Source organism: Thermus sp. 2.9 (assembly GCF_000794385.1).
GTDB lineage: Bacteria > Deinococcota > Deinococci > Deinococcales > Thermaceae > Thermus > Thermus thalpophilus.
The window spans coordinates 54,804-100,008 of the sequence record NZ_JTJB01000031.1 but is presented as its reverse complement, the minus strand read 5'-3'; the positions used below and the strand labels follow the sequence as shown (position 1 = coordinate 100,008).

The following is a 45,205-nucleotide window of genomic DNA, read 5'->3' as shown; positions in this document are numbered from 1 at the left end:
CTGGCGCCAGAACAGGGTCAGCTACTTGAGCCCCGAGCGGGCGATGCCCTGGATGAACTGCCTTTGGGCCACGAAGTAGCCCAGGACGATGGGGAGGATCACGAAGGTGCTGGCGGCCATCAGGGCCCCGTAGTCCGAGCCCGCCTCGGAAACGAAGGCCTGGAGGCCCAGCTGCACCGTGCGCATCTCGGGGCTTTGGGTGACGATGAGGGGCCAAAGGAGGGCGTTGTAGGCCCCCAGGAAGGTGAAGATGCCGTAGGACACCAGGCCCGGCAGGGAAAGGGGCAAGGCGATGCGGAAAAGCTGGGTCAGGTACCCGGCCCCGTCAATCCGGGCGGCGTCAAAGAGGTCTTGGGGCAGGGAGAGGTAGAACTGCCGCAGGAGGAAGATGCCGAAGACGGAGGCCAGCCAGGGCACGATGAGGGCGTAGTAGGTGTCCAGCCAGCCCAGCCGGGCCAGAAGGACGTAGTTGGGGATGAGGAGGACCTCCCCGGGCACCATCAGGGTGGCCAGGATGAGGACGAACACCCCCTCCTTGCCGGGAAAGGGCACCCGGGCCAGGGCGAAGGCGGCCAGGGCCGCCAGGAAGAGACCCACCGCCACCTGGGTGAAGGCGGTGAAGAAGCTATTGAAGAAGTAGCGGCCCCAAGGGGCGGCCCGCCAGGCCTCGAGGTAGTTGTGGAACACGTACCCCAAGGCCCCGGGCACCGCGTTCACCCACTCCAGGCGCCACATCTCCCCTTGGGAGCGGAGGGCGTCCGGGGGCAATGGCGGGGCCAGGGACGCCTCCTTGGGCCAGAGGACCACCAAGGGGAGAACCCGGAAGGCTTTATCCGTGGCGTTGGTGAGCCGGACCCGCCAGGCCCCTTCCCGGTAGGCCACCTCCACCCGGGTGCCGTCCGCCACCGGGTCAAAAAAGGCCCCGGGGGTTCGGGGCACGAAGGCCCTGGGGGGCTTCCCCTCTTCCCCGGGAAAGGCGAGCTCCACGCTCCGCCCCGGGCCCAATCCCCCCCAGAAGGGGCTATCCCCGAGCTTCGCCGCCTTCACCCAGTTCCTTGGCTTCATCCGCTCCGGCACCCAGATGGGCTTGGCCTGCAGGGCCTCCTGGGGGCTTTTGAGGCTCGTGGCCAGCATCCAGTAAAAGGGGAAGGCCATCACCACCCCCAGGCCGAGGAGAAGGAGGTGGACCAGGAGGGAAAAGGCCCTAAATCTCATAGTTCACCCGCCGCTCCAGAACCCGCCGCTGCACCAGGGTGAGGACCAGGATGAGGAGGAAGGTCACCATGGCGATGGCGCTGGCGTAGGAGAAATCCGAGTCGCGGAAGCCCTTGTTGTAGAGGTAGAAGGCCAGGGTCAGGGTGTCCTGCAGCACCCCCCCCGTGGGGGTCAGGACGTAAACCTGGGTGAAGACCTGGAAGGCCCCGATCACCCCCAGGGTGAACAGGAAAAAGGTGGTGGGGGAAAGGAGGGGCCAGGTGATGAGGCGGTGCTTTTGGAAAAAGTTGGCCCCGTCCAGCTCCGCCGCCTCGTAGTACTCCTTGGGGATGGCCTGGAGCCCCGCCAGGAGGATCACCACCTGGTACCCCAGGAAGTGCCAGACGCTCATGGCCATCACTGCCACGAAGGCCAGGCTCGGCCCGGCCCAAAAGCCCTGGGGCTCGAGGCCCAAGGGTCTCAGGAGAAGGGCGAAGACCCCGGTGGGAGTGTTGAGCCAGTCCAGGCCCGGGGTGCCCAGGAGCCAGTTCAGGAAGCCGAACTCCGGGTGGTAGATCCAGCGCCACACCGCCGCCGCCGCGGTGAGGGCGGTGATGTAGGGCAGGAAGAAGAGGGTGCGGTAAAACCCCTGGAAGGCCACCCCCGTGTTCAGGAGGATGGCGATGGCCGTGGCCAGAAGAAGCCCCGTGGGCACGGTGAAGACCACGTACCAGAAGGTGTTGCCCAAGGCCCGCCAGAAAAGGGGGTCCTTGAGGAGGATGTGGTAGTTCTCAAGCCCGGAGAAGGCCGCCGGGCGCAGGAAGTTCACCTTCTCAAAGAGGCTCAGGTAAAAGGCATAAAAGGTGGGAAAGACCTGCCAGACCAGAAGAAGCGCCAAGGCGGGCCAGACCAGGGCCCAGCCGTAAAAGGCCGCCTGCTCCTTCTCCCCCATGCGCCGGCCGAAGAGGAGGGCGAAGGCGAGGGGAGCGAGGACGGGCGCCCAGGGAAACCAAGGGGCGAGAAGCCCCAAAAGCAAAAGGGCGTGGCGCAGGCCATAGCGGAGGCCATGGAGGGCCAAGGCGCCGTAGGCGAGAAGGCCCAGGGGAACCAAAAAGCCGGGGGCGAAGCGGAGCCTTTCCGCCAGCACCGCCAAGGCCAAAAGGACCCCCAAGGAAAGGAGGAGGTGCAACGGGTACCCCCGCATCCCGTGCCGGAGTATACCAACCCCCTTAGGATGGAAGGCGTGTGGACCCTGACCCTGGACACCGCCACCCCCTATTTGGCCCTGGGCCTCTTCCGGGGCGAAGAGGGAGTGGGCCGGGTGGTGCGCCTGGGAAGGCGGCACGAGGAGGTGCTCTTTACCCTCCTGGACGAGGTCCTGGCCGAGGTGGGGGCCAGGCGGGAGGAGATCGGGGCCTTGGTCCTGGGCACGGGCCCGGGCTCCTACACGGGCCTTCGCATCGCCTTGGCGGCGGGGCTCGGGGTGGCCCTGGCCCAGGGGGCCAGGGTCCATGGGGTGAGCTCCCTCCTCGCCGCCTGCTGGCCCTTCTTGGCGGAGGGCGGGCCGCCCCTCACCCCCCTCTTCACCGCCCGGAACCGCCTCTACTACGGGGCCACCTACGCCAAGCGGGAAGGAAAGCCCCTGGTGCTGAGCCCCCCCCGGAAGCTCAAGGCGGAGGAGCTTCCCCAAACGGGCCTCCTCCTGGACCCGCCCCCGGACCCCTGGGCCCTTTACGCCCTAAAACCCTTCGCCCAAGAAGGGGTGGAGCCCCTCTACCTCTAGTCCGCCGCCACCCCCGGAAGGCGGGGAACCCGGTAGACGTAGCTGGGAAGGGGTTCTTGGAAGGGGGCTCCCCGGAGCCTTTCGGTCATGAGGACCAGGTTCTCCCCGGCGATGCGGGCGTCCTCCACCAGCTCGGGGTTTTCCTTGAAGGAGGTAATCCCCCGCCGGTGGGCGTAGACCAGCCCCAAGGGGGCGAGGACGAAGCCCATGTAGGCAAGGGGCAGGAGCATCTGGCTCAAGGCCTGGCTCGCCCCCTCCTCCTCGGCCACGGCCAAAAGGGCCATGGGCTTGCCCAGGTTCAAAAGCCCCTGGTTCTCCATGGAGGTCATCCGCTCCAGGAGGGCCTTCATCCGGGCGGAAACGCTAAACCAGTACACGGGGGTGGCGAAGACCACGGCGTCGGCGTTCAGGATCCGCTCCGCCACCTTGCCAAACCCGTCCCAAGGCCCCTGCACGCAGGTTTCGGGGCCGCAGGAGGAAGGGTCTTGGGAGTAGTTCCCCACGCACAAGGGGAAAGGGTGCTTCACCAAATCCAGGCGCTCCGTGGTGGCTCCCTTGCGCCTGGCCGCCTCCAAAACCTCGTCCAGAAGCTCCGCCGTAAACCCGTCCGTCCGTGCCGATGCGTTGACGCCGAGCACGCGTAAACCCATAAATATCACCCAGGCACTAAACCTCCTTTAGTATAGCAGGCGCATTTAAGGGCGGAAGGTCCCCGCCACAAACTCCCCCATCCCCCGGGCCCGCACGGGGTAGCCCTTCAGCCTCCCCTCCCCCGCCACGGGCCCTTCCCAGTAGGCCACCCGGGTGGTGCGGGAGAGGATCTCCCCATCCCGGAAGAGGGGGCGCAGGGTGAGGTCCAAATCCGCGCCCTCGAGGCGCCAAGAAAGGGTGTAGACCCGGCCCGAGGGGCTTTTCCAGGCCTCCAGGGGCACGAAGGCCAGGTCCAGCGCGTCCACCCGCCCCAAGGGATCCACCCGGCTTCCCAGAACCTGGACCACCCGGCCCTGGGCGTCCTTCACCTGGTAGGCCATGAGCTCGGAGCCGTCGGAAAGGTGGAGGCCGAACCAGTCCCAGGTGGCCTCGAGGCCGGCAAACTGCTCCCCCCACTGGTGGTCCAGCCAGGCTTCCCCAATCACCTCCTCCCCCAAGACCCTCCCCCAGGCCCGGGCCCGGGTGTAGGACTGGTAGTACATCCGCCCCGTCGCCTCCGTGCCCGAGTAGCCCGGGGGGTGGACCACGGGGGGTTTTTCCGGGAGGAGGAAAAGGGCCAAGGGACCCGCCTGGAGGGCAAAGCCTTCCCCCTCCCGCCCAAAGCGCCAGTCCCCCACCCAAAGCCGCGGCCCCGGCTCCGCCCGGCCCCGGGGGGCCAGGAGGTCCTGGTCCGCCACCTCCAGAAACCGCCTTTCCCCCGTGCGCAGGTCCGTGAGGGCCAGGTGGGCGGCGTGGAAGGGGCCGAAGAGGCTTCCCGGAAGGCCCAGGATGCGGTAGGCAGGCGGGGGGTAAGCCTTGAAGAAGGCGAAGTGGAAGGCGTAGGGCCCGGCGAAGCCCGAGGCGTACCACCACTCCAAGGGAGCGGGCTTGGGGTCCCAGTCCCCGGGGTCGGGAAGCCGCCCGGGGTCCACCCCCAAAAGAAGGGGGGCGCAGGCGGAAAGGAGAAGGGCTAAGGGAAGTAGCCGCTTCATGGAAGCCTCCCCTTCAGGATACGGGGAAGGCATAGGCCCTTCGTAGCCCGGCCGACAAGGGCCCCTTGGGCTAAGCTGAGCCCATGACCGACACCCACGCCCACCTGGACTTCCTGGAGCCCGAGGAGCTGGAGGAGGTGAAGGCCCACCTGCCCGAGCTCAAAGCGGTCCTCACCCTAGGGGTGGACCCAAGCCGCTGGGAGAAGACCCTGTCCCTCGCCCAGGAAAACGTCTACGCCGCCATCGGCCTCCACCCCACGAGCGCCCACCTCCTCTCCCCCGAGGTGGAGGAGGCGCTCCGCCACTATGCGGGCCACGGCCGGGTGAAGGCCATCGGGGAGACGGGCTTGGACTACTACTGGACCCCCGAGACCAAGGCCGCCCAGCTTAGGGCCCTGGACTTCCAGGCGGCCTTGGCGGAAGAAAGGGGGCTTCCCTTGGTCCTCCACGTGCGGAGCAAGGACGCTAGCGCCGAGGAGGACCTCGCCGCCTGGCTTCTCCTCCACCGCCCCAAGCGGGCCGTCCTCCACGCCTTCGGGGGGCACCCGGCTTTGGAGCGGGCGGGCCTCGAGGTGGGGGCTTACTTCAGCTTCGCCGGCCCCCTCACCTACAAGAAGAACGAGGCCCTCCGGGAGGCGGCGAAGCGCCTGCCCAAGGACCGCCTCCTAGTGGAAACCGACACCCCCTTCCTCCCCCCCGAGCCCCACCGGGGCAGGCGCAACCGCCCCCACTACGTGCGCCACACCCTGGCCAAGCTGGCGGAGGTCCTGGGGATGGGCCTAAAGGAGGCGGAGGCCCTCACGGACCAAAACGCCCAGGTATGCTTTGGGTGGTGATGCGAAGGCTTCTCTTTACCCTGGTTTTTCTCCTCCTCACCGTCCTGGCGGCCCCCCGGCTGGTGGTGGAGCCCGAGGACGGGGTGGCGCCCCTTTTGGACCTCATCCGCGCCGCCAAGGCGGAGATCCTGGTCAAGGCCTACCTCTGGACCCCAAGCCGCATGGACGTGGTGGAGGCCCTGGGGGAGGCGGTGGCCCGGGGGGTCAAGGTGAGGGTCCTCCTGGAGCGGGAGCCCTCAGGGGGGCGGGTGGACCTCACCGTCTACCAGGCCCTGAAGGAACGGGGGGTGGAGGTGCGCCTCACCACCCCCTTCCGCTTCGTCTTCGTCCACGAGAAGAGCCTGGTGGTGGACCGGAAGTGGGCCTGGGTGGGGACCATGAACTTCACCGGGAGCTCCTTCAGCGCCAACCGGGAGTACGCCCTCATCCTGGACGACCCCAAAGAGGTGGCGGAGGTGGCCCGGGTCTTTGAGGCGGACTGGAAGGGGGAGCGCCTGGACCTCTCCCGGTCCCTCCTCGTCTGGGCCCCAAGCCGCGTCCTGGGCGGGGTCAAGGAGGGAAACGCCCGCGAGGTTCTCCTTGCCCTCATCCAAGGGGCCAAGCGCGAGCTTTTCCTGGAGCACCAGGCCATGGCGGACCCGGAGGTGCTGGCGGCCCTGCGGGCGGCCTTGGCCCGGGGGGTTAGGGTGCGCCTGGTGGGAAGCCCCGCCGAGCCCGGGGACACCTACTTCCTGGCGGGGGCGGAGGCGCTAAGGGAGGCGGGGGCCGAGGTGCGCTTCCTCCCCGACCCCTACGTCCACGCCAAGGTGCTGGTGCAAGACGGGGAGGTGGCCCTTTTGGGAAGCATCAACCTGAGCGCCAACTCCTTAAACGCCAACCGCGAGCTCGCCGTGCGCCTTTCCCGCAAGGAGGCCCCCGAGGCCTTCGCCCGCCTCCTGGCGGTGATGGAAAAGGACTTCCAAGCGGGGCTAAGGGAAAACCCCTTCGCCCTGCCCGAGGTGGAAGGGACCATCCCCTGGCAGGAGGCCCCCCGGTATTTCGGCCGGGTGGCCCGGGTGGAAGGGGTGATCCAGCGGGTGGAGGACCGGGGCACCGTGGCCTTCCTCCACTTCGGCACGGGGGAAAGCGACCTGCGCCTGGTGGTCTTCCCGCGAAGCTACAGCCTTTTCCAACAGCCCTTCCCCCAAAGCTACCTGGGCAAGAAGGTGCGGGCCAAGGGGCGCATCGTCCTTTACGCCGGCTACTACGAAATCGTCCTGGAAGGCCCCGAGGCCCTCGAGGTCCTGGATGGAAGCCCTTAAGGCCTTGGGCTACGAGGTGAGCCCCATTGAAGGGGGGTGGTACGCGGAGAAGCGCCGAGGCGGCGTGGTCTACCAGGTCTTCTACGGGGAAGGAGGACACCAGAGGCTTCGCCGGCGGCGCTTCCTCAAGGAGGAGGCGGGCCCCAAGACCCTGGCCGGGGTGGCGGGGGAGTGGGCGGCCCGCTGGGAGGTGGAGGAAAACTTCTTCGCCGTGGCGGGGCCCGAGGCGCTTCCCGAGCTCGTCCTGGCCTTTGAGCGGCTGGGCTTGCCTAGTAAATCGCCTTGTACCCCGGAGGAGGGGGGAGGAGGGAAAAGAGAACCCTGAGGCCATAAGCCAAAAGCTCCAAGAACGCCCGCACCATCGCCGTCTTGGGCTTCCTTTCCGCCAAATACCCACCCCTAAGCCCCGTCTTCATCCCCCGCTCCCACCGCACCAGGGCCAGGAGCCGGCTATGCCCCCGCACCCGCCGCACCTCCTCCCCCCTGCGGTACCGCAGTACCTGGTCCTTGCTCCGGTAGCTCAGGCCGGTGGTGTCCATGAGGTAAAGGGGGGGTCGGGGTCTTGGTGTGCGAGGTGGGCCTCCACCTCCTGGGCGAGGCGGAGGCGGTGGGTGAGGACCTCTTTGGGGCTTGGTTCTCGCCGGGGAAAGCCGCGCTTGCCCATGGTGCTAGGATGTATACCGTAGACGAGGTTTGCAAGGCAAGCCCTGAGCGGCTTGACCTCCCCCAGGAAAGCCCCTAAACTTAGGCGCAATATGCGCCCGCGCTTTCTCAACAACGGCTAGCTGGGGGGCGGCGCACCCGGCCCCCCCGGTCCCCATGGCCGGGGGGGGCCAACGCTTAGGGAGGGAAGCATGCGCGTACTTTTGAAAGACCTAAAGGAGCACGTGGGCGAAGAGGTGGAGCTTTTGGGCTTCCTCCACTGGCGGCGGGACCTGGGGAAGGTGCAGTTCCTCCTCCTCCGGGACCGAAGCGGGGTGGTGCAGGTGGTCACGGGGGGCAGGAAACTTCCCCTCCCCGAGTCCGCCCTCCGGGTGCGGGGGGTGGTGGTCTTAAGCCCCAAGGCCCCGGGGGGCCTCGAGGTCCGGGCCCGGGACCTCGAGGTCCTCTCCCCCGCCCTGGAACCCACCCCGGTGGAGATCCCCAAAGAGGAGTGGCGGGCCCACCCCGACACCCTCCTGGAATACCGCTACGTGACCCTAAGGGGGGAAAAAGCCCGCGCCCCCCTCAAGGTCCAGGCCGCCTTGGTGCGGGGCTTCCGCCGCTACTTGGACCGGCACGACTTCACGGAGATCTTCACCCCCAAGGTGGTGCGGGCCGGGGCGGAAGGGGGCTCGGGGCTCTTCGGCGTGGACTACTTTGAACACCGGGCGTACCTGGCCCAGTCCCCCCAGCTCTACAAGCAGATCATGGTGGGGGTGTTTGAGCGGGTCTACGAGGTGGCCCCGGTGTGGCGCATGGAGGAGCACAACACCAGCCGCCACCTGAACGAGTACCTCTCCTTGGACGTGGAGATGGGCTTCATCGCCGGGGAAGAGGACCTCATGCGCCTGGAGGAGGAACTCCTTCAGGAAATGCTGGAGGAGGCCCTCGCCAGCGCGGGGAACGAGATACGGCTCCTCGGGGCCGAGTGGCCCTCCTTCCCAAAGGACATCCCCCGCCTGACCCTGGCGGAGGCCCGCCGCCTCCTCAAGGAGGAGCTCGGCTACCCCGCCGGCCAGGACCTCTCCGAGGAGGCGGAGCGCCTCCTGGGCCAGTACGCCAAGGAGCGCTGGGGCACGGACTGGCTCTTCCTCACCCGCTACCCCAAGGCGGTGCGCCCCTTTTACACCTACCCCGAGCCCGACGGCACCACCCGGAGCTTTGACCTCCTCTTCCGCGGCCTGGAGATCACCTCGGGAGGCCAGCGCATCCACCGCCACGAGGAGCTCTTGCGAAGCCTAGAGGAAAAGGGCATGGACCCCGAGGGCTTCCAGGGCTACCTGGAGGTCTTCAAGTACGGCATGCCCCCCCACGGGGGGTTCGCCATCGGGGCGGAAAGGCTCACGCAAAAGCTCCTGGGCCTGCCCAACGTGCGCTACGCCCGGGCCTTCCCCCGGGACCGCCACCGACTCACCCCTTAGGTCAAAACCCTTGTGGGCTTGCCTTGCAAAATCCGTTAGGTCTATGCACCCTAACCCCATGGGCAAGCGCGGCTTTCCCCGGCGAGAACCGAGCCCCAAAGAGGTCCTCACCCACCGCCTCCGCCTCGCCCAGGAGGTGGAGGCCCACCTCTCACCCCAAGACCCCGACCCCCCCTTTACCTCATGGACACCACCGGCCTGAGCTACCGGAGGGAGGACCAGGTACTGCGGTACCGCAGGGGGGAGGAGGTGCGGCGGGTGCGGGGGCATAGCCGGCTCCTGGCCCTGGCGCGGTGGGAGCGGGGGAGGAAGCTCCTTTGGCCCTTTGGGGGAACTGTGGGGATGGGATATGCCCCCGATCCCGTCTTGGGGGCATGGGCTTTGGGGAGGTTTGGTCCCCGTGGGGGGACGTTGGTGGCGGACGCGGGGTTTGACGGGCAGGAGGTGTGGGGGAGGGTGGCGGAGCTAGAGCTCCATCCGCAGATTCGGTTGCGGGGAGGGGGTGAGGCGCGGGATAGGTTGCGGGCCTGGGGGCGGGAGGTGTGGGACCCGGCGGTGTACCGGTTTCGTGGGGTAGTGGAGGGGGTGTTTGGGGGGATGAAGACGGGGCTTAGGGGTGGGTATTTGGCGGAAAGGAAGCCCAAGACGGCGATGGTGCGGGCGTTCTTGGAGCTTTTGGCTTATGGCCTCAGGGTTCTCTTTTCCCTCCTCCCCCCTCCTCCGGGGTACAAGGCGATTTACTAGGCAAGCCCCCTGCGTTGTTGACGGAAAGGGGGGTTTCATGTAAGGTAAAGTTTGTGCTCTTTGGTCGGGCCAAGGGAGCACGGTAAGAGCCAGCCGCCGCAAGGGACCTACCCCTTGCGGAAGAACCCTGTTAGCTTACCTCGGGCGGCCCGCTTACCCTTTGAGGTGACGCATGGAGATTAAGCGGTTCGGTCGCATCCGAGAGGTTATTCCTTTGCCTCCCCTTACGGAAATCCAGGTGGCTTCCTACAAGAAGGCCCTCCAGGCGGACGTGCCCCCGGAAAAGCGGGAGAACGTGGGGATTCAGGCGGCCTTCAAGGAGACCTTCCCCATTGAGGAGGGGGACAAGGGCAAGGGCGGTCTGGTCCTGGACTTCTTAGAGTACCGCATCGGCGAGCCCCCCTTTCCCCCTGACGAGTGCCGACAGAAGGACCTGACCTACCAGGCTCCCTTGTACGGCCGGCTTCAGCTCATCCACAAGGACACCGGGCTCATCAAGGAGGACGAGGTCTTCTTGGGCCACATCCCCCTGATGACCGAGGACGGCTCCTTCATCATCAACGGGGCCGACCGGGTCATCGTTTCCCAGATCCACCGCTCCCCCGGGGTGTACTTCACCCCCGACCCCGCCCGCCCCGGGCGGTACATCGCCAGCATCATCCCCCTGCCCAAGCGGGGGCCCTGGATTGACCTGGAGCTGGAGCCCAACGGCACCGTCTCCATGAAGGTCAACAAGCGCAAGTTCCCCCTGATCCTGCTCCTCAGGGTCTTCGGGTACGACGCCGAGACCTTAAACCGCGAGCTTGGGGCCTACGGGGAGCTGGTGCAAGGGCTTTTGGACGAGGCGGTGCTCGCCATGCGCCCCGAGGAAGCCCTGGTGCGCCTCTTCACCCTGCTCCGCCCGGGGGACCCGCCCAAGAAGGACAAGGCCCTGGCCTACCTCTACGGCCTCTTGGCCGATCCCCGGCGCTACGACCTGGGGGAGGCGGGGCGGTACAAGGCGGAGGAAAAGCTCGGCATCCGCCTCTCGGGCCGCACCCTGGCCCGCTTTGAGGACGGGGAGTTCAAGGACGAGGTCTTCCTGCCCACCTTGCGCTACCTCTTCGCCCTCACCGCCGGGGTGCCGGGCCACGAGGTGGACGACATTGACCATCTTGGCAACCGCCGCATCCGCACCGTGGGGGAGCTCATGGCCGACCAGTTCCGGGTGGGCCTGAGCCGCCTGGCCCGCGGGGTGCGGGAGCGCATGGTCATGGGCGGGGATGCCCTGACCCCGGCCAAGCTGGTGAACAACCGGCCCCTCGAGGCCGCCATCCGCGAGTTCTTCAGCCGCAGCCAGCTCTCCCAGTTCAAGGACGAGACCAACCCCCTCTCCTCCTTGCGCCACAAGCGCCGCATCTCCGCCTTGGGCCCCGGGGGCCTCACCCGGGAGCGGGCGGGCTTTGACGTGCGCGACGTCCACCGCACCCACTACGGCCGCATCTGCCCGGTGGAAACCCCGGAAGGGGCCAACATCGGCCTCATCACCTCCCTGGCGGCCTACGCCCGGGTGGACGAGCTGGGCTTCATCCGCACCCCCTACCGCCGGGTGGTGAACGGGGTGGTGACGGACGAGGTGGCCTACATGACCGCCACGGAGGAGGACCGCTTCACCATCGCCCAGGCCAACACCCCCCTCGAGGGCAACCGCATCGCCACCGACCGGGTGGTGGCCCGGCGGCGCGGGGAGCCCGTGATCGTGAGCCCGGAAGAGGTGGAGTTCATGGACGTCTCCCCCAAGCAGGTCTTCTCCGTGAACACCAACCTGATCCCCTTCCTGGAGCACGACGACGCCAACCGGGCCCTGATGGGTTCCAACATGCAGACCCAGGCGGTGCCCCTCATCCGCGCCCAGGCCCCGGTGGTGATGACGGGCCTGGAGGAGCGGGTGGTGCGGGACTCCTTGGCCGCCTTGTACGCCGAGGAGGATGGGGAGGTGGTGGCGGTGGACGGCCGCCGCATCGCCGTGCGCTACGAGGACGGCCGCCTGGTGGAGTACCCCTTGCGCCGCTACGTGCGCTCCAACCAGGGCACCGCCTTGGACCAGCGCCCCCGGGTGGTGGTGGGCCAGAGGGTGAAGAAGGGGGACCTCCTGGCGGATGGCCCCGCCTCCGAGGAAGGCTTCCTGGCCCTGGGGCAGAATGTCCTGGTGGCCATCATGCCCTTTGACGGCTACAACTTTGAAGACGCCATCGTCATCAGCGAGGAGCTCCTGAAGCGGGACTTCTACACCTCCATCCACATTGAGCGCTACGAGATAGAGGCCCGGGACACCAAGCTGGGCCCCGAGCGCATCACCCGGGACATCCCCCACCTCTCCGAGGCGGCTTTGCGCGACCTGGACGAGGAGGGCGTGGTGCGCATCGGCGCCGAGGTGAAGCCGGGCGACATCCTGGTGGGCCGCACCAGCTTCAAGGGCGAGCAGGAGCCTTCCCCCGAGGAGCGCCTCCTCCGCTCCATCTTCGGCGAGAAGGCCCGGGACGTGAAGGACACCTCCCTGCGGGTACCCCCCGGGGAAGGGGGCATCGTGGTGGGCACCCTGCGCCTCAAGCGGGGGGACCCGGGGGTGGAACTCAAGCCCGGGGTGCGGGAGGTGGTGCGGGTCTTCGTGGCGCAAAAGCGCAAGCTCCAGGTGGGGGACAAGTTGGCCAACCGCCACGGGAACAAGGGTGTGGTGGCCAAGATCCTCCCCGTGGAGGACATGCCCCACCTGCCGGACGGCACCCCGGTGGACGTGATCCTAAACCCCTTGGGCGTGCCGAGCCGGATGAACCTGGGGCAGATCCTGGAAACCCACCTGGGCCTGGCGGGTTACTTCCTGGGCCAGCGCTACATCTCCCCGGTGTTTGACGGGGCCACGGAGCCCGAGATCAAGGCCCTCTTGGCTGAGGCCTTTGACCTTTACTTTGGCAAGCGCAAGGCCGAGGGCTTCGGGGTGGACAAGCGGGAACGGGAGGTTCTGGCCCGGGCGGAAAAACTCGGCCTGGTCACCCCCGGCCGAAGCCCCGAGGAGCAGCTTCGGGAGCTCTTCACCCAGGGCAAGGTGGTGCTCTACGATGGCCGCTCCGGCGAGCCCATTGAGGGGCCCATCGTGGTGGGGCAGATGTTCATCATGAAGCTCTACCACATGGTGGAGGACAAGATGCACGCCCGCTCCACCGGCCCCTACTCCCTCATCACCCAGCAACCCCTGGGCGGCAAGGCCCAGTTCGGCGGCCAGCGTTTCGGGGAGATGGAGGTGTGGGCCCTCGAGGCCTACGGGGCCGCCCACACCCTGCAGGAGATGCTCACCCTCAAGTCCGACGACATTGAAGGCCGCAACGCCGCCTACGAGGCCATCATCAAGGGCGAGGACGTGCCCGAGCCCAGCGTGCCCGAGTCCTTCCGCGTCTTGGTCAAGGAACTGCAGGCCCTGGCCCTGGACGTGCAGACCTTGGACGAGAAGGACAACCCCGTGGACATCTTTGAGGGCCTGGCGTCCAAGCGCTAAAAACCTGGAGGAACGATGAAGAAGGAAGTCCGCAAGGTCCGCATCGCCCTGGCCTCCCCCGAGAAGATCCGCTCCTGGAGCTACGGGGAGGTGGAGAAGCCGGAAACCATCAACTACCGCACCCTAAAGCCCGAGCGGGACGGGCTTTTTGACGAGCGCATCTTCGGTCCCATCAAGGACTACGAGTGCGCCTGCGGCAAGTACAAGCGCCAGCGCTTTGAGGGCAAGGTGTGCGAGCGCTGCGGCGTGGAGGTGACCAAGAGCATCGTGCGCCGCTACCGCATGGGGCACATTGAGCTCGCCACCCCCGCCGCCCACATCTGGTTCGTCAAAGACGTGCCCTCCAAGATCGGCACCCTCCTGGACCTCTCCGCCACCGAACTGGAGCAGGTGCTCTACTTCAGCAAGTACATCGTCTTGGACCCCAAGGGGGCCATCCTGAACGGCGTGCCCGTGGAAAAGCGCCAGCTCCTCACCGACGAGGAGTACCGGGAGCTCCGCTACGGCAAGCAGGAAACCTACCCCTTGCCCACGGGGGTGGACGCCCTGGTGAAGGACGGGGAGGAGGTGGTGAAGGGCCAGGAGCTCGCCCCCGGGGTGGTGAGCCGCATGGACGGGGTGGCGCTGTACCGCTTCCCCCGCCGGGTGGTGGTGGACTACCTGAAGAAGGAGCGGGCCGCCTTGCGCCTGCCCCTGGCCGCCTGGGTAGAGAAGGAGGCGTACAAGCCCGGGGAGATTTTGGCGGAGCTTCCCGAGCCCTACCTCCTCCGGGCCGAGGAAGGGGGGGTGGTGGAGCTTGCGGAGCTCCAGGAAGGCTACCTCCTCACCCTCCTGCAAAACGAGGAGCCCGTGGCCCGCTACTTCCTCCCCGTGGGCCTCACCCCCTTGGTGGTGCACGGGGAGATCGCGGAGGAAGGCCAGCCCCTGGCGGAAGGGAAGGGCCTTTTGCGCCTGCCTCGCCACATGCACGCCAAGGTGGTGGAGGCGGAGGAGGAAGGGGAAAGCGTCTACCTCACCCTCTCCCTGGAGTGGACCGAGCCCAAGGAATACCGGGTGGCCCCCCACATGAACGTGGTGGTGCCTGAAGGGGCCAGGGTGGCACCGGGGGACAAGATCGTGGCCGCCATTGACCCCGAGGAGGAGGTGATCGCCGAGGCCGAGGGCGTGGTCCACCTGCACGAGCCCGCCAGCATCGTGGTGATGAAGGCCCGCCTCTACCCCTTTGAAGACGACGTGGAGGTCACCACCGGCGACCGGGTGGCCCCGGGGGACGTGCTGGCGGACGGGGGCAAGGTCAAAAGCGAGATCCACGGCCGGGTGGAGGTGGACCTGGTCCGCAACGTGGTGCGGGTGGTGGAGGCCTACGACATAGACGCCCGCATGGGGGCTGAGGCCATCCAGGCCCTCCTCAAGGAGCTGGACCTCGAGGCCCTGGAAAAAGAGCTTCTGGAGGAGATGAAGCACCCCTCCCGGGCCCGGCGGGCCAAGGCCCGCAAGCGCCTGGAGGTGGTGCGGGCCTTCCTGGACTCCGGCAACCGCCCCGAGTGGATGGTCCTCGAGGCCGTCCCCGTCCTGCCCCCGGACCTTCGCCCCATGGTGCAGGTGGACGGGGGCCGCTTCGCCACCAGCGACCTCAACGACCTCTACCGCCGCCTCATCAACCGCAACAACCGCCTGAAGAAGCTCTTGGCCCAGGGGGCGCCGGAGATCATCATCCGCAACGAGAAGCGCATGCTCCAGGAGGCGGTGGACGCCGTGATCGATAACGGCCGCCGCGGGGCCCCCGTGACCAACCCCGGTTCCGACCGCCCCCTTAGGAGCCTCACCGACGTCCTCTCCGGCAAGCAAGGGCGCTTCCGGCAGAACCTCCTGGGCAAGCGGGTGGACTACTCGGGCCGAAGCGTGATCGTGGTGGGCCCCCAGCTCAAGCTCCACCAGTGCGGCCTGCCCAAGCGCATGGCCCTGGAGCTCTTCAAGCCCTTCCTCCTCAAGAAGATGGAGGAAAAGGGCATCGCCCCCAACGTCAAGGCGGCGCGGCGCATGCTGGAACGCCAGCGGGACATCAAGGACGAGGTGTGGGACGCCCTGAGAGTGATCCACGGGAAGTGGTCCTCCTGAACCGGGCCCCCACCCTGCACCGCCTGGGGATCCAGGCCTTCCAGCCCGTTTTGGTGGAGGGGCAGTCCATCCAGCTCCACCCCCTGGTGTGCGAGGCCTTCAACGCCGACTTTGACGGGGACCAGATGGCGGTGCACGTGCCCCTTTCCTCCTTCGCCCAGGCCGAGGCCCGCATCCAGATGCTCTCCGCCCACAACCTCCTCTCCCCCGCCTCCGGGGAGCCCCTGGCCAAGCCCAGCCGGGACATCATCCTGGGGCTTTACTACATCACCCAGGTTCGGCGGGAGAAGAAGGGGGCGGGCCGGGAGTTCGCCACCCCCGAGGAGGCCCTGGCCGCCCACGAGCGGGGCGAGGTGGCCCTGAACGCCCCCATCAAGGTGGCGGGCAAGGAAACCAGCGTGGGCCGGCTCAAGTTCGTCTTCGCCAACCCGGACGAGGCCCTTTTGGCCGTGGCCCACGGCCTTCTGGACCTGCAGGACGTGGTCACGGTGCGCTACCTGGGCAAGCGGCTGGAAACGAGCCCGGGCCGCATCCTCTTCGCCCGCATCGTGGGCGAGGCGGTGGGGGACGAGAAGGTGGCCCAGGAGCTCCTCCAGATGGACGTGCCCCAGGAGAAGAACTCCCTCAAGGACCTGGTCTACCAGTCCTTCCTGCGCCTAGGCATTGAAAAAACGGCCAAGCTGCTGGACGCCCTCAAGTACTACGGCTTCACCCTCTCCACCACCAGCGGGATCACCATCGGCATTGACGACGCCGTGATCCCGGCGGAGAAGCAGAAGTACCTGGAAGAGGCCGACCGCAAGCTCCGCCAGATTGAGCAAGCCTACGAGATGGGCTTCCTCACCGACCGGGAGCGGTACGACCAGGTGATCCAGCTCTGGACGGAAACCACGGAAAAGGTCACCCAGGCGGTCTTCAAGAACTTTGAGGAGAACTACCCCTTCAACCCCCTCTACGTGATGGCCCAGTCCGGGGCCCGGGGTAACCCGCAGCAGATCCGCCAGCTTTGCGGTATGCGGGGCCTCATGCAAAAGCCCTCGGGGGAAACCTTTGAGGTGCCGGTGCGCTCCTCCTTCCGCGAGGGGCTCACGGTGCTGGAGTACTTCATCTCCAGCCACGGGGCGCGGAAGGGTGGGGCGGACACCGCCCTCAGGACCGCCGACTCGGGCTACCTCACCCGCAAGTTGGTGGACGTGGCCCACGAGATCGTGGTGCGGGAGGCGGACTGCGGCACCACCAACTACATCTCCGTCCCCCTCTTCCAGCCCGACGAGGTGACCCGCTCCTTGCGCCTCAGGAAGCGCTCGGACATTGAGGCGGGGCTTTACGGCAGGGTGCTGGCCCGGGAGGTGGAGGTGCAGGGGGTGCGCCTCGAGGAGGGCCGCTACCTCTCCTTGGAGGACGTGAACCTCCTCATCAAGGGGGCGGAGGCCGGGGAGATCAAGGAAGTGCCCGTGCGGAGCCCCCTCACCTGCCAGACCCGCTACGGGGTGTGCCAGAAGTGCTACGGGTATGACCTCTCCATGGCCCGGCCCGTGTCCATCGGCGAGGCGGTGGGGGTGGTGGCGGCGGAGTCCATCGGGGAGCCCGGCACCCAGCTCACCATGCGCACCTTCCACACCGGCGGCGTGGCCACGGGCACGGACATCACCCAGGGTCTGCCCCGCGTCATTGAGCTCTTTGAGGCCCGCAGGCCCAAGGCCAAGGCGGTGATCTCGGAGATTGACGGCGTGGTGCGCATTGAGGAAACCGAGGAGAAGCTTTCCGTCTTCGTGGAGTCCGAGGGCTTCGCCAAGGAGTACAAACTCCCCAAGGACGCCCGCTTGGTGGTGAAGGACGGGGACTACGTGGAGGCGGGCCAGCCCCTAACCCGCGGGGCCATTGACCCCCACCAGCTCCTGGAGGCCAAGGGGCCGGAGGCGGTGGAGCGCTACCTGGTGGACGAGATCCAGAAGGTTTACCGGGCCCAGGGGGTGAAGCTCCACGACAAGCACATTGAGATCGTGGTGCGGCAGATGCTCAAGTACGTGGAGGTCACCGACCCCGGGGACAGCCGTCTCCTGGAGGGCCAGGTCCTGGAGAAGTGGGACGTGGAGGCCCTGAACGAGCGGCTCATCGCCGAGGGCAAGACCCCGGTGGCCTGGAAGCCCCTCCTCATGGGGGTGACCAAGAGCGCCCTCTCCACCAAGAGCTGGCTTTCCGCCGCCAGCTTCCAGAACACCACCCACGTCCTCACCGAGGCGGCCATCGCCGGCAAGAAGGATGAGCTCATCGGCCTCAAGGAAAACGTCATCCTGGGCCGCCTGATCCCCGCCGGCACCGGCTCCGACTTCGTGCGCTTCACCCAGGTGGTGGACCAGAAGACCCTGAAGGCCCTGGAGGAGGCCCGCAAGGAGGCGGTGGAGGCCACCAAGGAGGCCCCCGCCCGCCGGGCCCCCCGCCGGGAGCAGCCGGGCAAGCAGGCTTAAGGAAAGGCTTAAGAGGCGGCGGGTTCTCCCCGCCGTCTCTTGGCCCATAATGGGGCCATGTTGGCCAAGCTCTACGCCGCCTTTCGCCAAGTGGGGGAAGACCTCTTCGCCCAGCGCCTCATCTCCGCCACCGCGGGCAACTTTTCCGCGCGCACCAAGGAGGGTTTCCTCATCACCAAAAGCGGGGTGCAGAAGGCCCGGCTTACCCCGGAGGACCTGGTGGAGGTGCCCTTAGAGGGCCCCTTTCCCCCGGGGGCCAGCGTGGAAAGCGTGATCCACCGGGAGGTTTACCGGCGGACGGGGGCCAAGGCCCTGGTCCACGCCCACCCCCGGGTGGCGGTGGCCCTCTCCTTGCACCTGGAGCGGCTCGTACCCTTGGACCTCGAGGGCCAGTACCACCTCAAGGAAGTCCCCGTGCTCTCCCCCAAGACCACCTCCGCCACGGAAGAGGCGGCCTTGGCGGTGGCGGAAGCGCTCGGGGAGCACCCGGTCTGCCTCCTCAAGGGGCATGGGGCCTTTGCCTTGGGGCGCAAGGAAAAGCCGGAAGAAGCGCTTCTGGAGGCCTATAGCCTCCTCACCACCTTGGAGGAAAGCGCCGAGATCCTCCTTTACCATCGGCTTTGGGGGAAGGGATGAAGGTGCTCTTCGTGGAAGGCAAGGAACGGGAACCCCTTTGGGCGCTGGCGCAAAGGCTTCCCCACCCCCACTGGCTCCTGGCGGGGGAAGGGGTGTTCCTCCTTCAGGTCTTCGGCGCCTCGGAGGAGGCTAAGGCCTTGGCGGAGGGCCTCCCCGGGGTCAGGGTCTGGACCTTTACCTTGGAGGATGGGGTAGTCTATAGGGGATGCGGGAAGAAATCGGCTACATCCCCGTAGGGGAGGCGGAGCTTTACGTGGAGGACGTGGGGGACCTGCACGCCCCCGCCCTCTTGGTCCTCCACGGGGGCCCCGGGGGAAACGCCTACGTCCTCCGGGAAAGCCTCCAGGACCACCTGGAAGGCTTCCGCGTGGTCTACTTTGACCAGCGGGGCTCGGGGCGGAGCCTGGAGCTTCCGCAAGACCCCCGGCTCTTCACCCTTGACGCCCTGGTGGAGGACACCCTGGCCCTGGCCGAGGCCTTGGGGATAGAGCGGTTTGGCCTTCTGGCCCACGGCTTCGGGGCGGTGGTGGCCCTGGAGGTCCTCCGCCGCTACCCCGAGGCGGAAGGGGCCTTGCTCTTAGGCCCTTGGGTGAACTTCCCCTGGCTCGCCGCCCGCCTGGCGGAGGCAGCGGGGCTCACCCCGGGGGAAGACCCGGAGGAAAACCTCAAGGCCGCCTTGGAAAAGGCCGAACCCAAGCTTCTTTTTGACCGCCTCATGTTCCCAAGCCCAAGGGGGCGCCTGGAGTACGAGTGGCTGGCGGAAGGCTCGGGCATCCTGGGCCCCGACACCCCGGCCCTGGCCTTCCTGCACAACGGGCTTTGGCGCCTGGACTACACCCCCTACCTCGCCCCTTCCCGCAAGGCCCTGGCGGTGGTGGTGGGGGAGCTGGACGGCACCAGCTACCCCTACGCCGAAGAGGTGGCGGAGCGGCTCAAAGCGCCCATCCGGGTGGTGCCCGGGGCGGGGCACTATCCCTGGATAGACGCCCCCGAGGCCTTCGCCGAGGCCTTCCGCGCTGCCCTTGCCCACGTCCTCGTCCCTCAAGGGTGGTAGACTAAGGACGTCACCGGGGGTGCCCCAAAAGGGGCTGAGAGATACCCTTGGAACCTGATCCGGGTAATGCCGGCGTAGGGAAGGTGACGGGCCCCTCCCGGTGACAAGGAGGGGTTTTATGCGTAAAGCCTTGGCGTTGCTTCTCTTTTTGGCCTTCGGCCTGGCCCAGGAGATCACGCTCCTCACCCACCAGAGCTTTTCCCTGGACAAGAACCTTATCGCCCAGTTTGAGCGGGAGACGGGCCTGAAGCTCCGCATCCTCAAGGCGGGGGACGCGGGGGAAACCCTGAACCGGGCCATCCTCACCAAAAGCGCCCCCATCGCCGACGTCCTCTACGGCTTTGACAACACCTTCCTCTCCCGGGCCCTGGAGGCGGACATCCTCCTCCCCTACAGGAGCCCGGAGATCCGAAACCTCAAGGCCACCCTGCTCCTGGACCCCACCTTCCGGGCCCTCCCCGTGGACTACGGCTGGGTGAGCCTGAACTACGACAGGGCCTACTTCCAGAACCGGCCCCTGCCCAAGGCACCCGAGGACCTGGCCAAGCCCGAGTATGCCCGGCTTCTGGTGGTGGAAAACCCCGCCACCAGCTCCCCCGGCCTCGCCTTCCTCATGGCCACCGTGGCCCGCTTCGGCGAGGACGGCTACCTGGACTTCTGGGCCAAGCTCCGGGACGGCGGGGTGCGGGTGGCCAAGGGTTGGAGCGAGGCCTACTACACCCACTTCACCCTCTACAAGGGGGACCGGCCCTTGGTGGTTTCCTACACCACCAGCCCCGCCGCCGAGGTCTACTACTCCGAGGGCAAGTACCAAGAGCCCCCCACGGCCAACCTGTTCCCGGAGCTCGCCTTCTTCCAGGTGGAGTTCGTGGGCATCCTGAAGGGCACCAAGAACCTGGTAGGGGCCAAGAAGCTGGTGGACTGGCTCCTCTCCCGCCCCGTGCAGGAGAACATCCCCACGGAGATGTGGATGTACCCCGCCCGCCGGGACGCCAAGCTGCCCGAGGTCTTCCGCTTCGCCCCCGAGCCCGTGGGGAGCGTGCGGCTGGACCCCAAGCGCATGGCGGAGAACCGGGAGCGCTGGATTGACGAGTGGACCAAGGTGGTCCTCCAGGGGCAAAGCCCGGAGGCGGTGCGCCGGGGGCGGCGCTAGGCGATGGCCTGGCTCGCCAGGGGGGTGGTCCTCCCCTTCCTCGCCTTCGCCCTCTTCTACCCCCTTTTCCGCCTCCTCCTCCTGGGCGTAGGGGAGGGGTTTTGGAGCGCCTGGACCAACCCCTATTACTGGGAGCGCTACCGCTTTAGCCTGGAGTACGGCCTGGCCTCGGCCCTCCTCACCCTCGCCCTGGCCCTCCCCCTGGCCTTCCTCTTCCGGCGGCGCTTCCCCTTGCGGGCCCTTTTCCTCTCCCTTTCCACTTTGCCCTTCGTCCTCCCCACCCCGGCGGTGGCCTTGGGGTTTTTGGCCCTCCTGGGCCCTCGAGGGCTTTTGGGGGTGGACCTTTACGGCACCTTCGCCCTCCTCCTCCTGGCGGCGGTTTTCTACAACCTGGGGCTCGCCCTACGGGTCCTCCTCCCCGTGGCCTTGGGCCTGGAGGAGCCCCTGCAGGCGGCGCGGAGCCTGGGGGCCACCCCTTGGCGCGCCTTCCTCCGGGTGGGGCTTCCCCTCCTCCTTCCCGCCCTGGGGGCGCGGGGCTTCTCGTCTTCCTGTACACCTTCTCCGCCTTTGGGGTGCCCCTCCTCCTCGGGGGGCCCCGGCACGCCACCCTCGAGGTGGAGGTCTACACCCTCCTGGCCCACCGCCTGGCCCTGCCCGAGGCCAGCGCCCTCATGGCCTGGCAGCTTTTCACCCTGGGGGCCTTGGTCCTCCTCCACCTGCGCCTCAAGGCCCACCCCCTTCCCCCAGGTCCCCTTCTTCCCGCCCCCTCCCTGGCTTACCCCTTGGGGCTTGGGGCCTTTTTTCTTCTCCTCTACGCCCCCCTCCTGGCCCTCTTCGCCCAAGGGAGCCTTTCCGCCCTCCGCTCCGCCTGGGTCTCGGAGGACTTCACCCCCCTGCCCTTGGCCCTGGCCAACTCCGTGCGCTTCACCCTCCTCGCCCTCCTCCTGGCCCTGCCCCTGGGGGTGGCCTACGGGGTGGCGGCGCGGCGGAGCGGGCTATGGGACCTTCTGGGCCTTTTCCCCCTTATGGTGAGCCCGGTGGCGGTGGGCCTCGGCTACCTGGTGGCCTACCCTGGCCTTCGGGGCTCCTTGCTCCTCCTCCTCACCGCCTACGCCCTCCTGGCCTACCCCCTCTTGGCCCGGACCCTCCTGCCGGCCCTAAGGAGCCTCCCCCCAAGCCTCCTCGAGGCGGCAAGGACCCTGGGAGCCACCCCTTGGCGCGCCTTTTTAAGGGTGGAGCTTCCCCTCCTCCGCCCCGCCCTGGCCTCGGGGGTGGCCTTGGCCCTGGCCGCCCTCCTGGGGGAGTTCGGGGCGAGCCTGGTGCTTTGGCGGCCCGAGTGGACCACCCTGACCCTGGCCATCTACGAGCGCCTGGGACGCCCCGGGGAAGGACCCTTCCGGGAGGCCTTGAGCCTGGCCGCCCTCCTCGCCTTCCTCTCCGGCCTCCTCTTCTACCTCCTGGACCGGGGGCGGGGTAGGCTAGGCTAGGAAAAGCCGGCCAGGAACTCCCTCACCACCCCAAGGAAGCGCCGCCCGTCCAGGAGGAGGGCCAAAAGGGCCCAAATCAAGGCGGCGCGAAAGGCCTCCGGGGCGAAGGTGGCGGCGAAGAGGAAGGGGGCGAAGGTGGCGGGCACCTGAAGGAGCATGGAAAGGCTCTTGTTGGGGTAGCGGAGGAGGAGGGTGAGGGCCAAGACCATCCAGGAAAGGCCGAGGCCGAGGGGCACCAGGCCCGCCCCCAAAACGTAGGCGAAGCCCGTCCAGGCCAGGCCGGCGTCCAGGGGGTAGTCCCAGGCGGCGAGGCGGGTGGGCCGCCTGGAGGCGCGGGCCAGCATCCCGTCCAGGACGTCCAGGCTCCAGCCCAAAAGGAGGAGGCGCACCACCTGCCCCAAGGCCTCGAGCCCCTCCCCCACCCGGAGGAGGAGGAGAAGGACCACCCCACCCCGGGCCAGGGTGCAAAGGTCGGCCAAAGCCCCCACGCTAGCCCTCCTGGAGCAAAGCGGCGAGCCCCTCCACCGCCCCCTGGCGTAAGGAAAGGTGGGCTAGGGGGGTGAGGGGGGTGGGCTCGGGGTTCACCTCCACCAAGTAGGCCCCGGCGGCGAAGGCCATGCGCCCCAAGGAGGCGGCGGGCTCCACCTCGGCGCTCGTGCCCACCACCAGGGCCACGTCCGCCTGGGCGAAGGCTTTTTCCGCCCGCTCCCAGGCCCCCGGGGGAAGAAGCTCCCCGAACCAGACCACGTCGGGCCGGGCCCGGTGGCCGCAGGCGGGGCAGAAGGGCGGGGGCGTGAAGGCCTCAGGCAGGGGAAAGCGCTGGCCACAGGCCTCGCACCGGGCCCGAAGGAGGTTGCCGTGGAGCTCCACCAGGTTTTGGCTTCCGGCCCGGGCGTGAAGGCCGTCCACGTTCTGCGTCACCAGGAGGAACTCTCCCCCACGGGCCAAAACCCGCCGCTCCAGCTCCACGAGGGCGTAATGGGCGGGGTTGGGCAAAGCCTCCCGCACCTTGGCGATGCGCCAGGCGTACCAAGCCCAGACCCTTTCGGGGTCCTTGGCATAGGCCTCGGGGGTGGCGTAGTCCAAGGGGTTGAAGTTCCGCCACAGGCCCTCCGCGTCCCGGAAGGTGGGGATGCCCGAGGGCTTGGAGATGCCCGCCCCTGTGAGGACCGCCACCCGCTTGGCCTCCCTTAGCCGCTTTTGCGCCTCCTGAAGGCTTTCCATCCCCATCCCATCCTAGCGCGGTAGGCTAAGGGAGATGCGGCTTTTCACCCCCGAGGCCATGCGGGAAGCGGACGAGAAGGCGGAGGCCATGGGCTACCCCACCCTGCTCCTCATGGAGTGGGCGGGGATGAAGGCGGCCCGGGTCTACCGGAGGCTTTTCGGCGAGGCGCCCGCCGTGGTCCTCTGCGGCAAAGGGAATAACGGCGGGGACGGCCTGGCCCTGGCCCGGCACCTCCTTTTGGAGGGGGTAAGGGTGCGGGTCTACGCCGCTGGAGGAGAAGGGAGGGATGCCCTCCTCATGCGGCGGGCCCTGGAGGCCTTGGGCCTTCCCCTCCTCCCCCTGGAAGAGGCCAGTTGGGGGGAAGGGGAGGTCCTGGTGGACGCCCTCTTCGGCACCGGGCTCAGGGGCCCCCTGGAGGGGTTTTACGCCGGGCTCGTGGAGCGGGTGAACGCCTCGAGGCTCCCCGTCCTCTCCCTGGACCTCCCCTCGGGCCTCCCCTTCTCCCCCCACGTGCGGGCCACGGCCACCCTCGCCTTCGCCGCTTTGAAAACCCCCCACCTCCTCCACCGAGAAGCCTGCGGCAAGCTCTTCCTAGCGGGGATCGGCCTGCCCCAAGCCCTCTTGGAACGGGAAGACCTCCCCGAGGTGGCGACCCCCGAGGCCCTAAAGCCCCTTCTCCCCCAACGCCCCCTCACCGCCCACAAGGGGAGCGTGGGCCGGGTGGGGGTGCTTGGGGGCTACCGGGGGGACGCCCTGCGCTACGCTGGAGCCCCCCTCTTGGCCGCCCTAGGGGCCTACCGCATGGGGGCGGGGCTCGTGCACCTGGTTATCCCCGAAGGGACGCCCCTAGAGCCCCTCGAGGCCGTCTTCCACCCCGTGCCTGCCCCCGCCCTTCCCCCCATGAAGGTGGAGGCTTTGGCGGTGGGCATGGGCGGGGGGCCCTGGGGCAAGGCCTGGGCCCTGGAGGCCCTCCAGGCGGGCCTGCCCACGGTGTTGGACGCCGATGCCCTACACCCCGAGGTGGTGGCCCTCTACCGCCGCACCGGGGTTAAAGCGGTCCTCACCCCCCACGCGGGGGAGGCGGGGAGGCTCTTGGGCGCCCCCCCGGAGGCGATAACCAAGGACCCCGTGGCCGCCGCCCGAGCCCTGGCGGAGACCACGGGCCTCGCCGTGGTCCTCAAGGGGAACCCCACGGTGGTGGCGGAAGGAAACCGGTTCTCCGTGAACCCCACGGGCAACCCCGCCCTGGCCACCGGCGGCACGGGGGATGTCCTCTCGGGGGCCATCGCCGCCCTTATGGCGGCGGGGCTTGCCCCCTTTGACGCCGCCCGGCTTGGGGTGTACCTGCACGGCCTCGCCGGGGACCTTTTGGCGGAGGAAAAGGGGGTGGGCCTCCTGGCCCGGGAGGTGGCGGAGGCCCTGCCCCGGGCCAGGAAGCTCCTGGAGGGGGGCCTCGGCCTCCCCTTGGGCCTGGTATAGTCTTGGGCAAGGGCTTTGCCCCTCACCATGGACCTGTCCCGCCTTTACGTCCCCGCCACCTTGGCCAACCTGGGCTCGGGCTTTGACGCCCTGGGGGTCGCCTTGGACCTCTACCTGGAGGTGGAGGCGGAGCCGGCCCGGGAAGACGCCTTCTTCTACGAGGGGGAAGGCCAGGTGGCGGGAACGGACAACCTGATCCACCAAGGCTACCGGGCGGGGATGGCCGCCTTGGGCCTGAAGGCGGAGCCCCTGGCCATCCGCGCCTTCAACCCCATCCCCCTGGCCCGCGGCATGGGGAGCTCCTCCGCCGCCTTGGTCGCGGGGGTGGCCTTGGCGGACCGGGTTTCCGGGGGGCGGCTTGGGCGGGAAGGGGTGTTCCAGGTGGCCGCCCGCCTGGAGGGCCATCCCGACAACGTGGCCCCCGCGGTCTACGGGGGGTTTGTGGCCGCCCTGAGCGAGCCCCCCTTGGCCATCCCCCTGCCCAGGCCCGAGGGGGTGCGCTTCGTCCTGGCCGTCCCCCCTTACCCCGTGCCCACGCCCTTGGCCCGGGCCGCCCTGCCGGAAAAGGTACCCCTGGCCGACGCCGTCTACAACCTGGCGCGAAGCGCCCTCTGGCCCGCCGCCCTCTACTCGGGCCGCCTCGAGGCCCTGCGGGAAGCCTGCCGGGACCGCCTCCACCAACCCCACCGGGCCCACCTCATGCCCGGGGTGATGGAGGCCATAGAAAACGCCCTGGCGGCGGGAGCCCTGGCCGCCTTTGTGGGGGGAGCGGGGCCCACCCTGGCCGCCTTGGTGCGGCAGGGCGCGGAGGAAGGCGTGGCCCGGGCCCTGGTGGGCTACCGGGGCCAGGGCCAGACCTTGGTGCTGAACCTCGGGGAGGGATACTTTTGGAAGGAAACCTGAACACCATCCCTCTTACGGAGCTCTTGGAGCTCATTCACGGCCACCGCCGCTCTGGCGTTTTGGAGGTGAAGGTGGGGCCCCTGCCCCTCTCCTTGCGCTTTTCCGCCGGGGAGGTGGTGGGGGCGGCCATCCTGGACTGGGAAGGCCTCGAGGCCCTCTTCGCCTTCCCCCTCCACCCCAAGGAAGGCCCTTTCCGCTTCCAGCCTGGCCCCCCTTCCCAGGAGCGCCCCCTCCTCCCCTTCACCACCTTGCTGGGGGAGTGGGCCCGGGTCAACGACGAGTGGGACCGGTTCCGCACCCTGGTGGACTCCCCCAGCCGCGTCCTGGAGGCCATCCGCCCCAAGGCGCCCTTGGAGGTCTTCCAGGGGGGCAAGAGCGTCCGGGCCGCCGCCAAGGCTTGGGGCGTTCCCCTCCTCATCGCCATGGAGCGGGCCTACATGGGGGTAAGGGAAGGGGACCTCTATCCCTTGCGCCGCTACGCCTGGTACGCCCTGCGCATCCGCTACCAGGGGCGCAAGGGCAAGACCCTGGAGGAGTACGGCCAGCTCCAGGCCCTCCTGGACGGCACCCGCAACCTGGGCGAGGTGATCGCCGCCGGGGTACCCGTGAGCCTGGTGCGCCGCTACCTGGTCCAGGCCTTAAGCTCGGGGGAGATCGCGCCCCCGGGGAGGGGCTGGCTTCTAAGGGACCTCACCTGGGAGATGGACAAGGAAGGGGAAGCCTAGGCGCCCCTAGGCCCCCCCAGCGCCGCTTGGGCTACTTCTTCTTGCGGGGACGGTACTTGCCGTAGGTACCCCGCCAGATCTTGCCCCTGCGGGTGCGACGGTCGCCCTTGCCCATGCCTTCCCTCCTTAGGCGCTAGCCCCTTGGGCGGAAAGAAGCTGGTGGACCTTGCGCATCAGCCGGGACTTCCTGCGGGCGGCGGCGTTCTTGTGCAGGGTGGAACCCTTGGCCGCCTTGTCAATCAGCTCTCGGCCTTGCGCATGATCTTGATGGCCTCCTCCGCCTTGCCCTCCTGGGCCAGCTGGACGGCCTTCTTGCTCAGGGTCTTGATGGCCGACTTCTTGGCCTTGTTGCGAAGCCGGCGCTTCAAGGACTGCCGGTGCCGCTTCAGAGCGGAAAGGTTCCTCTTGGGCTTCTTCTGCGCCATCGTTTTCCCCTTATGCCCCCTCGGGGCAGACCAGGCCTAAGTGTAGCACACCCCGCCCTATGGGGCAAACTTGGTGGCCACCCAGTCGTAGCGCACCCGGCCCTTGGCGTCCTGCAAACGGAAACGCAGGAGATACTCGCCGGCGCTCACGGGAAAGCGCACCTCTTCCTGGAAGCTCCCGCGATAGCGCCGCTCCCCCAAAAGCCTTCCTTCCTGGAGCAAGGCCACCTCGAGGCTGCCTTCCTGCAGGCTCCCCTCCACCCGCACCTTCACCGCATCGTAAAGCCCCGTGACCCGCAAGGGGTAGCGGGCCTCCCCCGTGTACTTCCAGTAGAAGACGGGCAAAAAGGGCGGGTAGCCCACGGCGAGGCCGTAGCGCTCGGCGTACCAGTAAAGGCCCAAGGCGGCCAGGGCCAAAAGGAGCAGGCTCCGCATTGCCCTAAGTATACTTGGGCACATGGCAGGCGCGGGCACCATCCCCCCGGAAGAAGCCTTCGCCCTCATCAAGCGGGGGGCGGAAGAGATCATCCCCGAGGAGGAGCTTCTTTCCAAGCTCAAGGAAGGCCGGCCCCTCACGGTGAAGCTAGGGGCCGACCCCACCCGGCCCGACCTCCACCTGGGACATGCGGTGGTCCTGAGGAAGATGCGCCAGTTCCAGGAGCTTGGGCACAAGGTGGTCCTCATCATCGGCGACTTCACCGGGATGATCGGGGACCCCTCGGGCCGGAGCAAGACCCGACCCCCCCTCACCCTGGAAGAAACCCGGGAAAACGCCAAGACCTACGTGGAGCAGGCGGGGAAGATCCTCAGGCAGGAGCCTGAGCTCTTTGAGCTCCGCTACAACTCCGAGTGGCTGGAGGGCCTCACCTTCAAGGAGGTGGTGCACCTCACCTCCCTCATGACCGTGGCCCAGATGCTGGAAAGGGAGGACTTTAAGAAGCGCTATGAGGCGGGCATCCCCATCTCCTTGCACGAGTTCCTCTACCCCTTCGCCCAGGCCTACGACTCCGTGGCCATTAGGGCCGATGTGGAGATGGGGGGAACGGACCAGCGGTTCAACCTCCTGGTGGGGCGGGAGGTGCAACGGGCCTACGGCCAAGACCCCCAGGTGTGCTTCCTCATGCCCCTTTTGGTGGGCCTGGACGGGCGGGAGAAGATGAGCAAGAGCCTGGACAACTACATCGGGGTGGCGGAGCCCCCCGAGGTGATGTTTAAAAAGCTCATGCGGGTCCCCGACCCGCTTCTTCCAAGCTACTTCCGCCTCCTCACGGACCTCACGGAGGAGGAGACCGGGGCCCTTCTCCAGGCGGGCCCCGTTCCCGCCCACCGGGTCCTGGCCCGCCTCCTCACCGCCGCCTACGCCAGGCCCCGGATCCCCGCCCGCCTAGACCGGGCCTTCTACGAGAGCCTAGGCTACGCTTGGGAGGCCTTGGGCCGGGACAAGGAGGCGGGCCCCGAGGAGGTCCGCCAGGCGGAGGCCCGCTACGACGAGGTGGCCAAGGGAGGGATCCCCGAGGACCTCCCCGAGGTGGCCATCCCCCCCTCCGAGCTCAAGGAGGGGCGGATCTGGGTGGCGCGGCTTTTCACCCTGGCGGGCCTCACCCCCTCCAACGCCGAGGCGAGGCGGCTCATCCAAAACCGGGGCCTGCGCCTAGACGGGGAGCTAATTACCGACCCGAGCCTCGAGGTGGACCTCTCCCGGCCCCGGGTCCTGCAGCGGGGGAAGGACCGCTTCGTGCGGGTACGGCTTGGGGACTAGAGGGTGCAGCCCCTCAGGCCCCTATACCCCCTCCATGGGCCGCAGGGGCACCTCGTGGCCGGTGGCGTAGAGGGTATCCCCCTCCGCCTCGAGGCGGAGCCGGGGCAAGGGATAGCGGGGAGGGCCGTAGATGGCCTTTCCCCCAAGCAAGGGATCAAAGGCGCCGAAGTGGCAGGGGCAGCCCAAGAAGGGCCGTTCATGGCGGAAGTTGTAGAGGAGGGAGGCCGCCTCGGGGTCCGGGACGTAGTTCAGGGTGCAGCCCTGGTGGGTGCAGATGCGGCTAAAGGCGGCGTAGTGTTCTTCCCCCAGGGAAAGCCCCCCAGGAGGGGCCTCGGGGAGCCGCAAGAGAAAGGCCCTGAGTTCCCCTTGGGGTAGGGGGTAAAGGAAAGGTTTGGCCTGCCACAGGGCAAGCTCCCCGCGACGGGCCACCGCCACCTTGGGGCCCGCCTTCCACGTGGGGGCCCCCGCCTCGGGCCGGGGCCGGAAGCGGAGGTTGTAGGTGCGCACGCCAAACCAGGCGAAAAACCCCCCCGCCACGGCCACGGGGATGTAGAAGAAGAGGTCGCGCCGCTTCATAGCCCTTGGAGGTACGCCAAAAGGGCCTTAAGCTCTTCCTCAGGAAGAGGCACCGGGGGCATCTTGCCCCTTCCCTGGAGCACGATCTCCCGCACCGCCTCCTTGGCTTTCAGAATGGGGTTTCCCTTGAGCCTAGGCCCCACACCCCCCTCCCCTTCCGCCCCGTGGCAAACGGCGCAGCGGGCCAGGTAGACGCTTCTCCCATCCTTCCCCCCTTGGGCCTGGGCCCGGGCCATGGCGATCAGGCCCTCCACCCGTTCCCTGGCCTCGCCCCCCACCTCCAGGTACCGCTCCCAAGCGGCGATGGCCCGGTCCATCTCCCCTTTTTTGGAAGTAGAGGTTCCCGAGGAAAAGCCACCCCTCCGCGGCCTTGGGGTCTGCGTGCTGGGCGATCTCCAAAAACATCTGCGCCTCTTCCGGCCTTCCCCCCATGAAGAGGAGGATCCCCACCCGCCGCACCGCCTCTATGTTCCTGGGGTCTTTCTTCAGCACCTCCAGGTAGGCCTCCGCCGCCTGGTCAAAGGCCTGGAGGGCGTAAGCCCGCCGCCCCCAGGCCAAGAGGTCCTCCACGGCCCCCGTCCGCTTGGCCTTGTCCGCCAGGGCCTTAAGCTCTCGGGCCTCGGCCCGTTGCGTCACCGTGGTCTCCCCGGGCAGGCGGGGCAGGGTGTAGCGCCAAAGGCCCACCCCCAGGAGGACCACCACCCCCAAGACGAGGGCCACGGGCAAGGGGTTAAGGGAGCGCCTTGCCGGCGGGCGGTAGCCCTCCAGGGCCCTCTCCAAGGCCACCATGCGGGCCAGGGCGAGCTTTTTCTCCTCCCCCTCGAGGGCCTCCACCTCGGCGCGCAAAACCTCCAGCTCCCGAAGGAGCTCCTCCCGCCGGGGCGGCTCGGGAAAGGGCTCCTTGGAGCCCAGGAGGGGCCTTAGGGCCAGGAAAAGCCCGAGGAGGAAAAGGGCGAGGAAAAGCAAGGTGGCGGTCATGCTCAGGGCTCCTTCAGGCGGCGCTCCGCCTCTTCCAGAAGCTCCTTGGGCACCTTCTTGGGGCGGAAATAGGCGAAAAGCCCAAGGGCCAAGAGGATAAGGGCCACCGCGGGCAACACCCAGGCCCAAAGCGTCACTCCTCGCCGGGGTGGGTTATAGAGGATCCACTCCCCGTAGCGGTCCACGAAGAAAGCCTTGATCTCCTCCTCCGTCTTGCCCTCCTGAAGCATCTCGGCGATGATACGCCGCATCTCCACCGCCACCCCCGAGTTGCTCTCCGCGGCGCTTTCCCCTTGGCACACGGGGCAGCGGAGCTCCCGGGCGATGCGGAAGACCTCCGGGGAAAGGTCAGGGGGAGGCCCCTCCTGGCCCAGGGCGGGCAGGAAGAAAAGGGCGAGGAACAACACCCACCTCACGGCAACGCCTCCTTTAGGTACTTCTCCAAGGTGGCCTGGTCAATGGCCCCGGCGTGGCGGGCCAAAACCCGCCCCTCGCCGTCTATGAAGAAGGTTTCGGGCACCCCGTACATGCCGTAGTCCACCCCCACCCGGCCCCGGGGGTCAAAGAGCTGGGGGAAGGTTAGGCCGAACTGGGCGATGAACTTCAAAGCCTCCGGCTCCTTGTCCTGGGTGTTCACCCCGAGGAAAAGCACCCGCTCCTTGTAGGTGCGCCAGGCGGCCTCCAAAACCGGGGCCTCCTCGTAGCAGGCGGGGTAGCACCAGCTGGCCCAGAAGTTGAGGATAATGGGCCGCTTCCCCAGGTGGTCCGAGAGGCGGAAGGTCTCCCCCCACTCGGCCCGGTAGGGGGGAAGGACGGGCAGGGCGAAGTCGGGGGCGGGGCGCCTCTCCTTGGCCAAGACCGAGGGAAGGTCCTTGGGGTTGCGCTGCATCCCCCAGAAGAAAAGCCCCCCCAAGGCCACCACCAAAAGGATCCAAAGCCAGGCCCTCACGCCGGGCTCACCCCCTTGGCCTCCTCCCGGCGCGCCTGCGGCCAGAGGATGTACAGGGTCCCCAGGGCCATGAGCGCCCCCGCCACCCACATCCAGAAAACCAGGGGCGTGACGATAAGGCGCAAGGAAGCCCACTCGCCCTTTTCCCGGTCAAAGTCCATGAGGAGGAAGTAGTAGTCGTTCCCCGGGGTGTAGACCACCTTAGGAGCGGGCAGGGGGGAGTTCATCTGTGGGTAGAAGTGGAGCCGGGGCCGCACCTCCCCGAAGCGGTCGGTCTCCACCAGGGCCTCCACGGCGAAGCGCCGCCCCTCGTCCAGGGCCCGCACCCCCTGGAAGGTGAGCCTAAGGCCCGCCACCTCCCAGCTCCCCCCCCGGTAAAGGGTCTTCTCGCTTTCCAGGCGGTAGGTTTGGCTAAAGGCGATGCCAAGCCCCATGAGGGCCACGGCGAAGTGGACCACCAGGCTCCCCACCCGCCTGCGGTTTTCCAAAAAGCCCCACGGGGAAAGCCCCGCCCGCACCCGCCCCAAGACCCCTTCCCGCACCAGGAGGAGGATGGCGGCCACGTTGTAGAGGAAAAGCCCCACCGCCAAGGAGGCCCCCACGGTATAGCCCCGGGCGAGCCCAAGAAGCGTCCCCAAGGCCAGGACGGCCAGGAGGAGGTAAAGGTTTCGCAAGGCCTCGGCCTTGGGCCTCCGCCAGGGCAGGAGGGGCCCCACCCCCATGAGGAGCAAAATCCCAGCCCCAAGCGGGGCGGAAAGCTGGTTGAAAAAGGGCGCCCCCACGCTCACCTTGGCCCCGGCGAAAGCCTCCACCAAAAGGGGGTAGAAGGTCCCTAGGACCACCACCAAGGCCCAACCGGCGAAGAAAAAGGCCCCCAGAAGGAGCGCCCCCTCCCGGGAGAAGGGGTGGAAGAAGGCGGTTTCCCGCACCTCGCGGGAAACCCGGGAAAGAAGCCCCAGGCCAAGGGAGGTGGCGAGGAGGAAGAAGCCCAAGAAGGCAGGCCCCACCGGGCCCTCGGCGAAGGCGTGCACGGACTGGATCACGCCGCTACGGGTGAGGAAGGTGCCGAGGACCGTGGCGGCGAAGGCCAGGGTGACAAAGGCGAAGTTCCAGGCCTTAAAGGCCCCCCGGGTCTGCTGCACGAGGGCGGTGTGCAGGAAGGCGGTGGCGAGGAGCCAGGGGACGAAGCTGGCGTTTTCCACCGGGTCCCAGGCCCAGTACCCACCCCAGCCCAAGACCTCGTAGCTCCACCACATCCCCGCCACCTTCCCGGCGGTGAGAAAGCCCCAGGCGATGAGGGTCCACCACCGCGTCTCCTCCACCCAAGTCTGGTAGCGGCGGGTAACCATGGCCGCCACGGCGTAGGCGTAGGGCACGCTCAGACCCACGAAGCCCAGGTACATGAGCACGGGGTGGACGGCCATCATCCAGTGGTTCTGCAGGAGGGGGTTGGGGCCCACCCCGTCTTGGGGCGGGTTGGGAAGGGTTTCAAAGGGGCTGGCGATGGTGGCCATGACCCCAAAGAAGAAGACCTGGACGCCAAAAAGCACGGCGAGCACCAAGGAGGCCCGCCAAGGGTCCAAAGCCCGTCGGCCCGCCAAGAGGGTGTAGAGGGTCTGCAAAAGCCCCCAGAGGAGGATGCTTCCCTCTAGAGCGGCCCAAGGGGTGACCAGGGTGACCCAAAGGGGGTCCTTCACCGAGTGGTTCCTGGCCACGTAGGCCAGGGAGAAGTCGTGGGTGAGAAGGGCCCACTCCAGGGCCAAGAAGGCGGCCAAGGCGGCGAGGAAGGCGGGGAGGAGGAGGGATTTGGCCCCCTTCAGGAAGCGCCCATCCCCCTGGAAGTAAGCCAAGAGGGCCAGGGCCAGGCCCAAGAGGCTAAAGGCCAGGGCCAGGTTCACGCCGACGTTGCCCAATAGCGCCGGGGTCACTTGGCCTCCTCAATGAGCTTGCGCACCTCCTCGGGCGTCCACCCCTCCTTGGGGGCCTGGTAGCTTTCCGAGTGCTTCACCAGGAGGTTGGTGCCCTGGAAGACCCCCTCTTGGAAGCGGCCTTCCACCACCACCCCCTGGCCCTCCTTGAACATGCCCGGGGGGGTGCCCTTGTGGAAGACGGGCACCTCCGCCACCCCGTCGGTGAGAATGAAGCGGAGTTCTAGCCGGTCCTTGTCGTACCGCACCGTGCCCGGCTTCACCAGGCCCCCCAGGCGCACGGGGCGGTTTTGGTAGCGGGGTTGGTCCTGGAGGTATTCCGAAGGGGTTAGGAAATAGACCAGGTTCTGCCCCAAGCCCCCGAAGATGAGGTAGCCCAAGGCCCCCAGGATGACCAAAAGGCCGAGGAGGTACTTGATCCTCATCTTGCCCTCCGGTAGCGCCAGAAGAGGTAGGCCAGGTAGCCAAAAACCGTGAGGTAGGTGAGGGCGTAGACCCAGGTGACGAAGACCTCGTTCACGCTTCCTCCTTTTGGGCCTCGAGGGCCGCCACCAAGGCCCTAAGGCGCACGAAGCCCAGGTAGAGCAGGGTGAAGACAAAGAGGTTGAAGAGGAGGGCCTGGAGCATGGCCGGGTCCATGTGGATCTTGCCCGTGGTCAGGTCAATGGACTGGGTCTGGTGCAGGCTCCGCCACCACTTCACCGACATGTAGCTAATGGGCACGTTGATGAAGCCCAAGACCCCCACCGCCGCCGCCGCCTTGGCCCGAAGCTCCGGGTCCTCTATGGCCCCCCGAAGGAGGAAGTAGCCCACGTAAACGGCGAAGAGGATGGCGGTGGTGGTGAGCCTGGGCTCCCAGGTCCAGTAGACCCCCCAGGTGGGCCGGGCCCAAAGCATCCCCGTCACCAGGGCTAGGCCCATGAAGACGAGGCCAATCTCGGCGCTGGCCAGGGCCACCCGGTCGTAGCGAGGGTCTTGGCGGAAGAGGTAAAGGAGGGAGTAAAGGAAGGTCACGAAGAAGGCCAGGTAGCCAAGCCACGCCCCGGGCACGTGCAGGTACATGATGCGGGCCAGGTACCCCTGGTTCACGTCCGGCGGGGCGGAGAGGGCCAGGTAAAGCCCCACGGGCAGAAGGAGTACCCCCAGGCCCAAGAAGGCCCAAGTGAGGGCGTCGGGTCGTTCCGGGTGTGCCGCCTTAAGCATCGCTTGCCTCCACAACCCTAAGCATAGCCACCTCCCGGGTGAAAAATCTGTGGCCCCTACCCTTCCATGACCACGGGGAAGAGGAGGGCCCCCGCGGTGAGGTAGACCACGTCAAAGACCAAAAGAAGCTGCCACCAAGAAGCCACTTCCGCCAGGGGAACCCCCTCCAAAAGCCCCGCCGTGGCCCGGACCCCCGCCAGGACCACGGGCACCACCAAGGAGAAGAGGAGAAGGGGCAAAAGCACCTCCCGCCCCCGTAGCCGGGCGAGGAGCCCGGCGTAAAAGGTGGCCACGCCCGCGTAGCCAAGCCCCCCCAGGGCCAGGGTGAGGAAAAGGGGAAGGGCCTTTCCCAGGGGCAGGTGGAAGAGCAGGGCGGAAAGGAGCAGGGCAAAGGCGGAAAGGGGGAAGAGGAGGAGCATCTGGAAGAGGAGCTTCCCGAAGTAGACCCACTCCTTGCCCCCGGGGGTCAGGAGGAGATCGTCCAAGGTGGCGTCCTCCACCTCCAAGGCAAAGGCCCGGGTGGAAAGAAGCGTGGCCAGGAAGGCCAAGGCCACCCACAAGACCCCGGGGGCGGCCCGGCGCAAGGCCCCCTCCTCCGGGCCCAGGGCCAAGGCCATGATGAAGAGCATCACCGCCAGGAAGCTGAGGGCGGAGAGCACCCCCGCCCGGTCCCGCACCTCCAGGCGCAGGTCCCGCAGGGCCAAAAGCCAAACCCGCCCCACCCCCAAGCCCCCCCTCCCCACTGCCTTCTGCCCTTCCGCCCTCACGCCGCCCCCAGCCAGAGGACCCGATCCGCCACCGCCTCCGCCAAGGCCCGGTCGTGGGTGGCGAAGACCACCCCTCCCCGCGCCCGGGCCCCGTCCAAGGCCCGGAGGAGGAGTTCGCGCCCCTCCTGGTCCAAGGCGGTTTCCGGCTCGTCCAAAAGCCAAAGGTCGGGGGAAAGAAGCTCCAGGCGGGCCAGGGCCAAGCGCTTTTTCATCCCGCTGGAGAAGGCGGCGAGGGGCAGGTCCTCCGGCAGGCCATACCGGGCCAAGGCCCCCCGCCAGTCCCCCCTCCCGCCGTGGAAGGCCAGGTCGTAAAGGAGGTGTTCCTTGGCGGTGAGGTGGCGGTGGAAGGGGGGGGGATTGGCGAGGAAGAGGGCCCTCCCCTCCCGCACCACCCGGCCCCGGGTGGGCTTCAAAAGCCCCGCCATGAGCCTTAAAAGGGTGGTCTTGCCCGAGCCGTTGGGGCCGAGGAGGGCCAGGACCTCGCCCCGCCCTAGGGAAAGGCTCACATCCCGCAGGACCCAGTCCCGGCCAAAGCGCTTGGAAACGGCCTCGAGGCGCAACATGCTCCCTTCAGTCTAGGGGTATACCCCGGGGACAAGGGTCCCTATAGGTACTTCTGCAGCCACTCCGGCGTGATCCGCAGGAAAAAGGTGTTCAAGGCGGAGTACGTCCCGGTGAAGAGGAGCACCCCCACGAGGACGAGCACCACCCCAGCGAAGACCTCCACGTAATGGGAAAGCCTTCCCGCCCGCCGTAGCCACCCCTTGAGCCGCTCGGCGAAGAGGGCCACCAAGAGGAAGGGCACCGCAAGCCCCAGGATGTACGCCAGCAGGAAGCCCACCCCGCCCCCCACGGCGGTGAGGGTGAGGATGGCCCCCAGGATGGGGCCGATGCACGGGGTCCAGCCCAGGGCCAAGGTGGCCCCAAGCAAGAAGGCCCCCAAGGGGCGGCCCGTCTCCCCTTCATAGCGGAGGGAAACCCCCCACTTGGGCCTCAAGCCCAGCATGTAAAGCCCGAAGAGGACCAGGACCACCCCCCCCACGCGGGCCAGGGTCTGGCGGTGTTCAAAAAGAAGCCCCCCAAGGAGGGTAAAAGGAAGCCCCAGGAGGAAAAACACCGCCCCGAAGCCCAAGACGAAGAAGAGGGCGTTAAAGAGGGGGCGCCCCCTTTCCCCCCCCAGGTAGAAAAGGTAGGTGGGCACCAAAGGGAGCACGCAAGGGGAAAGGAAGGAGAGCACCCCCGCCAAGAAGGCCGCGCCCAAGGAAAGCGTCATGCTCCCATCCTAGGGCAAGGTGAGCCAAGGGAAGCGGCGCTTGGTCTCCGGGTCCAGGTCCAAGAGCTCCCGGGCCGGCATGCGCACCTGGGGCAGGGTCTTTTGGTTGACGGGCTCATTCGCCTCTATGATGCCGTTCATGTAGAGGAGGAAGGCCACCAAGTGGTAGACCTCTTCATTGGTGAGGGTGCCTTCCTGACCGAAGGGCATGGCCCGGCGGATGTAATCGTAAAGGGTGGTGGCGTATTGCCAGTAGTTGCCGATGGCGTACTCCACGGGCTCCGTGTCCGGGGTGATGGGGAAGGGCTCCGCCACCAAGCGGTTAAAGGGGTAGCCTTCCCCCCGGGCCCCGTGGCAGGAGGCGCACTTCTCGGCGTAGATCCGCTCCCCCTCCTCCACCCTCCCCTCCCCCGGGGGAAGCCCCCGGCCGTCGGGCAGGACCACGGGCCTAAGGTCGTACTGGGCGGCGAGTTCCTCGCTGATGGGGGTGCCGAGGCCGTACCGCGCCCCCACCGCCAAGCCCAAAAGGACCACGGCGAAGAAGAGTTTCTTAGCCATCAAACACCTCCCCGTCGCACCCGCCCACGGGGCCCAGGGCCTGAACGCCCAAGGGCCGGTCCCCGTTCACCACCCGGCCGTCGGGCAGGATGCGCCAAGCCTGGATGGCGTTGTAGTGGTAGCGGTTGTTCTTGCCCCAGCGCTTGAAGAACTCCTCCCGGGTGGGCTGGGTGTTTCCCTTCTCGTCCCAGGCCCGGCTCCACAGCACCGCCTCCTCGCCCCGCCACTGCCAGGGCATCTTGAAGCGGACGAAGGCGTAGCGCTCCACAGGAGGCTCTAAGGTGGGCTGCCGCAGGTCTTCCCCTCGTCAAAAGAGATCTCCACTTTGGTCACCCGGCCGAACCCGCTCAGGCCAGGCCCCGAATCTCGTGAAACCCGGGCTTGATGGCCTGCCCCCCCGAGGGGTAGGTGATGATGGACTGGGGCTCCATGACCCAGGTGAAGGCCAAAACCTTCCCGTCCGCCATGACGTCCGTGTACTCGCTGGTCTCGTCCTTGGCCATGGCGGGCAGGTCGGTGACCAGGATGCGCCTTAGCCACTTCACCTGGATGCTCCCCTCCCAGCCCGGCACCACCAGGCGCACGGGGTAGCCCTGCTCGGGGCGGAGGGCCTCCCCGTTTTGCGCATAGGCCACCAAGACGTCCTCCATGGCCTTCTCCAGGGGAAGGGAGCGGGTGTACATGGCGGCGTCCATCCCCTCGGGGATGAGCCACCTCGCCCCCGGCTTCACCCCCGCCTCCTTGAGGAGGAGGGCCAGGGGCACCCCCGTCCAGCTGGCGTTGGAGGCGAGGCCCCGGCTTCGGGTGGCGGTGAGGTTGGGGTCGGGGGGGTTGCGGTAGCCGTTCTGCCCGTTTCCGGCGCACTCAATGAAGTAGGTGCGGGTCACGGAGGGGAAGCGCTTGAGGTCCTCCAGGGTGAAGACCAACGGCCTTTCCACCATCCCGTGGATCACCAGGCGGTAGTGCTTGGGGTCCACCTGGGGCACCCCGGCGTGGTGGCGCTCAAAGTGGAGGCCGTTGGGGGTGATGACCCCCTCCAGCCGCTCCAGGGGAGCGAAGTCCGCCCCCGAGTGGCGGGTGCGCAGGTTGGGGGAGATGTAGCGCACCACCTCCTCCTCAAAGGGGCTCCTGTTCCCGTACTCGGAAAGGGGAGCCCCGAGGGTCTTGGTGGGGGCGAAGGTTTCCTCGCTCCAGGGAGCCCCTTGAGCCCGGACCCTAAGAAGGCTAAAGAGGCCTCCCGCTCCAAGAAGCCGGAAGAACTTCCGTCGGTCCATATACCCTCCTATCGTATCCCACGGGCGCAAGAAAAACCCGCCCCCCTGAGGGGGCGGGGCCTAACGCCTTAGGCAGGGCCGAACATGTCGTTCCAAATGCCGGTGGCCCAGCCAATGGCCGCCTGGCCGTTGGCCTTGGAGCGCTGGTTGTCCACGGCGCTTTGCGCTTTGATCTGCTTGGCCGCCTCATCCCAGGAGTAGTTGGCGGAAACCCAGATGGCCTCCTCCGAGTCCACGAAGGAGTAGCAGATGTTCTGGGGAAGCTCAGGGGGGATCTCCGCCAAGGGCTTGCCTTTAAGGCGCTCGGCGATCTGCCGGGCCACGATGGTGCCGGAGACGTAGGCCACCATGCCGCTTTTGGGGTAGGGGGTGTTGCCGGTAATGTCCCCCACCAGGTACACCCGGTCGTCCTTTTCGGAGAGGAAGTAGGGGATGCGCACGTTGGCCCAGCGCTCCCCAAGCCCCGCCACGCGCACCAGCTCCCCCGCCTTCATGGGGGGGATGATGTCCGCCAGGGTGAAGGCCACCTCCCCAAGCTCGGTGAGGACCCGCTTCTTCCCGTAATCCAGACCGGTGATCTTGGTGTTGGGCACGTACTCCAGATAGTCCTTGTAAAGGTCGTTGTAGGCGGCGAGGAAGCCCGGGGCCTTGGAAACGGGCTGCGGGTTGGCGTCCAGAACGATGACCTTGCCCTTCACCCCCTTGGTCTTGAGCCGCCAGGCCAGCATGGCCGCCCGCTCGTAGGGGCCCGGGGGGCAGCGGTAAGGGGGGTTCGGGATGTACATGACGAGCTCCCCACCCGTCTCGTCAAACTGGTCCAGCATCCGCCTCAGGGCGATGTGCTCAAAGGGCTTGAAGCCCACGGGGAGGAGGTGCTTCACCTCGGCGTAGCCGGGGATGGCCTCGTACATGTAGTCAATGCCGGGAGCCAGGACCAGGAAATCGTAGGCCACGTACCCCCCGGCGGTGCGCACCAGGCGGCGGTCGCGGTTGATGTCCAAGACCTTTTCCTGGACGAAGATGACCCCATCCTTCACCACGTTGGTGTAATCAAAGACGAGCCACTCCAAGGGCTTGACCCCCGCCAGGAAGAGGTTGGACATGGGGCAGGACATGAAGATGGGCTTTTGCTCAATGAGGACCACCTCGGCGTCCACCCCGGACCGCACCAGCTTCCGCGCCACCGTGGTCCCGCCCCAGCCGCCCCCGATCACCACCACCCGCGGCTTGCGGGTGCGGGGAAGAAGGGTGGCCGGGCGGCTGTAGAACTCCTGGGCGAAGGCTGGGCTCGAGATCGCCCCGGCAGCGGCCAAAGCCGCCCCCGTCTTGAGGACCTGACGCCGACTGACCTTGCTCATACTCCCTCCTTCTTCTTGGCCAGCCTCTTATCGGCCAGGGCGGTAAGGAGTCCCGCCCGTAGCTTCCAGGATCTGGCTCATGACCCGGCGGGCCTCCTGGAGCATGGCCACCGCCGGCGTGCCCATCACACCGGGCATGATGGTCATGAGCATGGGCTCGATGGCACCCACCAGGACGTCATTACCCATCTGCATGGCAAAGAAGCGGCAAGGAGCGGCGAAACCTCCCGCAGGCTGGGTGAGGAACATGATCCGAGCCCATTCGCTCTTGCAGGGCATGATCACGGTCACCGGGCCCACCTTCACGTTGGGCAAAAGGTTAAGCCCGTTGGAGGTGAGCTCCGTTTCCACCATGAGCACCACATCCTCCACCTTGGCGGAGGGCACCCGGTACATGAGGGCAGGCATCATGCCGCTAGCGGGATCGGGCATCATGGCGGGGGGCAGGCGCTTCACGATGCCAAGCCGTCCCAGGGCCGCCTCGAGGCGCCACACCAACCGCTCCACCTCACCCCCGTACACCTGTAGCATGGAGAAGAGGAGGCGCCCGTCAAAAGTGCCCACCGTGAAGCTGTTCCCCTGGCCGGTGATGAAGACCGTGGGAGGTAGGACGATGGCGGCCATGGGATTTTTGGAAACCGCCTCGATGCTTCCCTTATCCGGCTTCAGCACCACCAGGCGGTACTCGGGGAAACCCGGGCCCGTCACCTGCCGCACCTGCTCCCCCAGGTTTAGAACCCGGTCTGCCTCGAGGCCCACGGACTTCAGGGCGGAGAGGGTCTTGGCCTCCACCTCTTCCAGGGAGCCTTTAACCTCCACCACCAAAGACTGCGCCAAACCCAACCCCAAAAGGGCCACCAGAGCCAAAAGCTTCCTCATTGCGAACCTCCTTCCACTTCTAGGCCGGCGTCCAGCCAGCCCTTAAAGCCGTGAGCGATGTTCTTGGCATTCTTGTAGCCAAGCGCTTGCAAATATGCGGCCACCACCGCCGAAACGCTGCCCGAGTTGCAGTAGACCAGGATCAGGGCCTCCTTGTCCTTGGGTAGCTCATGAAGGCGATCGGGCACCTGGCCGGCGTAGATGTGCACCGAACCCGGTATATACCCCTTCTTCCGCTCCTCCTCCGTGCGCACGTCCAGGATAAAGGGATCAAAGAGGAGGAGGTCCTTGGCCTCGGTGGGATACACCAGATAGCTGGCGGGGGGCACGCGCTTGAGGAACTCCCCAAAGGCCTTCACCCAGTCCCCCCCCGCCCCCCCTCCCCCCTGGGCCCGGGCCAGGGGAAGGAGGGGAAGAAGGGCAAGGAGGTGGCGGCGGCGCATGGCTAGCGGGTGAAGAAGGGCAGCTCCTCAAAGGAGTGCCCGGCCTTGGTGGCCTCGGCCAGCATGTACACGGTCAGGGCGATGTGGACATCCGAGTAGAACTCCGGCTTGGGAATGGCGATGGACTCGTAGCAGAAGTTAATGCGGTCCTCCATGGTGTAGAGCCGGTCCTCCTCAAAGCGGTAGGCGGGCCACTCATTGCCCAGACCCTGCTTGGGGCTCCGCACCGGGGAAAGCCGTACCCTCTGGCCGGCATACTGGTCGTGGCAGATGGCGCAGCTCATGTCCCGGGCCCCGGCGCGGGTGTACCAAAGCTCCCGCCCCAGGTTGTACATGGCCAGCTCCGCCGGGTGCTTGGGCACCACCTGGATCTTGGCCTTGGAGGAGAAGGAAGCGATATAGGTGGTGATGGCCCTAACCTCGTCCCGTTTGATCTCCGCCGGCTTGTACCCCTGTACGGTCTGCATGCAGGTGTACACCCGGGTTTCCAGGTCCTCCACCCGCTTGCTGTCGGAGAAGTACTTGGGAAGGATGGCGTAGACTCCCTCCAAAACTCCCTTCCCCTTGCCGAAGTCGCACTCCTCCAGGGTCTTGCCGCTTGGCCCCTTGCGGAAGAAGAGCTCCTTCCCCTCCTCCACAAAAAGATCCCCCGGGAGCACGCCGAAGGTCTCCAGGTACATCTGCCGCTGGCGCATGGCCTCCTCAAAGGGATCCAAGGGCTTCTGCTGCTGCGTATAGGCCCCCAAGCCCGCCAAGGCCCCCAAGGCCAGCACACCCAGGAAAACTAAGCGATTCCTTCTCTTCACGGCTCACCTCCGGTTGATGGGGGACTCGGGGTCCAGAAGAAAGGCCACCAGGTCGGCGGTTTCCTCCGGGGTAAAGAGGCCGTGCACCCCGCCACGGTACATCAGGGAGCAGGGCACGAAGGCCCAGGCGTTGAAGATCTTCTCGTAGGTGTAGCGCACCACCGCCTCCGAGGTGCCCCGCTGCCCATAGTTGGTCAGGCTCGGCCCCATGGTGCCGTGGGCCACCTCGCTGGCGACCCCGGCGTGGCAGGCGTAGCAGTTACCCCGCTTGGGATCGGTGAAGACCTTCTCCCCGTTTTTCCAGTCTCCCATGAGCTTGCCGTTTGCCGGGTACTTGATGAGGGCCTTCTGCTCCGCCAGGAAAGTCGGGATGAGATCCGGGGGAAGCTTATCCCGGTACTGGGAGCAAAGGGCCTGCCCTTTGTCCTGGGAGAGCATCACCTTGGCAAACTCGTGGCCGCCCGCATGCAAAGCCGCCTCAAAGCGGGCCCTAAAGGGACTCACCTGGGTGAGGCCAAGCCCCAAGATGACCACCGAAACTAACAAAATTGACGCCTTTTTGGTCATGAACTCACCTCCGGCACACGGTAGTTACGTCCCAACACGCGCACGTTGGGCTTGGGCAAAACCCTTATGCGCCCAGCGGCTTTGAGGTACTCCTCGAGGACCTGGTAGATGGGCCTGGGCTCGTACCCCGCCTTGGCCTCCCCCACCCGCTGGAGCCTTCCCCCATAGGAGGCCGCCAGGTACCGGCGATTGGGATCCAGGGGCTTGCCGCCCACCTCCACCTCCCGGATGCGCTTGCCGACGGGGGCATCGGGGTCCAGCACGTAGCGGAGGCCGTAAACCCGGCTCACGTCCCCGCCCTGCTGGTAGAAGGGATCGGGGGTAAAGACGTTGCTGGCGATGTCCTCCAGGGTGTTCCGGATCTGCTCCCCCCGTAGCCAGAAGAGGTAAAGGTCGGGGTAGGTAAAGCCCAGGTAGGCGTAGAGGTGGTCCCGGGTGATGGCCTGGCCGGGAAGGATGGTGGTGCCCCAGCGCACCGCCGGGCTGAAGACCAGGTCCACCTCGGGATAAAGAGCCTTCACCGCCTGCCCCACCAGCTCATCCCAGGTGGAGTAAAGGGTGTCCCGCTTGTAAAGCAGGGATTCGGAAACCGCCAGGGGCTCGAAAAGGTGCTGCCGGTGGGGAGCCAGGGTCTTTTCCAGGAAGGCCTCCACGTCAGGAGCCCCCGGGAGATGGCGGGCCAGAACCGGCAGGATCCTGAGCCGGAGGTTGGCAATACCCCCCTTGAAAAGCTCCAGGTCCACCCGCATCAGGGCCTTACCGGCTGCGCTTCCCGCCACGATCCAGGTCTTGCCCACCCGCCAGGGGGAAGGGGTGAGGTCGTGGGTGTGCCCGGAAAGGATGAGGTCAATGCCCTTCACCCGCTCCGCCAAGGCCGCGTCCAGCTGGAGGCCGTTGTGGGAGAGAAGCACCACGGCATCCGCCCCCTCGGCCCGGGCCTGGTCCACGGCCTCCTGCAAGCGGCGCACATCCAGGGCAAAGGAAAGGCCTTCCGTGAACTCCTCGGGGTGAGAAACCTTCACGTAGGGATAGGTGGCCCCCACCACGGCCAGGGTGTAGCGGCCCATTTGGTGGATCCGGTAAGCAGGGTAAAGGGGGTCGCCGAAAAGCTCATCCACTACGTTGTAGGAGAGGTGCTCGCCCTTAAGCTTCTTGAAGAGCGCCTCGGCCCGCTCCCGCCCCAGGGTCCACTCCCAGTGGGAGACCATGTGGTCCACCCCAACGAGGTTCTGCCAGTCCACGATGGCCTCTCCCTGGGTGAGGAGGGAAAGGCCGGAGTTGGTCCAGGTATCCCCCCCGTCCAACACCAAGGCCCTGCCCCCCTCGGCCTCCACCTGGGCCTTTTGCCTGCGGATAAGGGCGGTGAGGGCGCTCAGGCCCCCGATGGGACCGAAGGCCTTGGCCAGCTCCACGAAGTCCAGGTAGCTGAGCAGGTAGGCCAAGGGGGTCTTCCGCTCCACCCCGTAGTAGCGCAGGATGGCCTCCCCGGTCAGGTAGCCGGGCCTCCCCATAAGGGGCTTGGGGGCGATGAGGTTGGGAGGCTCCATGAAGTAGTGGGGGAAGGCCTGGCCGTGGAGGTCGGAGAAGTAGAGGAGGGTGGCGTTGCCGTAAGGGGGAAGGTCGTAGAGGCGGGAAGGATTCTCCAGAACCTGGGCCAAAGCCTTGGGCCCAAGCCCTCCCAGGGCGGAAAGCCAAAAAAGAAGCTCCCTTCGGTTCATTTAGACCCCACCGCCGGCTTGGTGTTGAAGTCGCTTTCCGGATCCAACAGGTAGGCCACCACGTCTGCGATCTCCTCGGGGGTCAAAAGCCCCTGGGCCCCAAAGCGGTACATGACCGTGCAGGGGAAATAAGCCCAAGAGTTGTAGATGACCTCGTAGGTGTAGCGCTGCACCGCCTCGGACTGGCCCCGCTTGAGGCCGTATTTCTCCAGGCTGGGCCCCACGTCCCCGCCCAGGTGCACCGGGGAGCCAAAGTGGCAGGAGAAGCAGTTGGCCTTCTGCAGGTTGTTGAAGATGGCCCCGCCCTTCTTCCAGTCCCCCATGAGCTTGCCGCTTTGCGGGTACTTGATGAGGGCCCGCTGCTCCTCGAGGAACTTGGGGAGAAGATCGCCGGGCAGACGGTTGCGGTGAATGGAGCAAAGGGCCTGGTCCGGACGCTGGTTAAGGAAGACATCCGCGTAGGTCTTGCCACCCGTCTTGATGGCCTCCAGCTCGGAAGGGGAAAAGTACGACTGGGCCAGGGCCACCACCAAGGGCACGGCCAAAAGGATGGGGATAAGCTTCTTCGCCTTCATCGCCGCCTCCTCACCGCACGAAAGCCGGCCACTCCTCCACCACCGCCCCGTTATTCTGGTAGGCCATGAAAAGCTCCAAGGCTAGGATGGGCAGGGAGTAAAGAGCAGGCTGGGGATGGCCGATGTTGCCGTAGCAGGCCCGGATGCGGTCCTGCATGGTCCAGATCTGGTCGTTGGAGTAGCGGTAAGCGGGCCAGTGGGTCCAAGACTTGTCCTTCCCCAGCACGTCGGCGTAGGGCAAAACCCCGGCCCGCTTGCCCACGTAGGTCACATGGCAAGTGGCGCAGCCCACGTCCCTAGGCCCCGAGCGGGCGTAAAAGAGCTTCTCCCCGAGGGCGTAAAGCTCCCGCTCCTGGGGGAAGAGGAGGCGCACCTGGATCTTGTGGCCCGTGGACTTGCTGGCGATGTAAAAGGCCACGGCCACCACCTCGGAGCGCCGCACCTCGCTCGGCTTGAACCCCTGGACCCGGGTCATGCAGGTAAGGATGCGGCCATCCAGGTCTTCCACCCGGCCCGTGTCCAGGAAGTAGCGGGGAAGCCGGGCGGCGGCCCCCTCCAAAACCCCCTTGCCCAGGCCGAAGTCGCACTCGGCCATGGTTTTGCCCGAGGGCCCCTTCCGGTTAAAGAGCTCCTCCCCTTGCTGGACCACGAGCTCCGTGGGGAGGATGCCCGCGGTTTGCAGGAGGAGCTCCTTCTGCCGCTTGGCCTCCTCCCGGGGGTCCGGGCTTC

At 67.2% G+C, this 45,205-nt stretch carries 40 protein-coding genes, 7 pseudogenes and 1 riboswitch (1 of these 48 running past the window's edge); of the genes and pseudogenes, 17 read left to right on the top strand and 30 right to left on the bottom strand.

Going from position 1 to position 45,205, the window contains the following annotated elements:
- Positions 1–21 precede the first annotated feature (21 nt).
- Positions 22–1,215 (bottom strand): carbohydrate ABC transporter permease, encoded by a 1,194-nt coding sequence (locus QT17_RS07725; protein ID WP_039458622.1) that lies wholly within the window; start codon positions 1,213–1,215, stop codon positions 22–24.
- A complete protein-coding gene (locus QT17_RS07720) occupies positions 1,205–2,398 on the bottom strand; it encodes a carbohydrate ABC transporter permease (protein WP_039458620.1) in 1,194 nt (397 codons plus the stop codon). The genes QT17_RS07725 and QT17_RS07720 overlap by 11 nt, the downstream gene beginning before the upstream one ends.
- A 30-nt stretch (positions 2,399–2,428) precedes the next feature.
- Between QT17_RS07720 and tsaB the strand changes: the two genes are divergently transcribed.
- A complete protein-coding gene (gene tsaB, locus QT17_RS07715) occupies positions 2,429–2,977 on the top strand; it encodes a tRNA (adenosine(37)-N6)-threonylcarbamoyltransferase complex dimerization subunit type 1 TsaB (protein ID WP_152607356.1) in 549 nt (182 codons plus the stop codon).
- Here the strand turns inward: tsaB and QT17_RS07710 are convergent.
- Both QT17_RS07710 and QT17_RS07705 read right to left on the bottom strand, forming a co-directional pair.
- Positions 2,974–3,627 carry a flavodoxin family protein gene (locus tag QT17_RS07710; RefSeq protein ID WP_039458619.1) on the bottom strand — a complete coding sequence of 218 codons (654 nt, stop codon included), beginning with the start codon at positions 3,625–3,627 and terminating at the stop codon, positions 2,974–2,976. The two genes, tsaB and QT17_RS07710, sit on opposite strands and share 4 nt — an antisense overlap.
- Positions 3,628–3,672: 45 nt before the next feature.
- A complete protein-coding gene (locus QT17_RS07705) occupies positions 3,673–4,659 on the bottom strand; it encodes a lipocalin family protein (RefSeq protein WP_039458654.1) in 987 nt (328 codons plus the stop codon).
- Positions 4,660–4,742: 83 nt separating this feature from the next.
- On the opposite strand from QT17_RS07705, the gene QT17_RS07700 reads away from it, so the two are divergent.
- From QT17_RS07700 to QT17_RS07690, 3 genes are read left to right on the top strand one after another with little or no spacing between them, the layout of a single operon-like run.
- Positions 4,743–5,495 carry a TatD family hydrolase gene (locus tag QT17_RS07700; RefSeq protein WP_039458617.1) on the top strand — a complete coding sequence of 251 codons (753 nt, stop codon included), beginning with the start codon at positions 4,743–4,745 and terminating at the stop codon, positions 5,493–5,495.
- Positions 5,480–6,796 carry a phospholipase D-like domain-containing protein gene (locus QT17_RS07695; RefSeq protein ID WP_039458614.1) on the top strand — a complete coding sequence of 439 codons (1,317 nt, stop codon included), beginning with the start codon at positions 5,480–5,482 and terminating at the stop codon, positions 6,794–6,796. The genes QT17_RS07700 and QT17_RS07695 overlap by 16 nt, the downstream gene beginning before the upstream one ends.
- Positions 6,783–7,121, top strand: coding sequence for a hypothetical protein (locus tag QT17_RS07690; protein WP_052155185.1), 339 nt, complete (start codon positions 6,783–6,785; stop codon positions 7,119–7,121). The genes QT17_RS07695 and QT17_RS07690 overlap by 14 nt, the downstream gene beginning before the upstream one ends.
- Here the strand turns inward: QT17_RS07690 and QT17_RS07685 are convergent.
- A pseudogene (locus QT17_RS07685) lies at positions 7,066–7,389 on the bottom strand (hypothetical protein); the annotation flags it as partial. The gene QT17_RS07690 and the pseudogene QT17_RS07685 overlap by 56 nt on opposite strands.
- Before the next feature lie 261 nt (positions 7,390–7,650).
- Between QT17_RS07685 and aspS the strand changes: the two are divergent.
- The 9 genes and pseudogenes from aspS (at position 7,651) to QT17_RS14885 (ending at position 22,108) form a co-directional block, all read left to right on the top strand.
- Entirely contained in the window at positions 7,651–8,919 is a 1,269-nt protein-coding gene (gene aspS, locus QT17_RS07680; RefSeq protein WP_039458611.1) for an aspartate--tRNA(Asn) ligase, read from the top strand.
- 23 nt (positions 8,920–8,942) lie between these two features.
- Positions 8,943–9,663, top strand: a pseudogene (locus QT17_RS13325) (transposase).
- A gap of 172 nt (positions 9,664–9,835) precedes the next feature.
- Positions 9,836–13,192, top strand: a complete 3,357-nt coding sequence (locus tag QT17_RS07670) for a DNA-directed RNA polymerase subunit beta (protein ID WP_039458608.1) — start codon at positions 9,836–9,838, stop codon at positions 13,190–13,192.
- 15 nt (positions 13,193–13,207) lie between these two features.
- A pseudogene (gene rpoC, locus QT17_RS14740) lies at positions 13,208–17,778 on the top strand (DNA-directed RNA polymerase subunit beta').
- Positions 17,779–17,835: 57 nt separating this feature from the next.
- Positions 17,836–18,414: a fuculose-1-phosphate aldolase gene (locus QT17_RS07660; RefSeq protein ID WP_039458605.1), complete on the top strand. Its 579-nt coding sequence runs from the start codon at positions 17,836–17,838 to the stop codon at positions 18,412–18,414.
- Positions 18,411–18,650: a hypothetical protein gene (locus tag QT17_RS07655; protein WP_039458602.1), complete on the top strand. Its 240-nt coding sequence runs from the start codon at positions 18,411–18,413 to the stop codon at positions 18,648–18,650. The genes QT17_RS07660 and QT17_RS07655 overlap by 4 nt, the downstream gene beginning before the upstream one ends.
- A complete protein-coding gene (locus QT17_RS07650; protein WP_039458598.1) occupies positions 18,620–19,468 on the top strand; it encodes an alpha/beta fold hydrolase in 849 nt (282 codons plus the stop codon). Before QT17_RS07655 ends, QT17_RS07650 begins: the two co-directional genes overlap by 31 nt.
- A 5-nt stretch (positions 19,469–19,473) precedes the next feature.
- Positions 19,474–19,567: riboswitch (TPP riboswitch) on the top strand.
- Positions 19,568–19,586: 19 nt separating this feature from the next.
- Positions 19,587–20,621 carry a thiamine ABC transporter substrate binding subunit gene (locus QT17_RS07645; RefSeq protein ID WP_039458596.1) on the top strand — a complete coding sequence of 345 codons (1,035 nt, stop codon included), beginning with the start codon at positions 19,587–19,589 and terminating at the stop codon, positions 20,619–20,621.
- Between the two features lie 3 nt (positions 20,622–20,624).
- Positions 20,625–22,108 (top strand): annotated as a pseudogene (locus tag QT17_RS14885) (ABC transporter permease).
- Here QT17_RS14885 and QT17_RS07635 read toward each other — a convergent pair.
- Both QT17_RS07635 and QT17_RS07630 read right to left on the bottom strand, forming a co-directional pair.
- Positions 22,105–22,596, bottom strand: a complete 492-nt coding sequence (locus QT17_RS07635; RefSeq protein ID WP_039458594.1) for a hypothetical protein — start codon at positions 22,594–22,596, stop codon at positions 22,105–22,107. The pseudogene QT17_RS14885 and the gene QT17_RS07635 sit on opposite strands and share 4 nt — an antisense overlap.
- Position 22,597: 1 nt before the next feature.
- Positions 22,598–23,332: an NAD-dependent deacylase gene (locus QT17_RS07630; RefSeq protein ID WP_152607355.1), complete on the bottom strand. Its 735-nt coding sequence runs from the start codon at positions 23,330–23,332 to the stop codon at positions 22,598–22,600.
- Between the two features lie 34 nt (positions 23,333–23,366).
- On the opposite strand from QT17_RS07630, the gene QT17_RS07625 reads away from it, so the two are divergent.
- The 3 genes from QT17_RS07625 to QT17_RS07615 are packed head-to-tail and all read left to right on the top strand — an operon-like array spanning position 23,367 to position 26,440.
- Complete coding sequence (locus QT17_RS07625; protein ID WP_039458588.1) at positions 23,367–24,812, top strand: bifunctional ADP-dependent NAD(P)H-hydrate dehydratase/NAD(P)H-hydrate epimerase; 1,446 nt, start codon at positions 23,367–23,369, stop codon at positions 24,810–24,812.
- A 27-nt stretch (positions 24,813–24,839) separates the two neighbouring features.
- Positions 24,840–25,715 carry a homoserine kinase gene (thrB, locus tag QT17_RS07620; RefSeq protein WP_039458646.1) on the top strand — a complete coding sequence of 292 codons (876 nt, stop codon included), beginning with the start codon at positions 24,840–24,842 and terminating at the stop codon, positions 25,713–25,715.
- Positions 25,700–26,440, top strand: coding sequence for a DUF4388 domain-containing protein (locus QT17_RS07615; RefSeq protein ID WP_039458585.1), 741 nt, complete (start codon positions 25,700–25,702; stop codon positions 26,438–26,440). Before thrB ends, QT17_RS07615 begins: the two co-directional genes overlap by 16 nt.
- A gap of 31 nt (positions 26,441–26,471) precedes the next feature.
- On the opposite strand, the gene QT17_RS07610 is transcribed toward QT17_RS07615, so the two are convergent.
- The 3 genes and pseudogenes from QT17_RS07610 to QT17_RS07600 form a co-directional block, all read right to left on the bottom strand.
- Entirely contained in the window at positions 26,472–26,555 is an 84-nt protein-coding gene (locus QT17_RS07610; protein ID WP_008632889.1) for a 30S ribosomal protein THX, read from the bottom strand.
- Positions 26,556–26,566: 11 nt separating this feature from the next.
- Positions 26,567–26,865 (bottom strand): annotated as a pseudogene (gene rpsT / locus QT17_RS07605) (30S ribosomal protein S20).
- A gap of 57 nt (positions 26,866–26,922) precedes the next feature.
- Positions 26,923–27,300: a hypothetical protein gene (locus QT17_RS07600; protein WP_039458549.1), complete on the bottom strand. Its 378-nt coding sequence runs from the start codon at positions 27,298–27,300 to the stop codon at positions 26,923–26,925.
- Between the two features lie 22 nt (positions 27,301–27,322).
- Here QT17_RS07600 and tyrS point away from each other — a divergent pair, with 22 nt between their 5' ends.
- A complete protein-coding gene (gene tyrS / locus QT17_RS07595) occupies positions 27,323–28,624 on the top strand; it encodes a tyrosine--tRNA ligase (RefSeq protein ID WP_039458545.1) in 1,302 nt (433 codons plus the stop codon).
- A 21-nt stretch (positions 28,625–28,645) separates the two neighbouring features.
- Here the strand turns inward: tyrS and QT17_RS07590 are convergent, their stop codons facing one another.
- The 20 genes and pseudogenes from QT17_RS07590 to soxA (QT17_RS07495) all read right to left on the bottom strand — a co-directional run.
- Positions 28,646–29,200, bottom strand: a complete 555-nt coding sequence (locus QT17_RS07590) for a Rieske 2Fe-2S domain-containing protein (RefSeq protein ID WP_039458543.1) — start codon at positions 29,198–29,200, stop codon at positions 28,646–28,648.
- A pseudogene (locus QT17_RS07585) lies at positions 29,197–30,178 on the bottom strand (c-type cytochrome). Before QT17_RS07585 ends, QT17_RS07590 begins: the two are co-directional and overlap by 4 nt.
- 2 nt (positions 30,179–30,180) lie before the next feature.
- The gene (locus QT17_RS07580; RefSeq protein ID WP_039458540.1) at positions 30,181–30,594 is read right to left on the bottom strand and encodes a cytochrome c-type biogenesis protein; all 414 of its coding nucleotides are present in this window, start codon (positions 30,592–30,594) and stop codon (positions 30,181–30,183) included.
- Positions 30,591–31,127, bottom strand: a complete 537-nt coding sequence (locus tag QT17_RS07575; protein ID WP_039458536.1) for a TlpA disulfide reductase family protein — start codon at positions 31,125–31,127, stop codon at positions 30,591–30,593. Before QT17_RS07575 ends, QT17_RS07580 begins: the two co-directional genes overlap by 4 nt.
- Positions 31,124–33,055 carry a heme lyase CcmF/NrfE family subunit gene (locus tag QT17_RS07570; RefSeq protein ID WP_039458533.1) on the bottom strand — a complete coding sequence of 644 codons (1,932 nt, stop codon included), beginning with the start codon at positions 33,053–33,055 and terminating at the stop codon, positions 31,124–31,126. The genes QT17_RS07575 and QT17_RS07570 overlap by 4 nt, the downstream gene beginning before the upstream one ends.
- The gene (ccmE, locus tag QT17_RS07565) at positions 33,052–33,480 is read right to left on the bottom strand and encodes a cytochrome c maturation protein CcmE (protein ID WP_039458529.1); all 429 of its coding nucleotides are present in this window, start codon (positions 33,478–33,480) and stop codon (positions 33,052–33,054) included. Before ccmE ends, QT17_RS07570 begins: the two co-directional genes overlap by 4 nt.
- A 91-nt stretch (positions 33,481–33,571) precedes the next feature.
- A complete protein-coding gene (gene ccsA / locus QT17_RS07560) occupies positions 33,572–34,258 on the bottom strand; it encodes a cytochrome c biogenesis protein CcsA (protein WP_039458528.1) in 687 nt (228 codons plus the stop codon).
- A gap of 56 nt (positions 34,259–34,314) precedes the next feature.
- Positions 34,315–34,980 carry a heme exporter protein CcmB gene (locus QT17_RS07555; protein ID WP_039458645.1) on the bottom strand — a complete coding sequence of 222 codons (666 nt, stop codon included), beginning with the start codon at positions 34,978–34,980 and terminating at the stop codon, positions 34,315–34,317.
- Between the two features lie 41 nt (positions 34,981–35,021).
- Positions 35,022–35,588 carry an ABC transporter ATP-binding protein gene (locus tag QT17_RS07550; RefSeq protein ID WP_039458527.1) on the bottom strand — a complete coding sequence of 189 codons (567 nt, stop codon included), beginning with the start codon at positions 35,586–35,588 and terminating at the stop codon, positions 35,022–35,024.
- A 41-nt stretch (positions 35,589–35,629) separates the two neighbouring features.
- Positions 35,630–36,298: a cytochrome c biogenesis protein CcdA gene (gene ccdA, locus QT17_RS07545; protein ID WP_039458526.1), complete on the bottom strand. Its 669-nt coding sequence runs from the start codon at positions 36,296–36,298 to the stop codon at positions 35,630–35,632.
- Between the two features lie 9 nt (positions 36,299–36,307).
- On the bottom strand, positions 36,308–36,856 hold the full coding sequence (locus tag QT17_RS07540) for a c-type cytochrome (RefSeq protein WP_039458524.1): 549 nt from the start codon (positions 36,854–36,856) through the stop codon (positions 36,308–36,310).
- Positions 36,849–38,130, bottom strand: a pseudogene (gene soxC, locus QT17_RS07535) (sulfite dehydrogenase). Before soxC ends, QT17_RS07540 begins: the two are co-directional and overlap by 8 nt.
- 68 nt (positions 38,131–38,198) lie before the next feature.
- Positions 38,199–39,488 (bottom strand): FAD-dependent oxidoreductase, encoded by a 1,290-nt coding sequence (locus QT17_RS07530; protein WP_039458522.1) that lies wholly within the window; start codon positions 39,486–39,488, stop codon positions 38,199–38,201.
- Between the two features lie 27 nt (positions 39,489–39,515).
- Positions 39,516–40,367 carry a translation initiation factor 2 gene (locus QT17_RS07525; RefSeq protein ID WP_015717971.1) on the bottom strand — a complete coding sequence of 284 codons (852 nt, stop codon included), beginning with the start codon at positions 40,365–40,367 and terminating at the stop codon, positions 39,516–39,518.
- Positions 40,364–40,810 (bottom strand): rhodanese-like domain-containing protein, encoded by a 447-nt coding sequence (locus tag QT17_RS07520; RefSeq protein ID WP_038031178.1) that lies wholly within the window; start codon positions 40,808–40,810, stop codon positions 40,364–40,366. The genes QT17_RS07525 and QT17_RS07520 overlap by 4 nt, the downstream gene beginning before the upstream one ends.
- 2 nt (positions 40,811–40,812) lie before the next feature.
- Positions 40,813–41,616, bottom strand: a complete 804-nt coding sequence (soxA, locus tag QT17_RS07515; RefSeq protein ID WP_015717973.1) for a sulfur oxidation c-type cytochrome SoxA — start codon at positions 41,614–41,616, stop codon at positions 40,813–40,815.
- Positions 41,617–41,619: 3 nt separating this feature from the next.
- Positions 41,620–42,183, bottom strand: coding sequence for a sulfur oxidation c-type cytochrome SoxX (gene soxX, locus QT17_RS07510; protein ID WP_038031180.1), 564 nt, complete (start codon positions 42,181–42,183; stop codon positions 41,620–41,622).
- Positions 42,180–43,901 (bottom strand): thiosulfohydrolase SoxB, encoded by a 1,722-nt coding sequence (soxB, locus tag QT17_RS07505; protein ID WP_038031184.1) that lies wholly within the window; start codon positions 43,899–43,901, stop codon positions 42,180–42,182. The genes soxX (QT17_RS07510) and soxB overlap by 4 nt, the downstream gene beginning before the upstream one ends.
- Positions 43,898–44,476: a sulfur oxidation c-type cytochrome SoxX gene (gene soxX, locus QT17_RS07500; protein ID WP_038031186.1), complete on the bottom strand. Its 579-nt coding sequence runs from the start codon at positions 44,474–44,476 to the stop codon at positions 43,898–43,900. The genes soxB and soxX (QT17_RS07500) overlap by 4 nt, the downstream gene beginning before the upstream one ends.
- A 10-nt stretch (positions 44,477–44,486) precedes the next feature.
- On the bottom strand, positions 44,487–45,205 hold the 3' portion of the coding sequence (soxA, locus tag QT17_RS07495) for a sulfur oxidation c-type cytochrome SoxA (protein ID WP_039458515.1). The gene runs 64 nt beyond the window's last position; the window shows 719 of its 783 coding nt (coding positions 65–783); its start codon lies off the right edge, out of view; its stop codon occupies positions 44,487–44,489.

Excerpts from the sequence above, each read along its gene's own strand:
- QT17_RS07725 (WP_039458622.1), bottom strand. The coding sequence starts at position 1,215 with ATGAGATTTAGGGCCTTTTCCCTCCTGGTCCACCTCCTTCTCCTCGGC.
- QT17_RS07720 (WP_039458620.1), bottom strand. The coding sequence starts at position 2,398 with ATGCGGGGGTACCCGTTGCACCTCCTCCTTTCCTTGGGGGTCCTTTTG.
- tsaB (WP_152607356.1), top strand. The coding sequence starts at position 2,429 with ATGGAAGGCGTGTGGACCCTGACCCTGGACACCGCCACCCCCTATTTG.
- QT17_RS07710 (WP_039458619.1), bottom strand. The coding sequence starts at position 3,627 with ATGGGTTTACGCGTGCTCGGCGTCAACGCATCGGCACGGACGGACGGG.
- QT17_RS07705 (WP_039458654.1), bottom strand. The coding sequence starts at position 4,659 with ATGAAGCGGCTACTTCCCTTAGCCCTTCTCCTTTCCGCCTGCGCCCCC.
- QT17_RS07700 (WP_039458617.1), top strand. The coding sequence starts at position 4,743 with ATGACCGACACCCACGCCCACCTGGACTTCCTGGAGCCCGAGGAGCTG.
- QT17_RS07695 (WP_039458614.1), top strand. The coding sequence starts at position 5,480 with ATGCTTTGGGTGGTGATGCGAAGGCTTCTCTTTACCCTGGTTTTTCTC.
- QT17_RS07690 (WP_052155185.1), top strand. The coding sequence starts at position 6,783 with ATGGAAGCCCTTAAGGCCTTGGGCTACGAGGTGAGCCCCATTGAAGGG.
- aspS (WP_039458611.1), top strand. The coding sequence starts at position 7,651 with ATGCGCGTACTTTTGAAAGACCTAAAGGAGCACGTGGGCGAAGAGGTG.
- QT17_RS07670 (WP_039458608.1), top strand. The coding sequence starts at position 9,836 with ATGGAGATTAAGCGGTTCGGTCGCATCCGAGAGGTTATTCCTTTGCCT.
- QT17_RS07660 (WP_039458605.1), top strand. The coding sequence starts at position 17,836 with ATGTTGGCCAAGCTCTACGCCGCCTTTCGCCAAGTGGGGGAAGACCTC.
- QT17_RS07655 (WP_039458602.1), top strand. The coding sequence starts at position 18,411 with ATGAAGGTGCTCTTCGTGGAAGGCAAGGAACGGGAACCCCTTTGGGCG.
- QT17_RS07650 (WP_039458598.1), top strand. The coding sequence starts at position 18,620 with ATGCGGGAAGAAATCGGCTACATCCCCGTAGGGGAGGCGGAGCTTTAC.
- QT17_RS07645 (WP_039458596.1), top strand. The coding sequence starts at position 19,587 with ATGCGTAAAGCCTTGGCGTTGCTTCTCTTTTTGGCCTTCGGCCTGGCC.
- QT17_RS07630 (WP_152607355.1), bottom strand. The coding sequence starts at position 23,332 with ATGGAAAGCCTTCAGGAGGCGCAAAAGCGGCTAAGGGAGGCCAAGCGG.
- QT17_RS07625 (WP_039458588.1), top strand. The coding sequence starts at position 23,367 with ATGCGGCTTTTCACCCCCGAGGCCATGCGGGAAGCGGACGAGAAGGCG.
- thrB (WP_039458646.1), top strand. The coding sequence starts at position 24,840 with ATGGACCTGTCCCGCCTTTACGTCCCCGCCACCTTGGCCAACCTGGGC.
- QT17_RS07610 (WP_008632889.1), bottom strand. The coding sequence starts at position 26,555 with ATGGGCAAGGGCGACCGTCGCACCCGCAGGGGCAAGATCTGGCGGGGT.
- QT17_RS07600 (WP_039458549.1), bottom strand. The coding sequence starts at position 27,300 with ATGCGGAGCCTGCTCCTTTTGGCCCTGGCCGCCTTGGGCCTTTACTGG.
- tyrS (WP_039458545.1), top strand. The coding sequence starts at position 27,323 with ATGGCAGGCGCGGGCACCATCCCCCCGGAAGAAGCCTTCGCCCTCATC.
- QT17_RS07590 (WP_039458543.1), bottom strand. The coding sequence starts at position 29,200 with ATGAAGCGGCGCGACCTCTTCTTCTACATCCCCGTGGCCGTGGCGGGG.
- ccmE (WP_039458529.1), bottom strand. The coding sequence starts at position 33,480 with ATGAGGATCAAGTACCTCCTCGGCCTTTTGGTCATCCTGGGGGCCTTG.
- ccsA (WP_039458528.1), bottom strand. The coding sequence starts at position 34,258 with ATGCTTAAGGCGGCACACCCGGAACGACCCGACGCCCTCACTTGGGCC.
- QT17_RS07550 (WP_039458527.1), bottom strand. The coding sequence starts at position 35,588 with ATGTTGCGCCTCGAGGCCGTTTCCAAGCGCTTTGGCCGGGACTGGGTC.
- ccdA (WP_039458526.1), bottom strand. The coding sequence starts at position 36,298 with ATGACGCTTTCCTTGGGCGCGGCCTTCTTGGCGGGGGTGCTCTCCTTC.
- QT17_RS07540 (WP_039458524.1), bottom strand. The coding sequence starts at position 36,856 with ATGGCTAAGAAACTCTTCTTCGCCGTGGTCCTTTTGGGCTTGGCGGTG.
- QT17_RS07530 (WP_039458522.1), bottom strand. The coding sequence starts at position 39,488 with ATGAGCAAGGTCAGTCGGCGTCAGGTCCTCAAGACGGGGGCGGCTTTG.
- QT17_RS07525 (WP_015717971.1), bottom strand. The coding sequence starts at position 40,367 with ATGAGGAAGCTTTTGGCTCTGGTGGCCCTTTTGGGGTTGGGTTTGGCG.
- QT17_RS07520 (WP_038031178.1), bottom strand. The coding sequence starts at position 40,810 with ATGCGCCGCCGCCACCTCCTTGCCCTTCTTCCCCTCCTTCCCCTGGCC.
- soxX (WP_038031180.1), bottom strand. The coding sequence starts at position 42,183 with ATGACCAAAAAGGCGTCAATTTTGTTAGTTTCGGTGGTCATCTTGGGG.
- soxB (WP_038031184.1), bottom strand. The coding sequence starts at position 43,901 with ATGAACCGAAGGGAGCTTCTTTTTTGGCTTTCCGCCCTGGGAGGGCTT.
- soxX (WP_038031186.1), bottom strand. The coding sequence starts at position 44,476 with ATGAAGGCGAAGAAGCTTATCCCCATCCTTTTGGCCGTGCCCTTGGTG.